Origin of the sequence: Nostoc sp. UHCC 0252, assembly GCF_034931145.1 — a bacterium.
Lineage (GTDB): Bacteria > Cyanobacteriota > Cyanobacteriia > Cyanobacteriales > Nostocaceae > Nostoc.
The window spans coordinates 49,086-106,756 of the sequence record NZ_JAYGHE010000006.1 but is presented as its reverse complement, the minus strand read 5'-3'; the positions used below and the strand labels follow the sequence as shown (position 1 = coordinate 106,756).

General features: G+C 42.5%; 51 protein-coding genes and 2 pseudogenes (1 of these 53 only partly in view). 26 read left to right on the top strand and 27 right to left on the bottom strand.

Annotated elements, in window-relative coordinates; genetic code table 11:
* From arsM to VB732_RS06005, 5 genes are all read right to left on the bottom strand, one after another.
* A protein-coding gene (gene arsM, locus VB732_RS06025; protein WP_323229926.1) for an arsenosugar biosynthesis arsenite methyltransferase ArsM crosses the window boundary here: on the bottom strand, positions 1 to 124 show its beginning. The gene continues 845 nt to the left of window position 1, outside the view; the window shows 124 of its 969 coding nt (coding positions 1–124); the start codon lies at positions 122 to 124; the stop codon falls past the left edge of the window.
* 318 nt (positions 125 to 442) lie between these two features.
* The gene (locus VB732_RS06020; RefSeq protein WP_323229925.1) at positions 443 to 1,135 is read right to left on the bottom strand and encodes a response regulator transcription factor; all 693 of its coding nucleotides are present in this window, start codon (positions 1,133 to 1,135) and stop codon (positions 443 to 445) included.
* 196 nt (positions 1,136 to 1,331) lie between these two features.
* Positions 1,332 to 1,619, bottom strand: a complete 288-nt coding sequence (locus VB732_RS06015) for a Mo-dependent nitrogenase C-terminal domain-containing protein (RefSeq protein WP_323229924.1) — start codon at positions 1,617 to 1,619, stop codon at positions 1,332 to 1,334.
* A gap of 405 nt (positions 1,620 to 2,024) precedes the next feature.
* Entirely contained in the window at positions 2,025 to 3,557 is a 1,533-nt protein-coding gene (locus VB732_RS06010) for a SagB/ThcOx family dehydrogenase (RefSeq protein ID WP_323229923.1), read from the bottom strand.
* 245 nt (positions 3,558 to 3,802) lie between these two features.
* Positions 3,803 to 4,651, bottom strand: coding sequence for a M28 family peptidase (locus tag VB732_RS06005; protein WP_323229922.1), 849 nt, complete (start codon positions 4,649 to 4,651; stop codon positions 3,803 to 3,805).
* A gap of 517 nt (positions 4,652 to 5,168) precedes the next feature.
* On the opposite strand from VB732_RS06005, the gene dnaK reads away from it, so the two are divergent.
* A complete protein-coding gene (gene dnaK / locus VB732_RS06000; RefSeq protein WP_323229921.1) occupies positions 5,169 to 7,268 on the top strand; it encodes a molecular chaperone DnaK in 2,100 nt (699 codons plus the stop codon).
* Positions 7,269 to 7,410: 142 nt separating this feature from the next.
* Positions 7,411 to 8,406: a J domain-containing protein gene (locus VB732_RS05995; RefSeq protein WP_323229920.1), complete on the top strand. Its 996-nt coding sequence runs from the start codon at positions 7,411 to 7,413 to the stop codon at positions 8,404 to 8,406.
* A 269-nt stretch (positions 8,407 to 8,675) separates the two neighbouring features.
* Here the strand turns inward: VB732_RS05995 and VB732_RS05990 are convergent, their stop codons facing one another.
* Complete coding sequence (locus VB732_RS05990) at positions 8,676 to 8,975, bottom strand: type II toxin-antitoxin system RelE/ParE family toxin (protein ID WP_323229919.1); 300 nt, start codon at positions 8,973 to 8,975, stop codon at positions 8,676 to 8,678.
* A complete protein-coding gene (locus tag VB732_RS05985; RefSeq protein ID WP_323229918.1) occupies positions 8,972 to 9,331 on the bottom strand; it encodes a type II toxin-antitoxin system prevent-host-death family antitoxin in 360 nt (119 codons plus the stop codon). Before VB732_RS05985 ends, VB732_RS05990 begins: the two co-directional genes overlap by 4 nt.
* Positions 9,332 to 9,479: 148 nt before the next feature.
* Here VB732_RS05985 and VB732_RS05980 point away from each other — a divergent pair, with 148 nt between their 5' ends.
* Both VB732_RS05980 and VB732_RS05975 read left to right on the top strand, forming a co-directional pair.
* The gene (locus VB732_RS05980; protein WP_323229998.1) at positions 9,480 to 10,001 is read left to right on the top strand and encodes a J domain-containing protein; all 522 of its coding nucleotides are present in this window, start codon (positions 9,480 to 9,482) and stop codon (positions 9,999 to 10,001) included.
* A gap of 31 nt (positions 10,002 to 10,032) precedes the next feature.
* The gene (locus tag VB732_RS05975) at positions 10,033 to 10,305 is read left to right on the top strand and encodes a DUF3143 domain-containing protein (RefSeq protein WP_069071493.1); all 273 of its coding nucleotides are present in this window, start codon (positions 10,033 to 10,035) and stop codon (positions 10,303 to 10,305) included.
* Positions 10,306 to 10,448: 143 nt separating this feature from the next.
* Here VB732_RS05975 and VB732_RS05970 read toward each other — a convergent pair.
* A pseudogene (locus tag VB732_RS05970) lies at positions 10,449 to 11,003 on the bottom strand (N-acetylmuramoyl-L-alanine amidase family protein); the annotation flags it as partial.
* Between the two features lie 283 nt (positions 11,004 to 11,286).
* On the opposite strand from VB732_RS05970, the gene VB732_RS05965 reads away from it, so the two are divergent.
* Positions 11,287 to 11,559 (top strand): ribbon-helix-helix domain-containing protein, encoded by a 273-nt coding sequence (locus VB732_RS05965; protein WP_323198608.1) that lies wholly within the window; start codon positions 11,287 to 11,289, stop codon positions 11,557 to 11,559.
* Entirely contained in the window at positions 11,556 to 11,861 is a 306-nt protein-coding gene (locus VB732_RS05960; protein ID WP_323229917.1) for a type II toxin-antitoxin system RelE/ParE family toxin, read from the top strand. Before VB732_RS05965 ends, VB732_RS05960 begins: the two co-directional genes overlap by 4 nt.
* Position 11,862: 1 nt before the next feature.
* On the opposite strand, the gene VB732_RS05955 is transcribed toward VB732_RS05960, so the two are convergent.
* The 3 genes from VB732_RS05955 to lysA form a co-directional block, all read right to left on the bottom strand.
* Positions 11,863 to 12,612: an isoprenyl transferase gene (locus VB732_RS05955; RefSeq protein WP_323229916.1), complete on the bottom strand. Its 750-nt coding sequence runs from the start codon at positions 12,610 to 12,612 to the stop codon at positions 11,863 to 11,865.
* Positions 12,609 to 13,535: a diadenylate cyclase CdaA gene (gene cdaA / locus VB732_RS05950; protein WP_323229915.1), complete on the bottom strand. Its 927-nt coding sequence runs from the start codon at positions 13,533 to 13,535 to the stop codon at positions 12,609 to 12,611. Before cdaA ends, VB732_RS05955 begins: the two co-directional genes overlap by 4 nt.
* Positions 13,536 to 13,643: 108 nt before the next feature.
* The gene (gene lysA, locus VB732_RS05945; RefSeq protein ID WP_323229914.1) at positions 13,644 to 15,053 is read right to left on the bottom strand and encodes a diaminopimelate decarboxylase; all 1,410 of its coding nucleotides are present in this window, start codon (positions 15,051 to 15,053) and stop codon (positions 13,644 to 13,646) included.
* A gap of 92 nt (positions 15,054 to 15,145) precedes the next feature.
* On the opposite strand from lysA, the gene rimI reads away from it, so the two are divergent.
* The 5 genes from rimI (at position 15,146) to VB732_RS05920 (ending at position 20,028) form a co-directional block, all read left to right on the top strand.
* A complete protein-coding gene (rimI, locus tag VB732_RS05940) occupies positions 15,146 to 15,697 on the top strand; it encodes a ribosomal protein S18-alanine N-acetyltransferase (RefSeq protein WP_323229913.1) in 552 nt (183 codons plus the stop codon).
* Between the two features lie 586 nt (positions 15,698 to 16,283).
* Complete coding sequence (locus VB732_RS05935; RefSeq protein WP_251956107.1) at positions 16,284 to 18,752, top strand: ATP-dependent Clp protease ATP-binding subunit; 2,469 nt, start codon at positions 16,284 to 16,286, stop codon at positions 18,750 to 18,752.
* An 85-nt stretch (positions 18,753 to 18,837) separates the two neighbouring features.
* Positions 18,838 to 19,110 (top strand): hypothetical protein, encoded by a 273-nt coding sequence (locus tag VB732_RS05930; RefSeq protein ID WP_323229912.1) that lies wholly within the window; start codon positions 18,838 to 18,840, stop codon positions 19,108 to 19,110.
* 283 nt (positions 19,111 to 19,393) lie between these two features.
* Positions 19,394 to 19,666, top strand: a complete 273-nt coding sequence (locus tag VB732_RS05925) for a hypothetical protein (RefSeq protein ID WP_323229911.1) — start codon at positions 19,394 to 19,396, stop codon at positions 19,664 to 19,666.
* Entirely contained in the window at positions 19,663 to 20,028 is a 366-nt protein-coding gene (locus VB732_RS05920) for a clan AA aspartic protease (RefSeq protein ID WP_323229910.1), read from the top strand. Before VB732_RS05925 ends, VB732_RS05920 begins: the two co-directional genes overlap by 4 nt.
* A 54-nt stretch (positions 20,029 to 20,082) precedes the next feature.
* Here the strand turns inward: VB732_RS05920 and VB732_RS05915 are convergent, their stop codons facing one another.
* Genes VB732_RS05915 through VB732_RS05905 form a run of 3 tightly spaced genes read right to left on the bottom strand, consistent with a single transcriptional unit; the run spans position 20,083 to position 22,458 of the window.
* Positions 20,083 to 21,060 carry a Bpu10I family restriction endonuclease gene (locus VB732_RS05915; protein ID WP_323229909.1) on the bottom strand — a complete coding sequence of 326 codons (978 nt, stop codon included), beginning with the start codon at positions 21,058 to 21,060 and terminating at the stop codon, positions 20,083 to 20,085.
* Positions 21,033 to 22,274 carry a DNA cytosine methyltransferase gene (locus VB732_RS05910; protein ID WP_323229908.1) on the bottom strand — a complete coding sequence of 414 codons (1,242 nt, stop codon included), beginning with the start codon at positions 22,272 to 22,274 and terminating at the stop codon, positions 21,033 to 21,035. The genes VB732_RS05915 and VB732_RS05910 overlap by 28 nt, the downstream gene beginning before the upstream one ends.
* Before the next feature lie 58 nt (positions 22,275 to 22,332).
* Positions 22,333 to 22,458, bottom strand: coding sequence for a hypothetical protein (locus tag VB732_RS05905; RefSeq protein ID WP_323229907.1), 126 nt, complete (start codon positions 22,456 to 22,458; stop codon positions 22,333 to 22,335).
* Between the two features lie 67 nt (positions 22,459 to 22,525).
* Here VB732_RS05905 and VB732_RS05900 point away from each other — a divergent pair, with 67 nt between their 5' ends.
* Positions 22,526 to 24,064 (top strand): glycosyltransferase family 39 protein, encoded by a 1,539-nt coding sequence (locus VB732_RS05900; protein ID WP_323229906.1) that lies wholly within the window; start codon positions 22,526 to 22,528, stop codon positions 24,062 to 24,064.
* 56 nt (positions 24,065 to 24,120) lie between these two features.
* On the opposite strand, the gene VB732_RS05895 is transcribed toward VB732_RS05900, so the two are convergent.
* Together VB732_RS05895 and VB732_RS05890 are read right to left on the bottom strand one after the other, a co-directional pair.
* Positions 24,121 to 26,052, bottom strand: a complete 1,932-nt coding sequence (locus VB732_RS05895) for a DMT family transporter (RefSeq protein ID WP_323229905.1) — start codon at positions 26,050 to 26,052, stop codon at positions 24,121 to 24,123.
* Between the two features lie 44 nt (positions 26,053 to 26,096).
* Positions 26,097 to 27,404 carry a mannosyltransferase family protein gene (locus VB732_RS05890; RefSeq protein WP_323229904.1) on the bottom strand — a complete coding sequence of 436 codons (1,308 nt, stop codon included), beginning with the start codon at positions 27,402 to 27,404 and terminating at the stop codon, positions 26,097 to 26,099.
* Between the two features lie 568 nt (positions 27,405 to 27,972).
* On the opposite strand from VB732_RS05890, the gene dxr reads away from it, so the two are divergent.
* Positions 27,973 to 29,169 (top strand): 1-deoxy-D-xylulose-5-phosphate reductoisomerase, encoded by a 1,197-nt coding sequence (dxr, locus tag VB732_RS05885; protein WP_323229903.1) that lies wholly within the window; start codon positions 27,973 to 27,975, stop codon positions 29,167 to 29,169.
* A gap of 184 nt (positions 29,170 to 29,353) precedes the next feature.
* Here dxr and VB732_RS05880 read toward each other — a convergent pair whose 3' ends face one another.
* Together VB732_RS05880 and VB732_RS05875 are read right to left on the bottom strand one after the other, a co-directional pair.
* A complete protein-coding gene (locus VB732_RS05880; protein WP_323229902.1) occupies positions 29,354 to 29,776 on the bottom strand; it encodes a type II toxin-antitoxin system VapC family toxin in 423 nt (140 codons plus the stop codon).
* Positions 29,777 to 29,803: 27 nt separating this feature from the next.
* Positions 29,804 to 30,178 (bottom strand): hypothetical protein, encoded by a 375-nt coding sequence (locus VB732_RS05875; RefSeq protein ID WP_323229901.1) that lies wholly within the window; start codon positions 30,176 to 30,178, stop codon positions 29,804 to 29,806.
* A gap of 686 nt (positions 30,179 to 30,864) precedes the next feature.
* Between VB732_RS05875 and VB732_RS05870 the strand changes: the two genes are divergently transcribed.
* Positions 30,865 to 31,062, top strand: a complete 198-nt coding sequence (locus VB732_RS05870) for a hypothetical protein (protein WP_323229900.1) — start codon at positions 30,865 to 30,867, stop codon at positions 31,060 to 31,062.
* Between the two features lie 107 nt (positions 31,063 to 31,169).
* Here the strand turns inward: VB732_RS05870 and VB732_RS05865 are convergent, their stop codons facing one another.
* Complete coding sequence (locus tag VB732_RS05865) at positions 31,170 to 31,670, bottom strand: thioesterase family protein (RefSeq protein WP_323229997.1); 501 nt, start codon at positions 31,668 to 31,670, stop codon at positions 31,170 to 31,172.
* Between the two features lie 123 nt (positions 31,671 to 31,793).
* Between VB732_RS05865 and VB732_RS05860 the strand changes: the two genes are divergently transcribed.
* A complete protein-coding gene (locus VB732_RS05860) occupies positions 31,794 to 33,863 on the top strand; it encodes a CHAT domain-containing protein (protein ID WP_323229899.1) in 2,070 nt (689 codons plus the stop codon).
* Between the two features lie 320 nt (positions 33,864 to 34,183).
* Here the strand turns inward: VB732_RS05860 and VB732_RS05855 are convergent, their stop codons facing one another.
* Positions 34,184 to 34,816 carry a hypothetical protein gene (locus VB732_RS05855; protein WP_323229898.1) on the bottom strand — a complete coding sequence of 211 codons (633 nt, stop codon included), beginning with the start codon at positions 34,814 to 34,816 and terminating at the stop codon, positions 34,184 to 34,186.
* Positions 34,817 to 34,818: 2 nt separating this feature from the next.
* Complete coding sequence (locus VB732_RS05850; RefSeq protein WP_323229996.1) at positions 34,819 to 35,451, bottom strand: ParA family protein; 633 nt, start codon at positions 35,449 to 35,451, stop codon at positions 34,819 to 34,821.
* A gap of 239 nt (positions 35,452 to 35,690) precedes the next feature.
* Between VB732_RS05850 and VB732_RS05845 the strand changes: the two genes are divergently transcribed.
* Positions 35,691 to 37,073: a cytochrome P450 gene (locus tag VB732_RS05845; RefSeq protein ID WP_323229897.1), complete on the top strand. Its 1,383-nt coding sequence runs from the start codon at positions 35,691 to 35,693 to the stop codon at positions 37,071 to 37,073.
* 544 nt (positions 37,074 to 37,617) lie between these two features.
* The gene (locus VB732_RS05840) at positions 37,618 to 38,238 is read left to right on the top strand and encodes a TMEM165/GDT1 family protein (RefSeq protein WP_323229896.1); all 621 of its coding nucleotides are present in this window, start codon (positions 37,618 to 37,620) and stop codon (positions 38,236 to 38,238) included.
* Positions 38,239 to 38,370: 132 nt separating this feature from the next.
* Here VB732_RS05840 and VB732_RS05835 read toward each other — a convergent pair whose 3' ends face one another.
* On the bottom strand, positions 38,371 to 39,264 hold the full coding sequence (locus tag VB732_RS05835) for a tetratricopeptide repeat protein (RefSeq protein WP_323229895.1): 894 nt from the start codon (positions 39,262 to 39,264) through the stop codon (positions 38,371 to 38,373).
* A 378-nt stretch (positions 39,265 to 39,642) separates the two neighbouring features.
* On the opposite strand from VB732_RS05835, the gene VB732_RS05830 reads away from it, so the two are divergent.
* Entirely contained in the window at positions 39,643 to 40,671 is a 1,029-nt protein-coding gene (locus VB732_RS05830) for a hypothetical protein (RefSeq protein ID WP_323229894.1), read from the top strand.
* 167 nt (positions 40,672 to 40,838) lie between these two features.
* Here VB732_RS05830 and VB732_RS05825 read toward each other — a convergent pair whose 3' ends face one another.
* The 3 genes from VB732_RS05825 to VB732_RS05815 all read right to left on the bottom strand — a co-directional run bounded on the left by VB732_RS05825 (position 40,839) and on the right by VB732_RS05815 (position 45,087).
* Positions 40,839 to 42,008 (bottom strand): homocysteine biosynthesis protein, encoded by a 1,170-nt coding sequence (locus VB732_RS05825; RefSeq protein WP_323229893.1) that lies wholly within the window; start codon positions 42,006 to 42,008, stop codon positions 40,839 to 40,841.
* A gap of 374 nt (positions 42,009 to 42,382) precedes the next feature.
* Positions 42,383 to 43,657, bottom strand: a complete 1,275-nt coding sequence (metK, locus tag VB732_RS05820) for a methionine adenosyltransferase (RefSeq protein WP_323229892.1) — start codon at positions 43,655 to 43,657, stop codon at positions 42,383 to 42,385.
* A 425-nt stretch (positions 43,658 to 44,082) separates the two neighbouring features.
* Entirely contained in the window at positions 44,083 to 45,087 is a 1,005-nt protein-coding gene (locus VB732_RS05815) for a phosphoribulokinase (protein WP_323229891.1), read from the bottom strand.
* Positions 45,088 to 45,918: 831 nt separating this feature from the next.
* Between VB732_RS05815 and petH the strand changes: the two genes are divergently transcribed.
* The 5 genes and pseudogenes from petH to VB732_RS05790 form a co-directional block, all read left to right on the top strand.
* The gene (petH, locus tag VB732_RS05810) at positions 45,919 to 47,232 is read left to right on the top strand and encodes a ferredoxin--NADP reductase (RefSeq protein ID WP_323229995.1); all 1,314 of its coding nucleotides are present in this window, start codon (positions 45,919 to 45,921) and stop codon (positions 47,230 to 47,232) included.
* A gap of 216 nt (positions 47,233 to 47,448) precedes the next feature.
* On the top strand, positions 47,449 to 48,735 hold the full coding sequence (locus VB732_RS05805; protein WP_323229890.1) for a homoserine dehydrogenase: 1,287 nt from the start codon (positions 47,449 to 47,451) through the stop codon (positions 48,733 to 48,735).
* Between the two features lie 128 nt (positions 48,736 to 48,863).
* Positions 48,864 to 49,607, top strand: a complete 744-nt coding sequence (locus tag VB732_RS05800) for a Uma2 family endonuclease (RefSeq protein ID WP_323229889.1) — start codon at positions 48,864 to 48,866, stop codon at positions 49,605 to 49,607.
* Positions 49,608 to 49,936: 329 nt separating this feature from the next.
* On the top strand, positions 49,937 to 51,211 hold the full coding sequence (locus tag VB732_RS05795) for a DUF4365 domain-containing protein (RefSeq protein ID WP_323229888.1): 1,275 nt from the start codon (positions 49,937 to 49,939) through the stop codon (positions 51,209 to 51,211).
* Between the two features lie 212 nt (positions 51,212 to 51,423).
* A pseudogene (locus VB732_RS05790) lies at positions 51,424 to 51,741 on the top strand (Uma2 family endonuclease); the annotation flags it as partial.
* Positions 51,742 to 51,755: 14 nt separating this feature from the next.
* Here the strand turns inward: VB732_RS05790 and crtH are convergent.
* Positions 51,756 to 53,264 (bottom strand): carotenoid isomerase, encoded by a 1,509-nt coding sequence (gene crtH, locus VB732_RS05785; protein WP_323229887.1) that lies wholly within the window; start codon positions 53,262 to 53,264, stop codon positions 51,756 to 51,758.
* A gap of 276 nt (positions 53,265 to 53,540) precedes the next feature.
* Here crtH and upp point away from each other — a divergent pair, with 276 nt between their 5' ends.
* The 3 genes from upp (at position 53,541) to VB732_RS05770 (ending at position 55,031) form a co-directional block, all read left to right on the top strand.
* Positions 53,541 to 54,191 (top strand): uracil phosphoribosyltransferase, encoded by a 651-nt coding sequence (gene upp, locus VB732_RS05780; protein WP_323229994.1) that lies wholly within the window; start codon positions 53,541 to 53,543, stop codon positions 54,189 to 54,191.
* A gap of 77 nt (positions 54,192 to 54,268) precedes the next feature.
* Complete coding sequence (locus VB732_RS05775; RefSeq protein WP_323229885.1) at positions 54,269 to 54,622, top strand: hypothetical protein; 354 nt, start codon at positions 54,269 to 54,271, stop codon at positions 54,620 to 54,622.
* A gap of 130 nt (positions 54,623 to 54,752) precedes the next feature.
* Positions 54,753 to 55,031, top strand: coding sequence for a YggT family protein (locus tag VB732_RS05770; protein WP_323229883.1), 279 nt, complete (start codon positions 54,753 to 54,755; stop codon positions 55,029 to 55,031).
* Between the two features lie 247 nt (positions 55,032 to 55,278).
* Here VB732_RS05770 and VB732_RS05765 read toward each other — a convergent pair.
* The coding region (locus VB732_RS05765) for an ELWxxDGT repeat protein (protein WP_323229881.1) at positions 55,279 to 57,671 on the bottom strand (2,393 nt) is incomplete at its 5' end.

Genomic DNA, 57,671 nt, shown 5'->3' with positions numbered 1-57,671 from the left:
GCATTGCCAAAGGAACTTTTAATCCTGGTAGTTGCAGGGGTGTACTTTGCACACAACAAAGTCCAACTTGCGGGGTTTCGGCAACTTCGCGGTAGAATTGCGCTGCTGTTTCTAGATAGGTCATGCAGTTTTAGATTTTAGATGATCACAGCTTTGTGCATCCTAGTACAATTAACCCTATCTTGGATGAGTTTTTACTGAGATTGCCAAAAACCCCAAATCTTCATCTGATAAAAGCTTTTGGGGCATCTGTGTTCATCGAAATTTAACATTGGGAATTGGGAATTGCGAATGGGGAATGGGAAAGAGGACTTGGGGACAAGGAGAATTGGGGACAAGGCGAAAGACTTGGTGTAAGTTTTAAACTTTTGTCCCCTTGTCCCTCTGTTTCCCCTGCTCCCTGCCTCCCCTACTCCTCGCACCTCGTCCCTTTGTACACTTTTCAATTCCCAATTCCCAATTCCCAATTCAATGTGTAGCCTACACCACTTACAGTTTGAATAAGGCACTTTTTTTTATTGGCTTCAAGTTTCAGACGCAGGTAGCGGATATGAAGTTCTATGGCGTTAGCATCGCCCATAGAGTCGTAACCCCAGGCTTCCTTTAAAATGCGATCGCAGGTAACTACCTGTCGCGGATGGGCTAGTAAGTATTCTAGTAAATCAAATTCCTTAGAAGTTAACTCAATTAACCTCTGATCTCGGTATACTTGGCGCGTGCGACGATTTAAACTTAGGTCTTCAAATTCTAAAACATCTACGGTGTTTGCTTGTTGGCTTCTTCGCAGGTGAGCGCTAACTCTGGCTAACAATTCATCAACGCTGAAGGGTTTCACGAGGTAATCATCAGCACCAGCGTCTAAGCCTACAATGCGATCGCTCACTTCATCTTTAACGGTTAATAAGATGATCGGCACTTTGTCACCAATACTTCGCAGACGGCGACAAATTTCTAGCCCCGACAAACCTGGCAACATCCAGTCTAAAATTACTAAATCTAGATGTAGCTTACGCGCTGCGGTGAGTGCAGTTAATCCATCGTAGGCAATACTGACTTGATAGCCTTGATAATTCAATTCTAATTCGACAAATCGCGCCAGTTTGACTTCATCTTCAACCAGTAAGATGTGCGTCATGATGATGTTAATGATTTCAGCAGGGTACGGTAAGCAGAAATACTGTCTGGAAACACTGTCTTCGAGATGCTAGCTACTTAACATAGCCGAACATCTAATTTAGGTGTAAGTTAGCTTAGTATAAACCTCAGTAAGTAACAACCGTAAGTTTTCAAATACCGATGGCTGCTCGATCAAAGAACAATCTGACTGGCTATTAGCAATAGATTGCAATATCTTCACCGCATTCATCGGCAAGATAACAGAGCGCTTTAAAGCGCAAACCAACCACTTCCTCGTATAGGGGATTTAGTTTACACATCGGAGGGATGTGAAATAGTTTCCGGCCAAGGAGGGTAATATCTCGCTCAAAGGGACACTGAGCAGGGATAGCTTTGCACAGAAAATGAGCCAATTTGGAGTTATGAATTTCTATCGTTTCCAACCACTCGCGGACTGGGTGCAGTAGGTCTTTTTTTAACTGGATTTGAATAAAGCTTGTCATAATTTTTCACCTTAATAATTTTAAACTAGATTGAGTTTGTTGTATTTGAACCTCTATAAATACATACGGTTAGGTTCTATAGTTTTATGCACTGATTCTTCGTTTTTTTTGTTCTCTACAGAGATAGAACTAGTCCCTATGTATAGTATTGACTACACATTCGAGCGTTAGAGTTCCCGATAATTTGTCAAGGCAATATATCTTTTGTGCCAAACTGCATTTCCGAATAGAAAAGCCGGTGCGTTGGCGTTGTCTTACGCCGTAGGTTAACGCACCGACCATCTTAACTAACCTTAGTCATTAGTCATTTGTGCTTACCAAGGACAAAGGACAAATGACAACCTCACTAGTTGATGTGCAATCTTATTTGCGGTAGCCTGTGGTAAGTTTCTGCACATTTACGTTTTATCTTGGTCGTCCCAATGTCGTAATATATAGAGCGGCCTCATCAGCAGGAATACCTAAAACTTCATTTACTTGGTCATCAAAGAATCCACCGATACCACTGACACCTATATTTAGGTGCATTGCGGCTAAATTCAAGCGTTGTCCTAAATGACCGGCATCCAAATGTAAGTAACGGTAAACGCGATCGCCATATTGTGCGATCGCAGCTTTCAAATCGGCTGTATGAAACAACACAGCTGCTGCATCTCGCCCTAATTCTTGTCCCAAACAGAGAAAATGTAACTCTCGCCGGAAGTTTTTAAACCTGATTTGGCGTAACTCTTGGGCTTTGGGTGCGTAATAGTAACAACCTGCATCTAGTCCTTTGACTCCGCAAACAGCAATAAATGTTTCTATTAAATTCAAATCAAAGTAGTCTGGAGCAATATCTAAACTTTGGTCGATGTAATTTTGCGGTTGGTAAGTGAAATCGAGTAAAGCTTTCAATTCATCAAAGGTTAAATCATCACCATTGTAAGCGCGGGTAGAGCGTCGCTTGTACATAGTACTTTCCAGTTCTGAAAGCTTTTGTCCCCAGTTTATCGGTGCAGTGATGGTGGGAATTTTCAAACAGAAAGGAAAATTATATTTATCCTCCAAAGATTTTTCTTGTTTAACAACTGGTAAATTGAGATTGCCAGTTATATTTGATTGAATTTGAGTGTGTCGGTGGAAATATTTCAGTAATTCACCATCGGGAATTTCGGGATAACTCGTTTCGGTGGCGGAAGGTAAAGCAGTACATCCCAATGGTAGATTTTGATTGACATCTAACAAGTCTGCCAGAGGTAAGACTGCAATCGCACCTTCTTGTTGCGGATCTATATAAAGCAGATCGTTTACCGATTCATCCACAAAGCCGCCAATTAAATGGGGACGATAATCAGTAATCGCACCAGCCAATTCGATATTGCCTAACAGATGTCCCGTATCTAGAAAAATTCGGCGGTAAGCCCGATCTTCATAGCGCCATGCGGAACGATAGAATACCGCAGTGACAATAATTGCTAGTTGGGTATTTTCTAGGGATGGATGCCAAAAACAAGCTGCTTGTAGACTTTGCCAAACATCATTTTCCCAATAATGCATGAGAGAATGAGTCCGACACTGGTAGTTATACAAACCAGGTGGCAATAATGCCGTGCCACGAGAAACTACATACACCTCAGCCGGGTATAATCCGCCTGCACTGGGAGCAGCACGTAAATACACCGCACTACCCATAGAAGGCATCCTCGCTGTCAATCCATAGCTACGAAACAGCAACCGAGAAAGTCTTTGCCACCATTGAGCATCTGGGTTATTAGCAAATCCCTCTGGTTTTTCTTGGATATAGGGTTTGAGATCAAAAGTAGAACCAATTTTGTACTCTTTGAAAGGTACAGGCTGTTTAGTCCAGTCTAACTGCTGACTTTTTGAGGCAAGAGTCTCAGGATTGTATTTAGTCCGTTCGTGATAATGCTGGGCAATTGATTGGTGTAATTCTGGCATAGTACTTTTAATATCCTTGGGGCATTCTCTTTTGATCTTGGCATTCATTAGCCCCTTTGTTTCGTGTCAATTCGTACAATCCTCATAGTTACAAAGTGGTAATTGGTAACAACTGGATTGGGAATTGCGAATTGGGAATGGGGAATTGGGGATCTGGTTATAAAAAATGTAGAGACGTAGCAGTGCTATGTCTCTACAAGGATTTTGGATAACGCATATTTCATTTCTCGATATGTCTAATATTTTCACAACCGCCGAATTGCAATTTCTAAGCCTTCACATACACCGCTCAGAAAATCTAAATCTAAAGTAGCGATCGCATCACTAGGTTTGTGATAATGTGGGTTTCGCAAAAATGCCGTATCTGTCACCATCATTGCCGGATAACCCAAATCCCAAAAAGGTGCATGATCGCTAAGTCTAACTTGGGGAACTATTAAACCTCGATTCGGCACGGGTAGCCATTGACTAGCTACGCCAGCTTTGCGAATATTACGGCTCATACCAATCAAATCAGGCAATGTCCGCAAATTGCCTATTAAAGCAATAAAATCACCTGTATCTGGATAGAAGCGTTCTAAAGGCGGGGGATAACTTTGGGAGCCAGGCGTAGAATCCTTATAACCCAGCATTTCTAGGGAGATCATTAAGCGTAGCTGTTGCTTTTGTTGGTGCAACAGGGCTGCATAGTCAGCACTACCCAGTAAGCCGTATTCTTCCATATCGAAGGCAACTAGCCTTAAGGGATATCTTACAGGTTCGGCAGCAAACTTTTTGGCTAATTCCAGCAGCACCGCCACACCAGTGGCATTATCATCAGCCGCGACTGTTCCCGGAACGCCATCATAATGAGCGCCAATTAAAACCGGTGGCAAATCCTTTTTTTGCCCTCTAGTTTGGCAAGGTAAATTTAATATCAAGTTCTTACAAGCTTTACCCCTGACTTCAAAGGTGTGGATTTCCACACTCCCCCATTGAGAAAATTCTTGACGAATGTACTCTTGGACAAAAAAATGCCCAGCCGTTGCCATGTAAGGATCGCGTTCTCGCGCGATCGCACTCAGGGAAGTTTGTAATCGCTCTGTTAAATTCAAATTTTTAAAATAGCTTCAATATTAAGGTTTTCAGGCATTCAAAGAAGCAAAAATTTATTAAAGTGCATTTAGCAACTTGTAGATCCACTGCATAGAAGTAACCCGATAACAAGAATTGAGGCTGCTTGGACACAGCAATCATCGTCAATGCTATCCTAGTCTTGCAACTATCTTCTCTAGCTATACTTCTTAACTCATTGCCTTAATTGACGACTATTATACCATTGAGAAAGAGGCAAGGGGCAGGGAGCAAGGGGAATAGAAAAGAATGGGGATTCCTCATCTGTTGCGTTAGCTTATCGCAGGGTACTAAAACCACTTTTTATTAGAAGTGGAAGGCACTCAAACCCCTGTTACGCTTTGCTTTACAGCATGAGCTAGCAGTCATTTACCCCTGCTCCCTGCCCTCTTCCCCCTGCCTCTTTATTGAGGTGTTTTCATCCCATAGCACAAAGCTAGAGGTAGTTTCGCCCAATCATAATAAATATATAAAACACTTTAAGGAGAAGAGTAACGCATGGGCAAGGTAGTCGGCATCGACTTGGGTACAACCAACTCAGTAGTCGCCGTTATGGAGGGTGGCAAGCCGGTGGTGATTGCCAATGCAGAAGGAATGCGAACAACACCCTCCGTAGTTGGCTTTAGCAAAGAAGGCGAGAGAGTTGTTGGGCAAATGGCACGGCGGCAAACCGTCCTAAATCCCCAAAATACTTTTTTTGCAGTGAAACGCTTCATTGGGCGGAAGTATGGCGAACTTAATCCAGATTCCAAGCGTGTACCCTACACCATCCGCAAAGACGAAGTGGGTAATATTAAAGTTGCCTGTCCCCGTCTGAATAAAGATTTCGCCCCAGAAGAGATTTCGGCAATGGTGCTGAAGAAATTAGCCGACGATGCTAGTCGCTATTTGGGTGAACCAGTGACAGGGGCAGTGATTACAGTTCCCGCTTATTTTAACGATTCTCAACGGCAAGCAACCCGCGATGCTGGCAGAATTGCCGGTTTAGAGGTGCTGCGGATTCTCAATGAACCAACTGCTGCATCTTTGGCTTATGGATTAGATCGGGGTGACACGGAAACTATCTTAGTCTTTGACTTGGGTGGCGGTACTTTTGACGTATCGATTTTAGAAGTAGGGGATGGGATATTTGAAGTTAAAGCTACCAGTGGAGATACGCAACTTGGTGGTAATGACTTTGACAAAGCAATAGTAGATTGGCTAGCAGAGCAATTTTTAGAAGTCGAAGGCGTAGATTTAAGACGCGAGAGACAATCTTTACAACGCCTGATGGAAGCGGCGGAAAAGGCAAAAATTGAACTTTCCTCTGTTAGTGTTACCGATATTAACTTACCTTTTATTGCTGCTGACCAAGAAGGCCCTAAACATCTGGAAACTCGTTTAACTCGTTCCCAGTTTGAAGGTTTATGTGGTGATTTGGTGGGACGATTGCGGACACCAGTAAAACGCGCTCTCAAAGATGCCGGACTCTCATCCAGAGATATTGAAGAAGTGGTGTTAGTTGGCGGTTCTACACGGATGCCAATGGTGAAGCAGCTAGTACGGGACTTGATTGGCATAGAACCTAACGAAAACGTCAACCCTGATGAAGTAGTGGGAGTGGGTGCAGCAATTCAAGCCGGAATTCTCGCAGGCGAACTCAAAGATGTGCTGCTTTTGGATGTTACACCCCTTTCTATGGGATTGGAAACCATCGGCGGTGTCATGAAAAAACTCATTCCCCGCAACACTACCATCCCAGTCCGTCGTTCTGACATTTTTTCTACGTCTGAAAATAACCAGAATACTGTGGAAATCCACGTAGTCCAAGGCGAACGGGAAATGGCAGCAAACAATAAGTCTTTAGGACGTTTCAAGCTGTATGGTATCCCACCAGCCCCACGAGGAATTCCTCAAGTTCAAGTGTCATTTGATATTGATGCTAACGGGATTTTACAGGTAACAGCCTTAGATAGAACCACTGGACGAGAACAGAGTATCACCATTCAAGGTGCTTCCACTTTGAATGAGTCAGAAGTGAATCGGATGATTCAAGATGCAGAGAAATACGCCGATGTCGATCGCGAACGTAAAGAACGGGTAGAAAAGCGGACTCGTTCTGAGGCGTTGATTTTCCAAGCAGAACGGCAACTTAGAGAAGTAGCACTCGAATTTGGTATGCAGTTTGCCCGCAGCCGTCGCCAAAGAATTGATAATATTTGCCGAGACTTAAAAGAGAGTTTGAAGGAAAATAGCGATCGCGGGATCGATCAAGCCTACGCCGATTTGCAAGATGCTCTCTATGAGCTAAATCGGGAAGTCCGCCAGACTTATGCTGAAGATGAAGATGACGATTTGTTTGGTACTATCCGTGACATCTTTACTGGCGATAAAGATAAAGAACGCGAATTTCCCAGAGATACATATCGGGAACGCGACTCATACAGTAAGGACTATGGCAGAGATTACGGTAAAGACTATGGCAGAGACTATGGCAGAGACTATGGTCGAGACAATAGCCGAGACAGTCGTTCCTCTTATGAAAGCCGTCCTCCACGCAAATCCCGTCCCAGCTACCAAGATAACTGGGATGATGAAGATGACAATGATTGGTTGTAGTACTTTTAATAAAAGTTAGGAGTAAGAAGTTAGGAGTTAAAAATTAAATCTTTCAACTCTTAACTCCTATACAGACGCGATTAATTGCGTCTCTACTCTTAATTAATCCAAAATTCAAAATCTAAAATTTAAACAACTGACTATGCAAAATTTGCCCAACTTCCGTGATTATTACGAGATTTTAGGAGTACCTAAAGAGGCTTCTGGTGAGGAAATTAAAAAGGTTTATCGGCGTTTAGCAAGACAATACCACCCCGATCTCAATCCGGGTAACAAAGAATCTGAGGAAAAATTTAAGGATATCGGCGAGGCTTATGAAGTCCTTTCGGACTCAGCCAAGCGATCGCAATACGACCAGTTTAGCCGCTACTGGAAGCAAAAAGGCTTTGCAGGCAACAAACAAGCGCCAAAGGCTAAAACCTGGCAGGGTGGTGCTAGCGATCGCAATGGCAATCAAGACGTAGATCCCAGCCAATTTTCCGATTTTGAAAGCTTTATTAATCAAGTTATCGGCGTTAAAAATAAGAGTGGGGCAAGTAAGTCTACTAGTAATGGCAATGCTAGCGATCCGTTTCGTTCCCCCAGAACAAAAGTTGCTTACACAGTTAGCACCCCACCTCGCACTACCCGTCGAGATATAGAAGCCAGATTAACGCTACCACTAGAAAAAGCTTATCAAGGTGGTAATGAACGCATTCGTTTAGAAGATGGGCGATCGCTAGAAGTTAATATGCCACCAGGTATGGTAACAGGTCAAACCATCCGTTTACGAAACCAAGGCGTTGGTGGTGGCGACCTATATTTAAAAATTACCGTTGAACCTCATCCATTATTTAAATTAGAAGGTTTAAATATCCTTTGCCAAGTACCAGTTACTCCCAGTGAAGCAGTTTTAGGAGGACAGGTAGAAGCACCCACTCTCGATGGCCCTGTAAAAATGACCATCCCACAAGGAGTTAGGTCTGGTCAAAAATTCCGACTGGGAAATAAAGGCTACCCCAGCGATGACGGTAAACGTGGCGATCAATTAGTAGAAATTCAAATAGTTACACCGAAAAATATTACTCAAGAAGAACGGGAACTTTACGAAAAGTTACGGCAAATTGAAACCTTTAAACCCCGTGCTGATTTATTATAGGAATCTGCTTTCATTTCTAAATCTACTTGCATAGGTAGGCAAGAGGCAACAGGAAAGAAGGCTTTTGGAATTGTATTGTGTTTTTGTAAAAATCAAATATGAGTCCTATAGGTTAAGGATGAGATAGCATATCAAGCTATTGACCTAACTACGAATTACGCTAGCGTTAGCGAGTAATTTTCTTACTTCTACGGAGAAGCAAGCTACGCGCAGCGTCTCGTAGAGACCGTTAGAACAAGCGTCATTATCAACTAGGAATTATTTTGACCTCAGTCTTCATCTTGAAAAATAGTTTCTATATCTTGTAAGCCGTGCAAGATACGTACAATTTCTATGCCTTCGTCTATTAGACGATAAAAAATTAAATAATTTTTTACCGGAAAAGTTCGCAACAAAGGAGCTAAGTCAGATCGTTCTCTGCCCATTTGAGGGAATTTAGCCAGTTTTGGAAAACTTTCTCGCAGAGTATCAAAAAGTTTATTAGCAGCTTTGAAATTATTTGGTGCTATATATTTCCAGATATTTTCAATATCTTGTGCTGCTTGAGTAGAAATCCGAAATCGACTCATAGAGAATCGCTGTCAGCCAAATTTTCTTGTCCTTGTGCTTTAATTTTTGCGAAAAAAGCCGAAAGTGACTCGTCGTCATATTCAGTATATTGGCCGTTTTCAAGTTGCTCAATACCAATATCGATTTGACTGCGTAACGCTTCTAGTTTGAATTTTTCGAGTTCTTCCTCAAGACGAGCGAGTTTATCTATCATCTGCTGAAACGCTTGCGCTTCATGTACTACAACCTCCGCTTTCCCGTTCACAGTTAGTACAAGTGGCGACTTTGTAGACTTGATCCGCTCTAGGTAATCCTTAGCATTGCGTTTAAAATCGGTGAGAGTTTGAATATTTTCGAGATTAATTTTGATATTCATCGCATCTAATTCAATGCTTTATAGAACATTTTATCAGATACTGCACTTACTATGTCTTCTTCTGTCTTCCCCAATTCCTAAAGGATTTAAAATATAAAAAATATCTTTGAGCAAAGTGACTCAAACAGCCGTGAATTATAACGGGGCAATGCCACAAAGCAGTAAACCAACTCATTACTCCCTGCTAGGACTGCATCCCTCGGCATCAGTAATTGATATTCGTCGCGCTTATCGAGAACTGAGCAAACGCTATCATCCTGATACTACAGACTTGCCTACTGCGATCGCCACTCCCAAATTTCAGCAAATCAACGAAGCCTACGCTACCCTTAGTCATCCAGAACGGCGATTAAGCTACGATTTAAAAATTGGCTATTCCCGCTTTGGAGTGATTCAAGCACCCCCTGACTTGAATCGTCCCGTCTCGCGTCATGACTGGTCAAAATCAGCTTACCTCGATGCTAGCGATCGCCCTTTATCATCTGGCGAAATTTTTGCTTTATTTATGCTGGTGTTAACATTTGTAGGTTGTTTGTTGTTAGCAATTGCCATTGGTTTAACTCGCGGTGATGCTGCTTTTCAAACCCGTTTGCTACAGTCAACTCCATCTGTACAACAGCAAATTAACCATCTATCGCAGCTAATTACCCTTATGGTAATTAAAAATTAAAAAATTTCCTAATCCAAAATCCCAAATTCTTATGCCTCTTCTTCCCTCTGATACCCCGTTATATAATCATCCCCTGCCACAAATTGAACAGTGGTTAAAAGACCAAGGCTGTCAACAAGATGACACCCAGAGGCATTGCTGGCATGTACAGCGCCCTAGTTGGAAAGCTGAACTATGGCTTGATGTTGAGCAAATCGTAGTACGATATGTCCAATCTGGGGAAAATGGACAAGATATCCAACGCTCATTTAAGTATTCTCTTAGTCGTGATGATGTAGAACAAGCGGTGTTTTCTGGGCCGTAAGGAATTGCTGAGTACGATCCTTTCCAATTAACTTTATAAGAAGAATTCAGAACTCAGGAGTCAGAATTCAGTATGAATTCTATACGAGTGGGATAGCTTGCGGAGTGCGAGTCCATGATAGCGTAGCGCAAAGTGATTGCACCCTGAAACCACTCAACAACACCATCTGCCAAGACTCGCGCTAATTTTTTTTGTTCATCGGCGTTGGCTATCCATTCAAACTCTTCGGGATTGGTCATAAAACCCAGTTCCATCACCACTGATGGTGCTGTAGAGAGACGAGTTAGCGCCAAGTTATTCCAAAACACCCCCATTGATGAACGTCCTAGCTGCTTGACTAGATAATTGTGGAGAAAAACGGCTAGGCTATGGGCTTGGGAATGATACCAAAAAGTTCTAATGCCCTTGGTATTCTCTGCATCTCCGTCATCGGGTACTGCTGTGTAATGTATGGTGAGAGCGATCGCTGGTTGTTGTTGCTCGATCATGGCTTGGCGAGCAGACAAAGCTAGTTCTCTGTCATCTTCTCGCGTCATCACTACTAACGCGCCTCTTAAAACCAGTTCATCACGCAGCAACTTAGATACTTTCAGACTGACATCTTTAGCGAAATATCCTGTTGGCCCAGCCGCGCCAGTTTCTTGCCCTCCATGTCCTGGGTTAACTAAAATCTTGATACCAGATAATGGTTGTGATTGTACCTGTGCAAAAGCTGGTGAAGAAATGAATATGGAACTGATCGCTAAACCTAAAATTGGTTTCATTTCTTAATATAGACTCCTATACGAAATCAGCTTGCACTGCTATGTTTGACGCTAATTATAAAATTGCCTAAGTATAAAAGGAACAATCGGGAAAAGCTTTTTGTTTTACTAAAAGTAGGTATAGCTCACAAAAACGCCCATCCAAAGCGTAGACGCGTAGCGGCTTGTCGATAGACATCGCTTACAATTAAAGTTACTCCTACTTTGACAAAAATCTATGCAAATCGTTCTGCCACCTGAAGTAGAAGCCCTAGTTCAACGCCAAATCACTAGTGGTAAGTATCAGAACGCGATCGCAGTTATTCTTGCAGGCATAAAACTCCTGGAACAGCAAGAAGACATCTATCAAGGACGACTACAAGACTTGCAACAAGAAGCGCGTATTGGGTGGGAAGCATCCGCGCAGGGCGAAGTTGTTGATGGTTCGGCTGCAATGGCTCAAATTCGCGCCAATGTGCGCTCGCGCTACGGTGTTTCAGACGAAGCATGACACCAAAATTTCGCCTTACCAAACCCGCAATTCAAGACATTGAGCAGATAGCGGATTACATTGCTAGACAATCTGGCTTGGCTCAGTCTGAGGTTTTTTTAAGTAAGCTGGACGCGAAATTTGCCCAAATTGCTCAGTTCCCTCGTCTCGGACGACAGCGTGATGAAATTTTAACTGGTATCCGTAGCCTCTCAATAGACAATTACCTCATCCTATACATGCCCATAGGTCAAGATGTGGAGATTTTTCGTGTTGTCAGTGGTTATCGAGATATCAAAGCCCTATTTCACGATGATTCTTGATTTAAACTTTTCCAAATCGCCGTTCGCGTTGTTGGTAGGCACATAAGGCGCGATGAAACTCAGCCCGGTCAAAATCGGGCCAAAGAGCATCAGTGATGTAAATTTCTCCATAAGCCATTTGCCAGAGCAGGAAATTTGAGAGGCGCATTTCTCCACTGGTGCGAATTAACAAATCTGGGTCAGTAATTCCGGCTGTGTACAAGTGGCTCTCAAACACCTGTTCATTAATTTCATTGGGTTGTAGTAGACCTTGCTGAACTTGTTTTGCGATCGCCTGACAAGCTTGTAAAATCTCCTGTCGGCCGCCATAATTAGTAGCTACCGAAAACCGGATGCCGCGATTATCCTTGGTTGCTTCCATTGAACGGGATATTTCTTGTTGGAGCGATTGGGGTAGAGCCTGTAAATTTCCTACAAACTTAATTTGAACATTCTCTTCAATCATTTCCCGCAATTCTTGGCGCAAAACTCTTTGAAACAGAGTCATCAAAAAATCCACTTCTTCCTGCGGTCTTTTCCAGTTTTCTGTCGAGAAAGCATAAGCTGTCAGCGCCTGAATCCCCCAATCCTGACAACAGCGAAGTAAATCCTTGAGAGCGTCTACTCCTCGCTTATGACCCATAATTCGAGGTAGACCCTGACGTTTAGCCCATCGACCATTGCCATCCATAATCACCGCAACGTGCTGCGGCAATAGTTCTCGTTTTAAGTCGGTAGGCAAATCTTGCAGTTTAGTTTGTTGTGCTGTCATTTTTTATCTCGAGAGGCGGTCGATGGTAATCTGAGTAAACGTGAAATCAGTGCTAGTGTCTTCCCACCACCTATCCGATGAACAAAACTCAACAGACCAGGAGCAACAGCTTCCCTATCCACGGTTGGTGACAAAAGAGCCTCTAATGACTCTTTTAGTTTCTTAATCGTCAGTGGTCTATTTAGGGTTCCCCGTTCCGCCAAAGAAATGGAACCCGTTTCTTCTGAGACAACGACACAAATACAATTTTCGACCCGCTCAGTAATTCCCATTGCCGCCCGGTGGCGTGTTCCCAACTGGCGCGAGGCTGTGCGTCCCGAAAGTGGTAAAATTATACCCGATGATATGATCCGTGAGCCACGAATTAATGTAGCTCCATCGTGTAACAAAGTTTTTGGCTGAAAAATTGTCTGGATTAGTTCTTTAGAAACTTCCGCATTTAGCTTTACTCCTGGCACAGAAAAGTCTCGCTCATCAATTGGCCCTGTGGTTTCCACAATTAGTAAAGCTCCGATGCGGTTTTTTGACAATTCTTTAACAGCCTCAACAATTTCATCAATTACACTATCAGATTTGGGGATTGCCAGCCGATCGGGTTGAAATAACTGGCGAAATTCGCCACGCCCCAATTGCTCCAAAAACCGCCGAAACTCTGACTGTAAAGCAACTGCCATCGCTACAGCACAACCAATAACTAACTTTTCCAGTACAAAACTTAAAAGAGGTAGTCCTAATCTGCCACTTAGTGCTGAGGCTAGCATTAAGATAATGAATCCCCGCACCATCCACAGTGTTCGGCGCTCACTAATAATAACTAGTATCATGTAAGTCAGCGCCAGCACTAACACAATATCCAGAGTCCCAAGTAGCAAGGACTGTGACCATCCCAGGTTTATCAGCCATTGCTTCCACCAATCTCTCATGACATCTGGATTACACTTTTGCCTCTAATTACATTTAGTCATTAGTCATTAGTCATTAGTCATTTGTAATTATTTCCTGGCTAATGACCAATGACCAAGGACAAATGACTATTTTTTCAGCCTTTCTGGTAGGCGATCTTGCCGAATTAAGTCTTGATAAGTTTCACGTTGCAAAATTAAATTTGCTTCGCCATTCGCTACTACGACTGCTGCCGGTCGGGGTAAGCGGTTGTAGTTAGATGCCATACTGTAATTGTACGCACCAGTTCCCATAACTACGAGAATATCTCCTGGTTCAGTCTTTGGAAGTAGTGCATTCTTAATCAGAATATCTCCTGATTCACAATGTTTACCAGCAATTGTGACTGTTTCGGTTAAAGGAGAAGACATTTTATTGGCAACTACTGCCCGATAAACTGATTGGTAAGTAATCGGGCGGGGATTATCGGACATTCCCCCGTCGATCGCTACGTAGGTACGAATTTCTGGGATAACTTTGGATGATCCAATAGTATAGGCAGTGACGCAAGCTGTGGCAATTAGCGATCGCCCCGGTTCACACAGTAACTTCGGCAAAGGCAGATTTTCAGATGCACAAGCTTCTTGGATCACTTCACAAATCGGCTTCACCCACTCTTCAATGCTAGGGGGATCGTCTGATTCTATATACTTAATCCCTAAACCACCGCCGACATTTAACTCTGTCAAATGTAAACCATACTTCGCCGCATCACGTAACCACTTTACCATCAAAGCTGCTAAATCTCGATGCGGTTGGCGTTCAAAAATTTGGGAACCAATATGAGCATGTAACCCTACGCAGTTAAGGAAAGACTTTTTGCTGACAAAAGTAAATAATTCCTCTAACTCATTTGGATCAAAGCCAAATTTACTATCTAGTTGCCCCGTGCGGATATATTCATGTGTGTGACATTCAATACCCGGAGTCAAGCGCAACAAGAATCGAGGCTGTACGGTGGTTGAGTTTGCACTTTCAACAATTTCTACCAAAGTGTGTAACTCGTGCCAGTTATCCACCACAATAGTGCAACCGACTTCAGTGGCAAAAATTAATTCTTCACGAGATTTATTATTGTTATGAAGATAGATTTTCTCAGGATTGACACCTGCTTGCAGCGCGGTGTAAAGTTCACCACCGGATGCTACATCAATTCCTAAATCTTCAGACGCGGCGATCGCACAAACTGCTAAACAATTCCAAGCTTTTGAGGCGTACAATACTTGAGATTCGCCCTTGTAGTATTGCTTGAAAGCATCTCGGTATTGCTGACAAGCTGAACGTAAGGTTTCTTCATCTAAAATATATAAAGGTGAACCAAACTGCTCAACTAGGGTTGTGACATCACACCCACCAATTTCCAGGGAGTCATGATTATGGACTCTGGCAGTTAAGGGTAAAAGTTCCTGATTAGGCGATGGATTTGCCTTAGTATCATGCCTTTGAGGTAAATATTGACTTCCAGAATGTTGAACCCCAGTGGGGTGAGTCGATACCATAACTATAAAAATTTTCCTTGTTCAAATTACGGGCTTTGAATTTGTCTCCCGATTCCCAGTGTACAAAGGGTTTGTAACGTTATTCAATAAATGTGATCTCATTAGACTTAGAAATTAAATTACTGACATTAGAAAATCTCAGTGCTATTCTGGAACTCGATCAAGCTTGTTTTGGTGGACTTTGGACTCTGGACGGCTACAAACGAGAACTGGACAGCCCTAACAGCGATTTACTCGGTTTATTTTCCCCGTCCTCCAGCACAAGTTTGCTAGGAATGGGTTGCTTTTGGTCAATTTTAGATGAAGCCCACATTACAATTTTGGCAGTTCATCCTCAATATCACCGTCAAGGAATGGGTGCGGCTTTACTATATTCGCTCATTAAGACAGCTTGCGATCGCAAAATGGAGCGAGCTACCCTCGAAGTCCGAGCTTCTAACTTGGCGGCTATATCTTTATATCAAAAATTTGGCTTCAAAACAGCCGGACGGCGGCGAGGCTACTACCAAGATAACGGCGAGGATGCCCTAATCCTTTGGCTCCCAGATTTACAACACTCCAAATTTAAAGCAACTTTAGACCAATGGTATTCTATGGTTAGCGATCGCCTCGAAAAATCCTCTTGGCACTTGCTTTTTAAGTAAGTACGTAGGCGAGAAAATTTATAACTATGTAATCGCGTACAAAGCCAAGAGAAGTGTTCGCGGAGCGCTCCCGTTGGCGCAGCCTCTCGTAGAGAAGGGTAGCAATCGGAAGGATTTGGAAATTTTTACATTTTGTTATATGGTTAAGTTTATTTGTGCCTTATTGAGTTTGGCATGATTAATTTTGAATTATTGGGGCTTGCGATCGGCTTCAGCAAAAAAATGTAACTTTGCTGCGCTTATTTCTATTCAAATATTTTATCTAAAATCTGAATCTTATAAGTAAATCATATATTAATTATTTTGACTTGATATTAAAAAATATATATGTTAAACATAAATGTTTGGGATTGAGTCAAGAAACCCTTAATCTAAGCAGTGAACTGTTTGTAATAAATCCCAAAAAGACTGGTGAACTAAAGCTCCTCAGTACACTAGCCAGATAAGAGTAGTCAATAGTTAACAATTAGCCCATCAACTAAAGTCATAGCTTCAGGATGTCTATAATCTGTTATACAGGCATCCAAAAGCTTTGCCTGTGCTAAAATCAGCATACCGGCACGACCGCAGATGATGGGATAAAGCCATGTTTGAGCGCTTCACTGAAAAAGCCATTAAGGTAATCATGCTGGCCCAAGAAGAGGCCCGCCGTTTAGGTCACAACTTTGTTGGAACCGAGCAGATCCTCTTGGGTCTGATTGGCGAAGGCACTGGGGTGGCTGCAAAGGTGCTGAAATCAATGGGCGTCAATCTCAAAGATGCCCGAATTGAAGTTGAAAAAATTATAGGACGGGGATCAGGCTTTGTTGCCGTGGAAATTCCGTTTACGCCACGGGCAAAGCGAGTTTTAGAACTCTCCTTGGAAGAAGCACGCCAACTGGGGCATAACTACATTGGCACCGAGCATCTGCTGTTGGGCCTAATCCGCGAAGGGGAAGGTGTCGCAGCCAGGGTGCTAGAAAACCTCGGTGTGGATCTATCTAAGGTAAGAACCCAAGTCATCCGCATGTTGGGAGAAACTGCCGAAGTTTCACCAGGCGGTTCATCCGGGCGCACAAAAACCCCGACTCTGGATGAATTTGGCTCAAACCTGACTCAGATGGCAATCGATAATAAGCTCGATCCAGTGGTGGGACGCGCTAAAGAAATTGAGCGAGTGATCCAAATATTGGGTCGCCGAACTAAAAATAACCCAGTGCTGATTGGGGAACCAGGGGTTGGTAAGACAGCGATCGCTGAAGGTTTAGCTTCACGCATTGCCACCAAAGATGTCCCTGACATCCTCGAAGATAAACGCGTCGTCACGCTGGATATTGGTTTGCTCGTAGCAGGAACCAAGTACCGGGGTGAATTTGAAGAACGCTTGAAAAAAATCATGGATGAAATCCGCTCGGCGGGTAATGTCATTCTCGTGATTGATGAGGTACACACCTTAATTGGTGCGGGTGCGGCAGAAGGTGCGATTGACGCAGCAAATATCCTCAAGCCAGCTTTGGCCAGAGGTGAGTTGCAGTGCATCGGTGCTACAACCCTAGATGAATACCGGAAGCACATCGAGCGAGATGCAGCGCTAGAGCGACGTTTCCAGCCAGTGATGGTTGGTGAACCTACAGTTGATGAAACAATTGAAATTTTATATGGTCTGCGCGAACGCTACGAGCAACACCATAAACTGAAAATTTCCGACGAAGCATTAGTGGCGGCGGCGAAATTATCAGACCGTTATATTAGCGATCGCTTCCTCCCAGATAAAGCCATCGACTTAGTTGATGAAGCTGGTTCTAGAGTGCGCTTGATTAACTCCCAACTGCCACCCGCAGCCAAAGAGTTAGACAAAGAACTGCGTCAGATATTAAAAGAAAAAGATGACGCGGTGCGCTCCCAAGACTTTGACAAAGCTGGAGAATTGCGCGATCGCGAAATGGAAATCAAAGCTGAAATCCGCGCGATCGCTCAAAGCAAGACCAATGCAACTGGCACAGAAGGTGAAGAACCTGTAGTTACAGAAGAAGACATTGCTCACATTGTCGCTTCCTGGACTGGAGTACCGGTGAACAAACTCACCGAATCTGAATCTGAAAAGCTGCTGCACATGGAAGACACCTTGCACCAGCGTTTAATTGGTCAAGATGAAGCTGTGAAAGCAGTTTCACGCGCAATTCGTCGCGCTCGTGTCGGTTTGAAAAATCCCAATCGACCCATAGCTAGCTTTGTCTTCTCTGGGCCTACTGGCGTAGGTAAAACCGAGTTGGCAAAATCCTTAGCTGCTTACTTCTTCGGTTCCGAAGAAGCGATGATCCGCTTAGATATGTCCGAATACATGGAGCGTCACACCGTCAGCAAGCTGATTGGTTCCCCTCCAGGTTATGTTGGCTATAACGAAGGTGGTCAGTTGACCGAAGCCGTGCGGCGGCGTCCTTACACCGTGGTGTTATTCGACGAAATCGAAAAAGCCCACCCCGATGTTTTCAATATGCTGCTGCAAATTTTGGAAGACGGTCGGTTAACTGATGCCAAAGGTCGCACGGTAGACTTCAAGAACACCTTGCTGATTTTAACTTCCAATATTGGTTCTAAGGTAATTGAAAAAGGCGGTAGCGGTATCGGCTTTGAATTCTCCGAAGATGCCAGCGAGTCAACTTACAACCGGATTCGCTCTTTGGTGAACGAAGAACTCAAACAGTACTTCCGTCCAGAGTTCCTCAACAGACTTGATGAAATTATCGTCTTCCGTCAGTTGAACAAGCCGGAAGTGACCCAAATCGCCGAAATTATGCTCAAGGAAGTATTTGGTCGCCTGACTGAAAAGGGTATCACCTTAGAAGTCACAGACCGCTTCAAGGATCGGTTAATCACTGAAGGTTACAGTCCCAGCTACGGCGCAAGGCCATTACGTCGGGCAATTATGCGCCTGTTAGAAGATAGCCTAGCAGAAGAAATTCTGTCTGGTCGTATCAAGGATGGCGATACAGCCCTTGTTGATGTGGATGAAAATGGCATTGTCCAAGTTAGTTCTCAACAGCGTCGGGAATTGTTACCCCAAGGTGTTGAGTAAGATTTAGGGTTTGGGATTTAAGTCTCAAATAGAAAATTAGAAAACGGTAGAGTATTTATTGCTCTACCGTTTTTTTTGTTTGAATATGTCTAATACAGACGACGAATACCGAATTATTCCCCCACAAGATCCAATAAAGAATAACTGGGAATTTACGGAAGTATGGATAGATCCAAGTCATTCCCCTCCATATGTTCTTTTATTGCTTTGCGACTGTGAAGATAACTGTCAGATTTATGATCCGGCAGAGGGTTATAAAGTTGTATTTTCTACTAATAACTATGATGAAGCCAAGTTATATTTACTAGAAGATGAGTTTGAATCAGTTCAAGGTAGGGTGTTAGCTGTGGAATTATAGCGGTTCTCAGTTAGGTGCAAACGCCCAGTTCTTGGGGAGTCTAAAACCAGAATTCAAGAGAACTTTATATTCTGACTCCTGACTCTAAGCTGTCTTGGATGTATTTTAGTCATTTGAAATTGCCATAGCCTGAAATTGATTCATTTGTTAGAGAAAGAAAATTAGGTGATCGCTATTTGTTTTCTTGCTTAACCCAAAGATAACAGATGTAGAAAATTCAGTTTAAAGCTACAACGGATAATCAAGTAGAATTAGTACACAGTAGCAAAAAAGGAGCAAAGCTGTGCAGAGCATACTTTTAAGCCGCGAAGAAGTTGCACGACGTGCGAAAGAACTATACGAAAAGAGCATTCGTCAACAAGTAGAGCAAGAAGAAAACATCGGTAAAATGGTGATTATCGATATAGAAACAGGTGAATACGCAATTGATAAAACAGGCTTAAAATCGGCACGATATTTACGTAATAAAAACCCATTAGCTCGACTTTTTGGTATTCGCATTGGTTACAAAGTCGCAGTTTCCTTCAGTGGTGAGATGGAGCGCGATTATCGGTGATTTCTGGTAGTGTCAAGAACGGACGTGCAACCGTTAATATCATATTTATACTGCCCAATCAACCAGACTTTACCATTGAATTTGTTATCGATACAGGTTTTACAGAGTTTCTTTCTTTACCCCCAGCAGCAGTTACTTTGTTGGGTTTTCCTTTTGTGTATGATATGTATGCAAATTTATCTGACAATAGTAATGTAATCTTGCCAGTACATCAAGCTAACATTATTTGGAATGGAGAAGAACGGGAAGTGAATGTACTTGCTACAGGACGGCTACCTCTATTAGGAACTGCTTTACTTGATGAGCATGAACTTGTCATACAGTTTATCGAGGGCGGTTTAGTAACAATTGATGAATTGTAGTTGCTTTCTGGATATCTTAATTTTCTATCAACAGCATGGTGAATAGGTCAATCGCTACTCATCAATTAGCCATCCACGCTCTATGCCGTGTTCAATTCCGCCAGTCCAGTCCATTTTCAGATGCTTCCGCACTTTATGGAATAAATGTTGAACTACAACTGGATTAATTGAATTTTTAACATATTTTTCTTCATACCTAAATTCTCGGTCAGTGTTTTTTTGCTGACGTAGTACGTAAATTTGGTCAACCTTGTACTTGCGAAGATTGACATCACTGGTCAGCTTAATCCACTCCATAAGTACAACATATAAACTATTTGGATTCCTTGCCTTTAAGTCCTCTGCTGCTCGTGATGAACCTTCGAGCATAGTTTTATCAAGATATGTCTTACATTCAATAGCAACAACTGGAATATCGAAAATGTGCGTTTCGGTGTTTCCTGTAACTGTAACTTCAGAGTAGTTTTCCGGTTCCTCTTTAAGAAGTGAGAGTATTTCACCAGGATTTTCATCTTTCTCCGGTGGGGTTGCTGCTTCAAATGATACTTGAATCGTGGCTCCAATTACAAAGTCATGATCTTTCTTTTCAATACGTGCATACGGTCGCTTAAGCATCTCAGAGTATTTTGGCGGCACAAAGAAAATATCTTTGAATGTATGTGATTTGCCGATGAGAGCATTTTCTCCAAAGTCTCTGACTAAATCTTTAAACAGATAATAAAGAAATTCCTCCAGTACGCTAGAGTGAAGGTTCGATCGAGAATCAAACTTTTCAGCATAGTGCTGCTGGTCTAAAAAATCCTTATATTTTGATAGAAGTTCTACCCTGGTAGCAATAATTGCGTCATCTTGAGCAGTAGGTGTTGATGTCGGCCCAACTAATTCGAGATTAGCTGAACGCCACTTATCATACTCAGTTCTAATTTCAGCGAGATATTTTTTACTCTCAACATCTCTATATTTTGTGCGGTGATTCTCCTTTTGTTCAAGATTAGAGCCATGAACTAAAGGGTTCCTATCGCTTTTGGGCATAGCTCTAATTTCTCTTGAAGATGAAGTGCGATCGCTTTAGCAAGAATAGGTGGTACAGCATTACCTACCTGATTGTACTGGCAAAGAAACTTCTCGTCGAATCTCTCTTCTCGATGTAATAACTTGTGAGATACAACAGTCTTCTTCCCTAGAAAACGATAAGAGTCAGGAAAAGATTGAAGACGTGCCCCTTCACGGGCTGTCAAATTGCGATGCTGGAAAGGATGAAGAAAATTAGCGTAAAACGAAGCGGCTATTGTATGTGATGGTTTATATGGATTTAAACGTCGGTTATTCTGGTCATAACTTATCTCAGATAACTCACCATTTCCACTACGCCGTCTAGCCCCATGTTCTTTTGGTGCGTCTGAACTTGATTCACCCCATTTAATATGTTTGAAGCGTTCTACAAGTCTCTGGGAATGATCCATTGCAACATGATTGTAAAGTGTTTTACTGCCATTCCTAATCCAGCTTTGATAGTTATTGAGGGGTTCTGAAATATAAGGTTGTTCTTCTTGACCTTCACGTGCATTCAGTTGTGGTAAGTCTGATATAGCATCCCACAAGCTTATGGCAGGAAGTAAACCCATGCAGGCAAATATTGATAATTGAGAGCTATTTATATGTAATAAATCTAAGGAGTGTGTTTTTGGAGGAGTACCTAATTCTTTTCCTGTTTTATTCCCAACAATAAAAATACGCTCCCTAATTTGTGGCACACCATATTCAGCAGCATTTAATGACCATAATTCTACAAAATATCCGAGATTTTCAAAAGTTTCTTTAATGATATCTGTTACTTTTCTACTTTCAATATTTTTGCGCGAAAGTAAACCTTTAACATTTTCCATTACAAAAGCTTTAGGTTCGAGAAAACATATCCACTCAGCAAAGTTAATAAATAGACTATTTCTAGGGTCTTTAGGATCTTTTTGTGCTGGCCCGGCAATACTAAAGCCTTGACATGGAGGCCCACCAATAACAACATCCGGCTTGAAGGGACAGATATCCTTAACGCTACTTGCAGTGTTTAAATCACGGATATCTTGTTGAATAACTGTCATATTAGGACGGTTATAGCGCAGTGTATCACAAGCCCAAGTATCAATCTCAACGGATAAAGGAACAGAGAAACCTGCCATCTCAAAACCTAGACCAAAACCGCCAGCCCCAGCAAACAAATCAATAGTGATAGGTCGTGCTATTAGCATAGACTCTTAATGTGGTTATTCATCTGGTTTACCTTCTAAACGCTCTAAGATCATACGCTTATATCGCTTTGTCAACCTGCCACATAGTTGTTTTAGTCAAAGTATCCTGGCTATAAGTAATTTTTAGTATTCTGGCATTTTGAGCGATCGCACCATATAAACGCCCTTTTAAAAAAGTAACCAAACTTCCATTGCATAATCTGGGGTAAAATACCGCCTTACAGTCTTTGAGATGATTATCCCGATTTTATATGCGTCTATTCCGAGAAAAAGAATGGTTATTTAGCCTACTGCTAATATCTCTAGTTCTATGGCTGATATTTTTAGGAAACTCCCCTTTACGAGATTGGGATGAAGGCACTGTGGCACAGGTTGCCCGTGAAATCTGGCGTGCCCCACTTGGTTCAATGCGTTGGCTTTACCCCACCTTGGGAGGTGAGCCTTATCATAATAAGCCACCCCTGATGCACTTACTAATTGCTTGGAGTTACTCCATCGGAGGCGTGAATGAGTGGACAACACGTCTACCGGGTGCACTATTAACTGCCTTGGGAGTGCCTTTGCTTTACTTGGTGGGATGTTTGCTTTTTAACCAAAGTTTACCAGCTTTGTTTGCCGCTTTAGTTTACCTGACGATGTTGCCTGTAGTGCGTCACGGAAGGCTAGCAATGCTAGATGGCGCAACTATTACCTTCTTCTTGTTGTTATTGTTTTGTTTGCTAAAAGCACGTCAAAATCGTCGGTATGCTCTCGGTGTGGGATTTTGTCTAGGGTTAATAACTCTCACTAAAGGGATGATGGTTTTGCCACTAGGAGCGATCGCTTGTTTATTCCTCATTGCAGATCGGCAGTTTGCTTTGTTAACCAGCCCCTATTTATTAGTAGGAATGTTTTTAGGAAATGCGCCAGCGATCGCTTGGTTTGCTGCTCAATGGCAATATTATGGGGGAAATTTCTTCCAAGTTAACTTTCAAGCACAAACTTTTGCTCGCCTTACACAATCTGTTGAAGGTCATAGCGGGCCTCCTTGGTATTATTTAATTGAGTTAATTAAATATAGTTTTCCTTGGCTATTATTTTTACCAGGAAGTTTCTATCTTGCTTGGAAAAAACGTCATACTACTTGGAGTCGCCTAATTATTATCGGCACAATTACTTATTTATTAACTATCTCTTTAATGAGAACTAAGCTCCCGTGGTATGTTATGCCTGTATATCCATTTTTAGCTTTGGCAATTGGTGCTAAACTTAGCGAAATTTGGCAGGATGACCATTTTAAGGGACGAAGTTTGACAATATTTCTGGCTATTATTTCTATTGCTGGTTTAGGAGGTTGTGTTTACTTTTTTATTGAAAAAGAACCTATTTTAATAGTCATGAGTATTGTTTTGGCAATAAGTATGGGCATCGCAGCATGGCTAGTTAAACAGCGCGATCGCAACTTTATTCCAGTGTTATTTTCTGGAATGTATTTAGTTTTAGCACTATTGATGAGTTCGCAATCATGGATTTGGGAATTAAATGAAGCTTTCCCAGTTAAACCAGTAGCAAACTTAATTCGAGCAAATGTTCCACCCGGAAAAGAAATTTACACTTCTTTTGCTTATAATCGTCCGAGCTTAAATTTTTATAGCGATCGCAAGGTAACTGCTGCGACTGTGCCAGTTTTACAACAAATGTTATCTAATAAATCTTATTTGCTATTAGACGATGCGGCTTTACAGCAAATCGATTTAACTGGGAGCAAGATCATAGGAACAGCTAAAGGATTTACACTAGTTTCACCATAAGTTAAACATCTGGATATCTTAGAAAGTAAAAGGCAAAGAGAAATAAAATTTCTCTACTACGAGCTTTCGTTTGTTATTTGAACAGTGGATTGACTAGATTGAGCTAAATAAATACCTACTAAAACTACGGCAAAAGTTACCCAGTCAAACAAACCTACCTGTTCTGAAAAGATGAACCAAGCAAAAATGGAAGACAAGACTGGATTGAGGAGAAGGGTAACGGCGACGACGCTTGACGAGATTCTGCTGAGACTATAAGTTATAAGCCCCTGACCCAACACTTGGCAGAAGAGAGCTTGAAAAATGATGAAAAACCACCCCATCCAAGAATAGGGAAACAATCTCTCTTCAATGAATGGGAGGATGGGCAAGAGAAACATTGTAGTCACACCACAACGCCAGAGCATTATGGTTGCGGTAGTAAATCGGGCTTGGAGTTGTTCTATCAGCAGCAAATAGGTGGCAATAAAAATTGCGGTTAGAAATGCTAGCGCATCACCAAGTATTTGGTCAGATGCAAATTGCATCTTATGAACTTCAAACGCGATCGCTCCACCCAAGGCTATGACCAAACCAATAATGAATCTGTTATCGAAGCGCCGACCGAATAACAGATACCCAGCCGCAGCAACAAATAAGGGGTTCAAATTAGACAGTAAAGCCACGTTAGCGACGCTAGTTTGACTCAGTGACCAAGCCCACAACAATAGGGAGGTTGTTGCAGCAGTTCCCATTGCTAATAACAGCCATAGGTCTTGTTTTGTAAAAGGCTTCTGTTCTATAGGTTGATGATCGGATTGTTTGCGACGCAAAGCCTCAAGTCCATTCCACAGCCCAAAGACAACTGCGGCGATCCAACTGCGATGAAACCCTACAGCATTTGCACCAATTTCTTGTTCACACAATTTTGCTAGAGATGGTGCCAAAGATATGGGAATCAAGGCAACAAATAATGAAATAGCCCCCAGTAAAGCTGGTGTTTCGGAGAATTGCTGCTTTATGAACAATAGTTTGCCCGTCATACTTTTAACGAAAGTGTTAACTATAGTTTTGACTGATTCCTGAGACGGCAAATTAACAGCAGCTTGGCTAGATATGGCTAAGTATAAACCCATTAAAACTAGAGCGAAACCTGCCCAATTTGAAAAAGTTAATGTTTCTGAAAATATTATCAGAGCGAAAATGCCGCTAAATACTGGCTCTAAAAGATGCACCAAGGAGACAACCACAGAGGAAAACTTGGCAAGGCTATAGGTTAAAAGCCCATGACCTAAAACTTGGCAGATCAGTGCTAGGGAAATGGCCCAAAGCCACCCACTGGCTGTAGAAGGGAAAATCCGATCGTGAGTGAATAAAAGTATGGGGAAGATGACTAAAGCAGCGATCGCACCGATCCACAACTGGATTGTTACCGGAGAAAATTTAGTTCGTAATTTTTCTACCAAGAGTAGGTATACACTCAAGAAAACCGCAGAAACGATCGCAGCAAAACCCCCTTGATCTTCATCTGTGGCGATTTGCAACTCATCAAATTCAATAGCGATCGCTCCCCCAAGGGCGATAACCATCCCAATCAGAAATTTGCTCTCAAAACCCTTACGATATAACAGCCATACCCCTAAGCTAGTAAATATCGGGGCAAGATTATGCAACACACTAGAAATTGCAACGCTAGTTTCAGTCAGCGACCAAGCCAACAAGACTAAAGTGCCAGCCCAAAAGATGCCGGCACTTCCCAATAGCCAAAGATCCTGCCTGGTGTAAGATTGCTGTTCTACAGGCTTGTCTAAGGAAAGTCGCTGACGTACCGCTTTGTATCCATTCCAGATGGAGAAAAATACACTAGCAAGCCACAAGCGATTAAATACAGTGGCGTTGGGGCTAAGTTGAGTTTCGCTCAATTTCACGAAAATAGAGCCAAAAGATATGGCAGCTACACCGAAAAATAATGCAGCTAGAGCTATTTTCCTCGGATTGGATACATTCATTAGGGAATTTAAATTCAACTTCTCACCAATAAAGAATCAAATCTCTAACCAACCCAATGTTCTTGAGCAAATCCTACAGCTATTTTGGCTAGTAGTGTCACAAAAACGCCCAAGATTAAATATCCCTGACGAGGATGGCGAGATAGCAGCACACCAATAGCTATATTCAAAGGCACAATACCATAAGCAAGACGGCTCAAGGAGATAGTACCTCCAGAGGCTAACAGCAAACCAATACCGCAAAAACCATAAATGACTGTAACTGTGGTAAGTTTCGTGCGTAAGCGCCACAACATATAGCCACCACCCAAAACCATGAACAAGTTGAGGAAGTTATTCATCCACTCTTCACTTGCCAGAATGAGCAAAAATAAGACTAAAGCATAAAAGCTATAGAATAATTTTAGAGAACTAAAATGTTGACGGAAACGCCAAAAAAGATAGCCACTGGTAACGATCGCGCCAAATAACAAAAGATACCAGGGGTCTTCAATGCCGCCAGATGGTTTTTGAACCCAGCCATATTGCCAATTATTTGTGCCGACTACAATTTGCATCAGCATATTTAACCAACCTTGCCAATCAAACCCCAAACTTGGTCGCCATCCCCGTTGTGCTTCGATAAATGCTAAAGGGCTACCAAAATAAATCGCACAATACAAACTGAATAGAAGTATGCCAATAGCGGTAGCAAAGCCAGCTACATAGGCAATGAGTGGTCGGCGTTCTTTCCACGCTGCGATCGCAAATGCTGGAATTAGTGCCATACCTGTAGGACGTGTTGCTGTCGCCATCGCCCCCCAAAGGGTAGTCCAAGCATACTGCTTTTGATCGAACGCCCGCAAAGCCGCCGTACTCAAAAATAAATACAGCCCCTCTGTGTAAATCACTCCCGTAAACATGGATGATGGATATAAAGAAACCACAGTAGTAGTCCACTGCGCTGCATCGATGCCATAATGCTCCTTAACCCAAAAGTACAAATAGTAAAGGGTTGCGAAAAATGCCAAGTTGTTGATTAACGTACCCGCTAATTCAAACGGTAAGCCCAGCTTCATCAAAACCCAGATGCTTAAGGGAAACAGGGGAAAGAAGGCAAGGTTATGTTGTTTGCCGTCGTTGACAAATTCATATCCAGAAGTAGCGATCGCTCGATAATGCATACTATCCCAAGCATCAAAAACCCCCCAGCCAAAACGAGGCAAGAACTCTTCTGCTGGTAAGGGGATTTTTGGCGCAACCAGCAACATAGCAGTCCAGATGAATATTCGACTGGCAAGCCATAAGGCTGCTGGAAATAGGAAATCATTATTCCATAAAACTTTTTTTATAACTATCTGAACTTTGACCATAGGGTTGAGTGCTTCAACAAATTCCTTTATGCATTCTTGTACCTATGGCTGTAACACAGCAATTTATGAGTAACATTTTGCATATTAAAGTTTCCACCAACATAATTAACAAACTGGATAAATTAGCAATTAATTGAAATTGTTTCTTATTTGGTTACTTTTGACAATTTTCTCTGAGTTTATCTCTTAAAATATAGTATTTATAAATACAATTTTTGTCTAGTTATCTGCAAATTGAGCAAATTTAGTACTTTATGTCTCAATACAGTTCAGATAAGACCAAAACACTTGTAGAGACGGCGATTTATCGCGTCTCAAAACCCACGATTTTGTACAAGTAGCCCTTAACCCAAGCGTATTGCTTGATGTCTAGCAGTCTATCGAGTTAAAATCAACCGATTGGGGTTGGCACAGCCAGGAAAAATGGATAAATTTCCCTTTGTATCCCCGATCTCCCCCTCACTGAGTCTCTACTCGTCCGCGTCAGTGTATCGATTATAGTGATTGCTGTTATGAAAGAGTCCCCAGCAATTTATAGTGGAAGTTGTCTGTAAATCCTTAAGCAATTGTGAAAGCGATTACTCTTGTTGGTTCCACTGGTTCTATCGGTACTCAGACTTTAGATATTGTCACTCAGTACCCAGATCAGTTTCGGATTGTGGGATTGGCAGCTGGGAGCAATGTAGAGATGTTAGCTGCTCAAATTCGGCAGTTTCGCCCGAAAATAGCGGCAATTTGCTCAGAAGATAAATTACCAGCGCTTAAAGAAGCTATCATTGACCTCGATCCTCAACCGATTCTACTGGCAGGTGAGGCCGGAGTGATAGAAGTTGCTCGCTACGGCGATGCTCAAACTGTTGTGACTGGGATCGTTGGTTGTGCTGGGTTACTACCCACGATCGCAGCTATTGAAGCTGGTAAAGATATCGCCTTAGCGAACAAAGAAACCCTGATTGCTGGGGCCCCTGTAGTTCTACCCCTAGTTGAAAAACACGGTGTAAAATTACTCCCAGCCGATTCCGAACATTCGGCAATTTTTCAATGTCTTCAAGGTGTGCCAAAGGCAGGCTTGCGGAAAATCTTGCTAACTGCATCTGGTGGGGCTTTCCGAGACTGGGATGTAGAGAAATTAGCAGATGTAACCGTTGCTGATGCCCTCAAACATCCTAATTGGTCGATGGGGCGAAAAATCACAGTAGACTCTGCTACTCTGATGAATAAAGGATTGGAAGTCATTGAGGCTCACTTCCTGTTTGGGTTGGATTATGACAATATCGAAATTGTCATTCATCCCCAAAGCATTATTCACTCACTGATCGAACTGCAAGATACTTCCGTTTTAGCCCAACTCGGTTGGCCAGATATGCGCTTACCTTTGCTGTATGCGCTATCTTGGCCCGATCGCATCTATACCGATTGGGAACGACTAGATTTAGTCAAGGCTGGAAACTTAACCTTCCGTGAACCAGATCACCAAAAGTATCCTTGTATGCAGTTGGCTTATGCTGTGGGTAAAGCTGGTGGTTCGATGCCAGCCGTGTTAAATGCTGCAAATGAGCAAGCTGTAGCTTTATTTTTAGATGAAAAAATTCGCTTTTTAGATATTCCCCGGTGTATCGAATGGGTGTGCGATCGCCATCAAAATGATAACCATGCAAATCCCTCTTTAGATGACATTTTGGCAGCAGATAAATGGGCAAGACAAGAAGTTTTAGCAGCGATTGAAAAGTTAGAAGCTCACCCTCGGATAATTTCTGTGCGATAAAAACCTTCACTCAGATACCAAAAAGGCAGATTTTCTGGTTCTTGACCAATTCCTATTTAGCCTTCAGCCTAATGCTGAAGGCTAACGGTCAAATATCCACTTCCCCAATATCGAAAATGCGTAACTGTAAGGCTTGTCGTCAGACATCGCACTTCTCCAAAATCACAAATGCGATCGCAAAGTCTTAAGGTATCGACCAATCCACAATTTTCAAACCAGGAACTTTTTCAAAATCTTTACGATTGCGCGTCACAACTGTAGCACTTACAGAAAGCGCAATTGCTGCTATTCTTAAATCTTGTGTACCAATACGAACTTTTGCTGCACGTAGTTTGTTATAAATATCAAATGCTGCTTCATCGAAATCAAGAATATTCCCTTGACATAACCGATTAAATGTTTCTTTCAATAAAGCGTAAGCTGTGACTAATTCTTGTTTTGATTTTGCTCGTTTGATAACATCTAAACGACCGTACATCTGCTCGACAATAGTTATTATTGTGACTGAAATTTCTGAAGGATTGACAGCAGCTACTTTGCTAATAACAACTGGATGTCCTCTTTGTAGTAGGGAAATATGGTCAGTATCAAGCACCCATAGTGTCATTTTATTTATACTGAAGCAAATATTATCCTACTCTTGTGGAAAATCATCTTCTATATCTCTATCTAATTCATGTCTATAGCTTTCAATAGCCTCGAGCATTTGTTGAAATTGTGGGTCATCTTTAAAAACTCCAGCCATTTCTAACCAAGGATTTTTCGGCTCAACAAATGGTAATTTAATAGGTAAAGAAACAATTTCTGCTCCTGCTAAATGGGTTTCTAGTCGTTGCTGAATTTGGCTTAGGGCTGTTTTGCGATCGCTTGCTTCTACTTGTAGTTCTGGTAAACCTGGAACGATCGCAATTATTCTCCCATCACTACCTTGTTTAACAATAACGTTTACTAATACTTCGCTATTGTCTTGGTTTTTAATTTGTGGTGTTACAGATGAGAAAGAATTCATAACGATTGTTTAAGTATATTTTCTTTAATTGTAAATGAAATAGCCCTGGTAAGTAACCACACAAAATTAATTACAGTCATTGCGAGCGAAGCGTTCGCGGAGCGTCTCGTAGAGATAGCAATTCGCTTGCGGCTGGGATTGCTTCATTTCGCTTCTCTACGAGACGCTAACGCGAACGCTACATTCGCAATGACATTGTGTAATTAATTATGTTTAACTACTTATAGCACTTATTCAACATCACAAATGCGAACTGACAAGTCAGCGCTTCGCTATCGCACTTTCTCTTCAACTCTAATACATCACTTCCGCCAGCTATGAGGTACATCCTAAAAGCTGAAAGCAATGATAAGAGAGGGGCAAGGAGAAAAATATATTGCATAATAGCCGGAAGCGCTGTAAATGCGTAGCCGTAAGGCATGTCTTCAGACATCGCACTCCTCTTTAAAAAAGTCTTTCCAATAATTCTGCCAAATTGCCAAATAAGTTGCCTCTCATCTGAATTATGGCCTCATTTTTAGATAATATAACATTGGCACAGTTCGACAAAAAACTTTGGCTTTAGTATCTATTTCAAATTAGGTCTAATAGCTTTAGCATTAGTAGTTTTTACTTCAGATAAAATTTACCCTTTCTGAATAAACCCCTTCTCAGATAAGGGCTATTGTTAGAGGAATTTATAGATTATGATTGCTACTTTGATTGTAGCTTGGATTGTTTTTGTAATATTGTGGAAGTTGTTGAAAGCAACTGTAAAAAATGCATTAACTATTGCTGCGATTCTTATTTTATTAAATATTAGTTTTGGCATTACTCCACAAGAGATTTGGCATCAGATAATGCACTTTGCTCAAAGTTTATCAAACATTCAAAGCGGCAAGTAAAAAATTAACATTTATCTGCCAGAGTGCTAAATAAAAAATTAAAATTAACTACACAAGTAATAAGGGCAATTCATGGAATTGCCTTTACTACTTGTAACCCTTGTTGGTCAATCACTATTTAATGCTGAAATTTTGGCTAATGCATCCTTAAAACTCGGCGGCAACTGACGCATAATCTTGCCTCTTTCACGATCTAAAGCGACTAAAGTCACCTTAGCAGTAACATACAATTGTTGTCCATCAGTTGAGACTACGGCATAATCCCAATTAATTCGAACACCAGTTACTTCAGCCATGCGCGTTTTTACCAGCACTGCCATACCCAATTGAATTGAACGGTGATAACGCAACGACAGTTCTACAACTGGTAAATCGCAACCTATAGCGGCTAAATCAGCAAAGTCAATCCCTATAGATCGTAAGCATTCCATTCGTGCTTCTTCCATCCAAGCTACATAAGAACCGTGCCAGACAACACCTGCATAATCAGTGTGGTGAGGTTGCACTCTCACGGGATATTCAAACCAATTTCCAAATTCATAGCTTGATGGATTATCGAGGGCGGTAGTGGGTGGTAATTCTGGTTGGCTGGGTTTTTCTTCTGACATTTTCATTTTTTTAAACACCTATAAATTTTCCAAATAATGGAATCGCATAAACATAAAAATTAATTGCGTTCCATGACTTATTGATTTAATATTTACACTCCGAGTCTAGGGAGTATTTTTGTTATGCAGCCTAATCTCCTATATGTTAATGTTATTACTTTAACTCTACTGAGTTTACTAGGTTTGGGGATGACGTACCCAGACAATAAGCAGGTAAGCTCAAATACAAGGTTGAGATACAACTCTGGAGAAAAAGCTCAAGCTTTACCCAAGAATAATCAGCTTTCAGAAATTGAAAGGCTTAATGAAGAAGCTATCAAAGAATCTCGGCAAGGTCAATCGAAAGAAGCGTTGCAGAGATTACAAACAGCATTAGCTATAGCCCTGGAAGTTGGAGAGCGCTCTTGGGAAGCCGTAACATTTAATAACATCGGCAGAATTTACCAAAGTCAAAGAAAGTATCCTGAAGCACTTCGATCCTATCAGCAAGCCCTATTAATTAATAGAGAACTTGGGGATTTGGTTCGACTTGGCAAAACTTACAGTAACATAGGTTACTTGTTTGATATCCAAAATCAACCAGAGTTAGCAATTTTTTTCTACAAGCATTGCTTGATTAATCGTGAAAAAGCTCGCTTGAATCCATCACTACTTAATGCGCCACAACCAGATGCTTACAGCATAACTGTTAGCCAGACATATCGCATTTTGGGCGAACGATTGCTCAAACAAGAACGCGTTGCTGAAGCACAAAGGACAATGGATTTACTCAAAGTTGAAGAACTAGAGGAATATCTTCAGGCTGTGCCAGGTAATCAACGTACTGCCAAAGGTATTAATATAGCGGCAACAGAAAAACCAATTAAACAAAAGTTGGATCAAACTGTGAATAGTGCTGTTGTGTTGGGTAAAGAACTGACAGCACTACGGAAAATTTCTCCCAAAGAGCGATCGCTCGAACAGAAACAACGCATTGAGCAATTAGTCTTAAACCAACAGCAACTTTTGGATAAATTTAACGAATTTATCAATAGTCCTTCAGTAAAAGCACAGGTAGAGCAAATTAGCCGGACAGCTAGACGACAAAATTTGGATTTGGAGAATCTCAACGAACTTCGGGATAATTTGGCAAGATTGCCTCAAAAGTCTGCAATCCTCTATCCATTGATTTTAAAAGATAGCTTGGAATTGGTCTTAGTCACTCCTGAATCTCCACCAATTCATCGCACAGTTGCTATAAAACGCGAAAACCTCTATCAAACAATTGATGCTTTTCGCCAAGCTTTAATTAATCCCAGCCGAAATATCAAAGCACCTGCACGCCAATTGTATGACTGGCTAATTCAACCCATAGAGAAAGACCTGAAGCTTTCAGGTACACAAACTCTAATTTACGCTCCAGATGACCAGTTACGCTATATTCCTTTGACTGCTTTATATGATGGCAAACAATGGCTAGTGCAGCGTTTGGGTGTCAATCATATTACCTCTGCCAGTCTGACTGACTTAAATACCCCACAACAATCTACTTTGCGGGTTTTAGCTGGTGCTTTTACTAAAGGAAATTATCAAATTAAAGTTGGAAATCGACAGGTTGCTTTTGCTGGTTTGCCCTTTGCAACGCAGGAAGTGGAAAATTTAGCCGCTACGGTTCCTGAGACTACGAAGCTTTTAGACGATGCTTTTAGCCCCAAAGTCGCTGTACCCCAAATGGATGATTATACAATTGTCCATTTAGCAACTCATGCAGCTTTTGTGGTGGGTAAACCAGAAGATTCGTTTATTTTATTTGGGAATGGCGATCGCGTTAACTTTAGAAATGTCGCTACTTGGTCACTTCCTAATGTAGATTTGGTAGTGTTGAGCGCCTGCGAAACCGGCTTGGGAGGCAAGCTAGGTAACGGTGAGGAAATTTTGGGCTTTGGCTATCAGATGCAACAAACCGGTGCTAAAGCTGCGATCGCCTCCCTGTGGTCTGTAGATGATGGTGGGACACAAGCACTTATGAGTGCTTTTTATGGTATACTTTCCACCGATAAGTTGACTAAAGCTGAAACCTTACGGCAAGCTCAAGTCTCATTAATTAATGGAAACTGGAAAGCAAGAAGTCACAATGCACCTGCGACGGCAGCTAGTAATTTTAGCCATCCGTACTACTGGGCATCCTTTATTTTGATTGGCAATGGACTTTAGGTGTTGATCGTTCCCTGGGGGACGCTACGCGAACGGGGACTTAATAATGAACTTTAACGAACAGAATTCAGGAGTCAGGAGCCAGAATTCAGAAGAAGGTTAAGCGAGTGGCGGATGAATAAATGGCGTTTTTGCTCCCCCACTAAATCCCCGATTTAGTGGTGCAAGAATCGAGTGGTGGGTCTGAATCCCCCACTCATTCATTCTGACTCCTGAATTCTGACTTCTGAATTCTTCTTCAATAAAGGGCACAGTAGGGGCAATTTATGAGTTACCCCTACTAGTTTGGTTAATTGTAGCTGGATTGGAGTCAAGTTTTACTAGTCAAGTAGCCACATCTCATTAGAACTATCAGGATAGTTATCTGATTGATTTTGTGGTTGATTTTGTGGTTGATTTTGAGCTAGTGTTTCCGATGATCGATGTGATTTTTTGTAGTTAAGTGGATTGTAGTGATCTTTTACTGGTTTTATTGCACTAGTTTCTTTGACAACAAGTTTTTTAGAATTATCTTCTGCTGTTTGTTTTAAAGCATTAATTTCTTCTATAAGCTGGGAATTTGCTTCAGCTAGTTGCAAAGCTGCTTTTTTGGTTTCTTCCAGTTCTTTGGCTACCTGTTGTGCTAATAATTTTTGTTCCGATGCTACTGTTTGTTGTTTAGATAATTTTGATTGCAAATCAGCAATTTCTTGCTCTAGAGATGATTCCTTTTTTTGGCTTTTTTCTAAATTAATTGCCAATTCTTTGACAGTTGCTTCTAAATCAGCTTTAGTAGGACTTGTGCGCCTAGTAGAATTCGGCTCAGGTATTTGTTCTGAGGATTCCTGATCGGATGAAGCTTGTTCTTCGGCAATTGCTTCTGCTGTAACTTCGATCGCAGATTCACCTTCTGGGGGTGTAAATTTTTGCGCCTCTTCTTGTAATAAATCAGAGAGACTTTGTTTCCTAGCCATTATTATTTTCTCCAATCACGCTGTAATTCATCAGCCGCACGACGGTAGTCTAACTCCGCCTCTCGTGCATTACTTCCTCGCCATTGAGCGATCGCTACACCCTCAAGTGCCGCTCGTTCATGAGCCTTATAAGCACGGATAAAGGTATTAAAAGCAGGAATACCTAATCTAGTGAGAGTGTTTTTTGCTTCTAGCGCTTCCCCAATACTGCGCGTATCGACTTTGGTAAGCAGTACCCGATGGGGGGTTCCCACGGGGATGACGGCTTCCTTAACTGTTTCCACGAGGATAGCTAAATCCATTGCGGATGGGGGCGTAGGCAAAACTAGATAATCTGCGATCGCAACTACCGCCACTAATGCTTCAGAGCGCAGCGCCGGAGGCGTATCCACCACTACTAAATCGTAACCTGTTATCTTTCCTAAATCACTTAAAAGTGTCGGATCTGTTTCTTGAGATAAATCAAATCCCATTCCTTGCTGACTGCGCCCAAACCACCAACTGGCAGAACCTTGAATATCTGCATCAATCAGCAACACCTTTTTTTTCTTCGCAAAGTTTGCAGCCAGATTGACTGCGGTAGTCGTTTTACCGACTCCTCCTTTACCGTTGAGAATAGCGATGATTTTTGGCACTGCTTGCTTCCGATGCTGCCTCTTGAGTGCTGAGTACTGAGTGCTAAGTGCTGAGTTAGGAGTAGAGAGGCGATTAATCGCGTCTGTACAAGAGTTATTATTATCCTCTTTTTCTTCTTTTTCAGTTCCCAGTCCCCAGTTCCCAGTTCCCAATGATGAATATACCGCTTTCTGTAACCCTAAATAACATGAAAACTCGTAACAATAAAATTCATAAGTCATTAATTCCAGAAAATTCCATGACAGCAACTTACAATCTGCCTGATGGGCCTCAAATGCCGCGCTGGTTGCGGATGATCAAGTTTATTACTCAGCCAGTGGAATATATAGATGATTTTGCCAAAATCTATGGTGACACTTTCACAATCAGAAGTACTCGTGGAGATAACCATGTTGTGTACTTTAGTCAACCTCAAGCCCTTGAGCAGATTTTTACTGCTGATTCGAGCCATTTTGAGGTTGGAAGAGGGAACATCGGACTAAAATTTTTGCTTGGCGATCGCTCTTTTATGTTAGCGGATAGCGATCGCCACCAGCGTCAGAGGCAACTTTTAGCTCCTCCTTTTCATGGCGAAAGAATGCGGGCTTATGGTGAGGATATCTGTAAAATAACCCGACAGGTGAGTAATGAATGGCAAATTGGCAAGCCTTTCAAGATTCGTGAGTCGATGCAAGAAATTACTTTGCGTGTTATCTTACGGGTTGTATTTGGAATGGAAGAAGGAGAGCTTTTTGAAGAACTGAGGCGATCGCTAAGTGAATTACTAGACTTCATCAGTTCACCGATAATGTCCAGCGCCTTCTTTTTCCAGTTCATGCAAAAAGATTTTGGTACGTGGAGTCCCTGGGGTAGGATTCTGCAACAACGAGAAAAAATTGATCAACTTATTTATACTCTGCTTCGAGAACGTCGGGCCCAACCAGATCCAAATCGTCAAGATATCCTGAGTTTGATGATGGCTGCTCGTTACGACGATGGTCAAGGCATGTCAGATCAAGAATTACACGACGAGTTAATGACACTCCTAGTAGCGGGACATGAAACTACCGCTTCTGCATTAACATGGGCTTTGTACTGGATTGACCATTTACCAGAGGTGCGGGAGAAGTTGCAACAGGAACTCAACACCATTGGAGTTAACCCCGATTTGAGTACTGTGGCTAAGTTGCCCTATTTGACAGCAGTTTGCCAAGAAACATTGCGAATTTACCCAATTGTCATGACTGCTTTCGTGCGGCTTGTGAAAACTCCACTTCAAGTTATGGGCTACGAACTGCCACAGGGAACGGCAATAGTCCCCAGTATTTATTTAGCCCATCATCGAGAAGAAGTTTACCCGCAATCCAGGCAATTCAAGCCAGAACGCTTTTTAGAAAGGCAATATTCTCCTTATGAATATTTACCCTTTGGTGGTGGTAATCGTCGCTGTATTGGGATGGCATTTGCCCAGTATGAAATGAAAATTGTTTTGGCAACTGTTCTGTCTGACTTTCAACTATCGTTGGTAAATAAGCGTCCTGTGCGTCCTGTGCGCCGTGGGTTAACTTTAGCCGCACCAGCCGGAATGCGGATGGTTGCTACACCTCAAGTTAAGCGTGCCAATACACCAGCCCTAGTCTAACTGATAACTAAAAATCTCTTATTTTTTCTCAGCAATCTCTGTGCCTCTGCGGTTCAAAAGTATTTTTTTAGCCACAGAGACACAGAAGACACAGAGTATAGAGCTTAAAGAGACTCCAAGTAAAAAAATGCTCAATTGTCATTGCGAGCGAAGCGAAGCAATCGCAAGGGCTAGGATTGCTTCGCTTCGCTCGCAATGACGGGTTTTGGATCATTTATTTTTTGGAACACTCAAAGAGGAATCTATTTACCAAAATCTTTACGCACCTTGAAAGGGCTACCTCTACATTACCTATTCTCTTGACTCCTACTTATAACAGATGTATAATCAATATCGCATTGAAGGGGAGTAGCTGCTGGCAAAAAAATAAAAGCCAGTACATCTGAATCAACATACTGGCGATGAGCCTGGTTCAGATGGCGAATAATCAATATTTGAAAGCGAGACCTTCACTAAGTTCACACCGAAAAGTGTAAACTTGGTGAGGTCTTTTGGTTCTCATCAAGCTTCACATCGGTAAAGGATTCTTCAGGAGCTTGAGAGAGTGTTAACAGCTTTTACCGCAGGTTTATTATTAATTACAGTTTCAGAACTAGGCGATAAAACATTTTTTATTGCTGTAATTTTGGCAATGCATCACTCGCGGCGGCTGGTATTTATAGGTGTTACAGCTGCTTTAGCCGCGATGACAATCCTTTCGGTGTTATTTGGACAAGCCGCATCTTTGTTGCCAAAAGTTTATATTCATTACGCTGAAATAATTTTGTTTCTTGCCTTTGGTATCAAGCTGTTATATGACGCTAGTAAGATGTCTGGTGCTGCTTGTGATACAGAAGTTGTACAAGAAGCCGAAGCTGCGGTGAAAAAAGCAGATTTGGAGTTACCAAAGAAAAAGACTCCCTTAGCAATTATCATAGAAGCCTTTGTGTTGACATTTATGGCAGAGTGGGGCGATCGCACCCAAATTGCCACTATTGCCCTAGCAGCCGGCAATAATCCAATTGGAGTCACAATAGGTGCAATTTTAGGACATGCTATTTGTGCTGCGATCGCAGTTATCGGCGGCAAGATCATTGCCGGGCGCATTTCTGAGCGTCAACTCACCTTTATAGGCGGATGCCTATTTTTAGTCTTTGGTGTCGTTGCTGCCATTGAGGGAGTGTGAGGGGAGCGGGGAGCAGGGGGCAGGGGGCAGGGGGCAGGGAGCAGGGAGCAGGGAGCAGGGGAAGAAGGACTCTTTATTGATTCTTGAGCCATTCCCAATTCCCAATTCCCCATTCCCCAATCCCCAATTCCCCTACTTCGGAGTACTTTCTAATGGAGGCGTGGGAGCTACAGCAGGATTAGGCTTAGAGGAAGCCGTTGCTGCCTTTTTAATTTCGTCTTTGTACTGAGCAGGTGCTAAAGCTGCGGCACTATCAAACAAAGGTTTTGCATCTGCGTCTTTGCCCTGTTGTTTCAAGAGCATCGCTTTTGCGACAACGGGGCGAAAATCTTTCGGATCTTTCTTAATTGCCTGGTCATATACAGAGCTAGCTTGAGCGTAGCGTTTCTGGGAGGCGTGAACAGAACCTAACAGCACTTGCACGGCTACTGTATCGACGCTTCCAGGCTGAATTGTATTTGCTTGGGCTGCTTTAGAGAGGGTTTCTTGTAGCAAACCAATAGCCGCTTCTGGGCGTTGCTGACTAATTAATAGAGCCACCATTCCTTGCAAAGCCTTCAAATCGCCCGGTTTTGTAGACAAAATCGAGCGATAAGCTTGAGCTGCTCCTTCGCGATCGCCTATTTGCTGTTTAGCTTGAGCTAATAGCACCGAATATTCTGACTTTTCGGGATTCAACTTGGCTAGCTTTTCAAGAGGTTCGATGACAACTTGGATATCAGCTGGTTTAACCTCACTTTTTTCTTTTTGACTCAGTAGTTGTAGCCGAGCCTGCAATAAACCCTTAAGCGCAGTTTGATTTTCCGGTTCCCTTTGCAAAACCAGTTCATAACCCCGTACTTCGTCTTCCAGTTTTGATTTTAGGTCGGAGGAGGGCAAAGTGCCTCTAGTGCTAGCGGGATTTTGGGTGGAGGATGGCGTATTATTAAATGCTCCAATTATGGGAATCACGGAAACACCCACAAAAGCAAGAACTGCCAGCACCAAGACTATTTGAACTATCCAACGATTGCGCGGTTGAGACACAGTTTTGTCTTTCTCCTGAACTCTAATGACATTATCATTTACACAAATCGTAAAGTTAAAAATTTCCAAAACTTTGCGGAATACCGCCAATTGCCTGTGAATTTTATAACAATTAACTATCTACACTGCTAAAGTAAGTGATGACTTTAGGAGGAGCCGTCAGAATTGTAGCTATGATATGCTTCCCAAACTAGTGTCAAGGCGCTAAATTAAACGTTTAATGTACAAACACTAAATTTAGCGCCTTTAAGATTGTATAGAGTACCCTAGTGTGGCTTTGTGAAAAGCAAATATACTTTCATCAGTCGCACAAATGCTCTTTTCAGCTACCTTTATAAAGTCCCACAATGGGATGTGTCTCCGCCGCAAGGAGTTTTTATGAATTCCGACCTGATGCCGTTGCCTGAATCCTCCAATTCTTCTGCCTCTAACAAGAGTCCAAATAACATAGAGGCTGCCTCTAATGTTCACATAGTAACCAAGTCCCCTAAAGTTGAAAATTTGCCTGTCAACCCCAGCGAGACTGACTCAAATGGGAACTTAATCAATCGACAGCAACCGATTCCGCCTCCCAGCGAGCCGATGCAGTACCGAGCGATCGGATTAGTCCGGGGTCGCTATTATGCTAGCAGCGAACAATTTACTCAAGGTACGCTGCTAACTACAGATGGTGTAGAACTCAATGCCGTCCTCCTAGGGCGGATTATGAGCTTGGTCAAGAATCATCTAGACTTAGAAAAAGAACACTTGTGGGTAGTATATCCACGGACAAGGCAAGAAAATGACACCTTGCATATCCAAATCGTTGGAGTTTGGGAGCCAGAAAATCTGGCTAAAAACTCAACAGATGAGGACGAGTCAGATTTAGAGTTGCAATCACAGACACCCGATGATGGCTTATCTGAAGATTCTGAATTAAGCACAATTCCCGCGATTCCCTCATCAGAAGTAACAGATGGTGGTTTTTCTGTTCGTGGTGAGGTAGTGTACCAGTCTTTTGACGCTAAGAGCTTAGTAGTCAAAATTAGACAGGCTGCACGCAAACCAACTGACAAACCCAAGTATTTCAAGTTGAAATTGAGGGGTGTCCTGACCACCAAAGCAGTAGGAAAGTTCTGGGACTTCCAAGCCAAGCGAGAAGCTGACGTTTTAATAGTAGAAAAAGCTGAAGCGATCGCTGACTTGCCCAAAAAACGCAAACCACCATTCAGAGGTGGCCCTCGTGCTGGCGGTGGCGGTGGTGCTGGTGCTGGTGGTAGAAAACCATTCCCCCCCAGACGCACTGGCGAAACCCCGCGTCCTATCAAGAAAACAGGCGCAAGCGGCGACACCTCTGTAGTATCAAAGCCTATACCAAGAACGCCTGCGCCTAAGCCCATCAAACGACCGAAACCGACTCAAGAGTAGGGGATTGGGGATTGGGGATTGGGAATTGGGAATTGGGAATGGCTCAAGAATCAATAAAGAGTCCTTCTTCCCCTGCTCCCTGCTCCCTGCTCCCTGCTCCCTGCTCCCTGCTCCCTGCCCCCTGCTCCCTGCTCCCTGCCCCCTGCTCCCTGCCCCATCCCCCAAGCTCAAAAATCCGTCCGCCGATCTTGGGGTAGAAAAGATCGCTCCATCGGAATTGGAGAAACTGGTTCTGTGAGGGTAAATGTCCCTGCTTCAATCCACTTTTTTAACTCTAGAGCGACTTGCCTAGAAAAAAATAAACTTGCTAAGGGGGCAGAGCGTATTGCTTTGCCCTCAATAGTGATCCTCCCAGATTTGAGTTGGGCGTAACTCACCAAACCAAAGGTGGGACGGACGCGCCGGGGAATGGAAAAATCCACTATTGGGGCTACTAAATCTTGATCTTGGACAGCACAGTGTTCAACTACTTGTTCGTTTAATACAGGAAGTGGTACACCAACGCCTAACATCAATGAGGGGCCATAGCTTTTGAAGTAACAACCCCGCACCCAATGAGCATCCATCTGCTTGGCATCACCAATTAAAGCTAAAGTGGCAGAAGGGCCAATGGGTGTACGATTAGCTAAACGCTTTTGTAAGGGGAAGTGCTGAGTGCCTTCCCAAGCGACGTAGCCAATGCCGCCACCTAAAAAAATTCGAGTTCCTATACCAACGAGTTGCAAATCAGGATCGTTGAGTAAGGGGGAAATAGCACCGGGATTAGAGTAAACGGCATTCCCCAAACGCGGTTGTAAAGGGCCCAGATAGGTGAAGAGAGGGCGATCGCCACCATTTACACCAACAATAAAATTTTGATAAAGATTGCGCGGATTGAATAAATAAAACTGATTAATTGTTTCCCTGGTGACAGTGGTTTCAAAATTTGCTCTGGGGTAACAATCAGTTACTTGTCCCTGCGCTTTTACGTGTATAGCTTTACCAGCGATCAAATCTTCGATTACATGGCCACCACCACGTTCTCTGACTTCTTCTCCATCCGTTGTCTCTACAGCACAACTAGCACCCAAGTATAAATCTACTGCCCCAAAACCAGAGTATGCTGGAACGCCATCTAACCAGCATCGGCGAATTTTTATCGGGGGGTCAGTATGTCCAAGATTGATAATTGCACCACTTGATTCCATCGGCTCAAAAGTGCCAGTGGTGATTACATCAACTTCTTTAGCAGCTTTCGTAACACCGATTTCTACAACTCGTGCTTTTAACTCTTCAGTTGTCAACACTACCGCACGTTGGCGGATAATTTTCTCGTTAATTTCTGCAATTGTTCGCATTTTATCAGTGCTAGCGCTTCCTGCTATCTTCCTCTTTGAAGAATATCTTGATAAATCAGAGAATCTTGCATAATTTCCTCTCGCAATAGTTGTCTGCCAATTTCTATGCGACAGCTTAACGCCCCGCATAGGGTTAAGATTCTGCAAAAAAACAATTCAACTATAGTCAAGTATTATTCGTGATTATTGTTTCCAAAAGGATTCTAGGCTGAATCGATATGCGTGCGATCGCATTGCCTTTATCTCAAATTTCCGCCAAACAATTTTTAACTAAATTTTGTGGGCGACAGCTGAAAGATAAATAAAGGGTATAGGCAATTTATGAAGTTACCTTTACCCTTATATAAACTAAATTTTTGCAGTAGCCTATAAGTCTAAGTTAATGCCTGAGCAACTACTGCCGAAAGTGACTCGTTTGCTGCTTGCTTCAGCAATTCGGCTTTATCGGTCTGTTCCCAAGGCAAGTCTAAATCAGCCCGCCCAAAATGACCGTAAGCCGCGACGTCCTGATAAAAACGTCCGCCTCGTTCACTTGGTAAGTTACGTAAATTGAAGGTATGGATAATCCCTGCTGGACGCAGTTCAAAATGCTGGTTGATTAATTCCAGTAAGGTTTCTTCATCCACTTTGCCAGTACCAAATGTATCCACTAAAATGCTTGTTGGTCGTGCTACACCAATAGCATAAGATAGCTGGATTTCAACTTTTTCTGCTAACCCGGCAGCGACAATATTTTTTGCCACATAGCGAGCCGCATAAGCAGCAGAACGGTCTACTTTGGTGGGGTCTTTGCCAGAAAAAGCGCCGCCACCATGCCGTGAATAACCACCGTAGGTATCAACGATTATTTTCCGTCCTGTCAAACCAGAGTCTCCTTGAGGGCCACCAACGACAAATTTGCCAGTGGGGTTGACTAAAAAACGTGTTTCCTCATTAGGCTTAACGTCAATGTCGCCGAAAACAGGTTCGACTACTGCCGACCAGAGGTCTTCTTTAATCTTGGCTTGTACAGCCGCCTCATCCGTAATTTCCCCAATATTGGCTGTATGCTGGGTGGAAATTAGAATAGTATCAATACCTACTGGTCGCCCATCTTCGTAAACCACAGTTACTTGGGTCTTACCGTCAGGACGCAGGTATGATAATTCGCCTGTTTTGCGAACTGCTGCCAATCGGCGGGCAATGCGGTGGGCAAGGCTGATGGGTAAGGGCATCAGTTCTGGTGTTTCGTTGCTGGCAAAGCCAAACATTATACCTTGATCGCCCGCACCAATTTTGTCGAATTGTTCATCACTATCTTGTTGGCGGGTTTCTTGGGCGGTATTAACGCCTTGGGCAATATCGGGTGATTGTTCGTCTAAAGCCAGCAGAACACTGGTGCTGTTAGCAGAAAAGCCATTATCGGCATTAGTGTAGCCAATTTCAGCAATTTTTTTGCGGGCGAGATTGACGAAATTCACATTGGCTTTGGTGGTTATTTCGCCAGTGATTAGCACCAAACCAGTATTAACTACTACTTCAGCAGCAACACGGCTGCTAGGATCTTGTGTCAGTAGGGCATCCAAAATGGTATCAGAAATCTGGTCGCAGATTTTATCTGGATGACCTTCGGTGACTGACTCGGAGGTAAATAAATATCGACGAGACAAAGCAAATTCCTCCCGATTTGAGTATTTTCGCTGACTAAATGTAGTATTTAGTTCGATTACCTATATTTAACGTGAGTTCAATGAACCTCTCCCTGACTTGGACGAAAGTTCTAATCTCTTCCTCTCCAAGTTGGAGAAGGATGGTTTTGTGCAGTAAAACCTCTAAGAGGTCTGTAATTCACTCGATTAAGCGAACAACACATAAGCTGGCGAACTCACGTTAATTTATGAAATCATAACAATATTTATACTTCAGTAGTTAGTATCTTCCTAAGATTGATAAAAACCATTAATTACAAGGTAAGTATCTTTAAAAAATCTCAATTGATACTAATTATTTGGTGGACAAAATGTATTTAATAACACAAAAAAAAGAGGGGCACTCAGAAGCGCCCCCACAAACTTTGACACAAGTATTGCTGCTTTTAAACCTGAACTGCTAACTTTGCTTCCGTAGTTGTCAACCGCTCATAAGCAGCACGCATTTTCAGACCTGTAAGCACTTGGAAGAAACCAGTCCCATTATTGGAACCTGGATACTCACGGTGCTGGAGTAACAAGTGAGTCAATTCACCCTGGTATTTGGTGGATGTATTGCTGAGATGGGTTTCAATATAAATTACTTCTTCTAAGTTATCAAATTGACCATCCACCTCTAGTACTGAGACATAACGGCCGTAGTAAACATCTGAGCCGTAGTATAGTTGCATACCAGGATAAGAACAGGTTAGCTTACGTCCACAGGGAGTCCAATTAATTGTTGATCCTTCATCAAATAGGTAGGTTGGATCAAAGCCTTCTTTACCTTCTCTCTGAAGCATACGTACTCTTAGTACTCTACGCTCGGTGTCGTTTTTGATCAAGTTGGTAGGTAATACTTGGAGAACTACATCGGCAAATTCTCTTTGTGGTTCGATAAACTTATCAAAGTCAGGTTTGCGAGAATTGATTTGTGCTAACACATCTTCGTAGCGATGACCGCGTTCAGCCATATCTCGCTGAATTTTCCAGGCAATTTTGACTTCATCGCTAATGTCAAAATAAACGCTGAAGTCGATTAGCGATCGCACCCGCTCATCATATAAAGGATGCAGTCCTTCAACAACTATAATGTGATTTGGCTCCACCCGTTCTGGCGGATCAATCAAGCCAGTTTCGTGGTTGTAAATCGGCTTATCAATCGATTGACCACTTTTGAGCGCTTTAATTTGCTCATACATCAGGTCAAAATTGTTTGCTCTGGGGTCTAATGCCGTTATCCCAGTTTCTTTACGTTGTTTGCGATCTAAGGAGTGATAATCATCCAAGCAGATGACTGTCATTAAATCTTCACCAAACAAATCTATCAAACGACGCAAAAACGTAGATTTCCCACATCCAGAGTCTCCGGCTACTCCAATCAGTACCACGCGTTCCGGCTTATTTGTCATAAATCTCCTCTAAAATACTAAAATTGTCTCAATATTTTTTCACACAGCAGATTCTGAAGCCAGGAGTTTACCCCTTTGGTTTATCCTGCGTTCTTGCTACCTAGCACATCTATAAGACACCAAGCGAGTTAAACAACAAAATAATTAAGTTGCTACTCGTCGGACTAGCCTGAATGTTGGTGCCGGTAAGTATTTAATCCTAGTGGTATATTTGATTTTAACAGAAGGGGGTATCCCATACAAGATTGCTGTCAAGAAGAATTAGCATGGTTCATGAATCATTTTTTGTTGATTTAGTTGTTAATTTAAAAATGGGGATCAGCATCACCGTAACTGTTGCAGCGCTGTCATTCTGCTACTTCTGACTCTATATAATTTAAGTCTATAAGGTATAATTTAGTCTGGCAGCAAGTTTTTTAACTTTCTAAATTGTAATTCCGGCTCGATAATGCTTGAACTATTCAAAGCCAAAATCTATCTAACGAATGAGTCAACAACTTGCATTAGTCAAATTATTGGCTATGAACTGCCTACACAGACCTTGCGGTACTATCCCTAATGGGGGTGGTAGTTAAGGAAAAAAAGATTAAATTGACTCATTATTAACATTCTCCACAAGACTTATCCTTTACCTTAGAAGGTGAACAGGTGTGTTTTTTGCTATGCCTGCATGTCTTTGGTGAGTGTACTTAGCAAGGCATTAATTTAATGATGCCGTTTTCCCATCATGGCTAGTTTTGTGAAACGAAAATCCGGTAAACTAAAGCTGGCATGGGATGGGAATAGTTTTTTTGAAAAACGGTTAAGTAAATTATCGGAGTGGTAGAACGAATGTACAATCAAGGTGCTGTTGAGGGTGCTGCCAACACAGAATTAGGTAGCCGCATCTTCCTCTATGAAGTAGTGGGTTTGCGTCAGAGCGAAGAAACTGATCAAACTAACTACCCAATTCGGAAAAGTGGCAGTGTGTTCATCAGAGTGCCTTACAACCGCATGAATCAAGAAATGCGACGTATCACTCGTCTAGGCGGCACAATTGTTAGCATCCAGCCTGCAACTGCGCTACAGCCAGTTAATGGTAAAGCCTCATCATTTGAGAATGCTAATAGCGTTGTCAGCGAGTTAGCTACATCTGGGCAACCTGCTAACAGTGAAGGGAATGGTAAAGCCACACCTGTGAATGCTCATAGTGCTGAAGAGAACAAGGACAAGAAAGGCAACACCATGACTCAAGCGAAAGCCAAGAAAGACCACGGTGACGTTCCTGTTAACACTTACCGTCCCAATGCTCCATTTGTTGGCAAGGTAATATCTAATGAACCGCTAGTCAAAGAAGGCGGTATTGGTATTGTTCAACACCTTAAATTTGACCTATCTGAGAGTAATTTAAAATATATAGAAGGTCAAAGTATTGGGATTATTCCACCAGGAGTAGACAAGAACGGTAAACCGGAAAAACTGAGACTGTATTCCATCGCCTCAACTCGTCATGGCGATGATGTGGATGATAAGACAGTATCACTGTGCGTCCGCCAATTGGAGTACAAGCACCCAGAAACTAGCGAAACAGTCTACGGGGTTTGCTCTACGCACCTGTGTTTCCTCAAGCCTGGAGATGAGGTAAAAATTACTGGGCCTGTGGGTAAGGAAATGTTGTTACCCCAAGATCCTGAAGCCAATGTGATCATGATGGCAACCGGAACAGGTATTGCTCCCATGCGGGCTTACTTGTGGCGGCAGTTTAAAGATGCAGAAAGAGCCGCTAACCCAGAATACCAATTTAAAGGATTCTCTTGGCTGATATTTGGTGTACCAACAACTCCAAACCTTTTATATAAGGAAGAACTGGAAGAAATTCAACAAAAATATCCTGATAACTTCCGCCTCACTGCTGCCATCAGCCGCGAACAGAAAAATCCCCAAGGCGGTAGAATGTATATTCAAGACCGCGTAGCAGAACATGCTGATGAATTGTGGCAGTTGATTAAAAATGAAAAAACCCACACCTACATCTGCGGTTTGCGCGGTATGGAAGAAGGTATTGATGCAGCCTTAACTGCTGCTGCTGCTAAGGAAGGCGTAACCTGGAGTGATTACCAGAAGCAAATCAAAAAAGCCGGTCGCTGGCACGTAGAAACTTACTAAGTGCTGAGTGCTGAGTGCTGAGTGCTGAGTTTTCAGTTCTAAGTTATGAGTTAGTAGGGTAGGCAATGCCTACCCTACAATTGTTTTGTTATCAATATTATAAATAGCTGAGGAAAGAGTTCTCAGTTCTGCGTGGTCAAGTACTAAATACTTGTTAACTACTCAGCACTCAGCACTCAGCACTCAGCACTTAAAAATTAATTGGGTGCATAAATTGTGGGTGTGAAATTAGGAATACTCGGATTAGGCACTGTGGGAATGGGGACAGTGCAGTTGTTGCAAGATAAGGCTGGCCGTCACCCGTTGTTGCAAGAGATAGAAATCTATCGGGTGGGAGTGCGATCGCTAGATAAGCCCCGTGCAGTAGAATTATCTACAGAAGTCTTAACTACAGATTTAGAATCGATTGTCAACGATCCGGCGGTAGATATAGTTGTCGAGGTGATGGGCGGATTGGAGCCAGCGCGATCGCTAATTCTCAAAGCTTTGAGCAATGGTAAGCATGTAGTCACCGCCAACAAAGCAGCGATCGCCCGGTTTGGAGCAGAAATTTTTACCACTGCCAATCAAGCCGGCGTATACGTCATGCTAGAAGCTGCTGTGGGTGGCGGTATTCCGGTGATTCAACCCTTAAAGCAGTCTTTAAGTGTTAACCGCATTCACACTGTAACAGGCATCGTGAACGGTACAACCAACTACATCCTGACGCGGATGCAAACAGAAGGCAGCAATTTCAACGATGTTTTAGCTGATGCCCAGCGCTTGGGTTATGCTGAGGCTGACCCCACGGCTGATGTTGATGGCTTAGACGCAGCAGATAAAATTGCCATCCTCGCATCATTAGGTTTTGGTGGACGCATCAACCTACAAGATGTTTATACTGAGGGGATTCGGCAAGTCAGCAAAACAGATATTGCCTACGCCGAAAAATTGGGATTTGTGATTAAACTGTTAGCGATCGCTAAACGTGATACTCCCTCATCTCCTCTATCCGTTAGAGTTCATCCGACTTTAGTGCCTCAAGCTCATCCTTTGGCTAGCATCAACGGTGTTTACAACGCCATTCTTGTCGAAGGAGAACCCATTGGACAGGTCATGTTTTTCGGCCCCGGTGCTGGTGCTGGTGCAACCGCCAGTGCTGTGACATCAGACATTTTGAATTTAGTTGCTGTCCTCAAAACCAATACAGCAGTTGCAAATCCTTTAATAGCTTGCGGACATCAAGAATACTGCCAAATTGCACCGATGGCAGAACTGATAACTCGGTTTTACGCCCGTTTCCTTACAAATGACCAACCTGGAGTTATCGGGAAGTTGGGAACTTGTTTTGGTAACTATGGCGTTAGCTTAGAGTCAATTGTCCAAACTGGCTTTCAAGGCGAATTAGCAGAGATTGTGGTTGTTACCCATGATGTGCGAGAAGGTAACTTTCGGCAAGCTTTAGCAGAAATTCGGGATTTGGAAGGGATCGAAAGTATTCCTAGTTTATTGCGTGTACTTTGAAAGTATTGTTTTGCGATCGCCATCAGAGGTTTCTGTAGCCTAAAATACTTAGTTTTTATTTCAGATTTCTCTTTGCTCCTACCCTTGCTAAACTACAAACAACCCTTACATCCTGTAAAGGTAGTCTTATGAACTCTGCAACTGACCCATCCACCGCCCTTACTCCTTTCCCCGATCATACGCAGCTACCAGAGTCCAATGGTACTTTTGTGAAAAATGGGCAAGAGCATCCCCAAAGCATTTTACTGACTGATTCAATTACACCTGTCCTTAAACAACTACATCCTGATAGTCAATATTGTATCGGTCAAGACTTAGGTATTTACTGGCGTTTGACAGACCCGCCAGAACGAGGCGCAGAAGCACCAGATTGGTTTTATGTCGGAAATGTGCCGCCTTTGTTCGATGGACAAACGCGGAGGTCTTATGTACTCTGGCGAGAATTTATTGCTCCTTTGATTGCCTTAGAATTTGTCTCTGGGGATGGTAGTGAAGAACGAGATAAAACTCCTTGGAAGGGCAAATTCTGGATTTATGAGCAGGTAATTCATCCGGCTTTTTATGGCATTTATGAAGTGAATAAAGCCAGTGTGGAAGTTTACAAATTAATTGGTGGACAATATCAGTTATTAGCAGCAAATGAGCGTGGGCATTATCCGATTACGCGCTTGGGAGTTGAGTTAGGCTTATGGCATGGAGTTTATCAAAACGCCCAATTGCCCTGGTTGCGTTGGTGGGATTTGCAGGGTAATTTGTTGTTCACTGGTGAGGAAAGAGCCGAACGAGAATCCCAACGGGCTGAACAGGAAAGACAAAGAGCCGATCGCTTAACTGCCCAATTGCGATCGCTTGGTGTTGAACCGGAAGCCTAATATTTTGGAATAGGGTTAAAAGTGCGATCGCTAATTCTCTGATCAACTCTGACTTTCCTCATTTAGCTTAAATTATTATCTTTCCAGAGTAATAGAAGAGCGTTAAAGCAGTTGGTGTACCCCGGCTGCTTTGATTTTTATGGTTATAGGATGCTGTGGATGCCATCGCTGAATACATCATGGCAACATTTCTGGGTGCAAAAAACATATCGGAAAAAATAGAGGCTTCAAAAAGCTTGTCATATAAGCTTTATAGGAGTTATTCTCCCAGCGATTGTGCCTCTAAATAGTTTTCGCTAACCTCAGTACATAAGTTAAGAGGTAATCATATGACAGACCAGAAATTCAATTGCATCTCGATTCAGAAAAAATGCATAGAACTTAATCCACATCTGTACAAAGCAATTCAGATAATACAGGCTTCCTTCCTTCCAGTGAAAAGAAACCACCAATTCCTAACTCAAGGGCAAAATTTATTATTAGCAGGGCTTAACGACGATTGGCACATAATAGCTTACTGGATAATATGCTTACAAACAGACAAGCTAAATCCCAACAAATCACCTTACAACCTTCAATATTTTCAAGACCGTAAAACATGGGGACAAGTCTTAAATGCTCAACTTAACTTGTGCGCTGGTGTGCAACAATTCAAATCCATCAATAAAATCTATCCATCATATTGTAAAAGATGGATAAGCTGTATGCAGGAAATTAGGAATTGGCAAGTTAACTCAATTATTGAATCTCCAGCTATATCAGGAAATCAGCCAATATTAAAAACTCAGCAAATTCAAGGTATAAGGAAATTTATAAAGGAGTTAAGAGAAAATAATAAAATCCTACTTCCCAACAGAGAAGATACACAACACAATTACGACCTACTAGATACAGCTATAAAACTCGCTAGTTCAGAAAATAGTCCTGCCGAAAGGGAATGTTTTAGAAAGAAATATTGGGAGCCATTCCTTGATGCTTACAGTATTTATACTACTGATATTTACAACAATTCGGAACTAAAATCAGTGTTTCCTTGGAAAGATGGTTTAGCGCATCAAGACATAGGAAGATTTGCACCACGAAGAATACTATTTGAAGCAAAACTTGAACAAAAATTGAAGCAACAATCATCTAAAGGTGGAAGTTTTAAACTAAAGAGTGTCTTGCTTGACAATGAGAATAAAGAGGGCATTCAAAGAGGTCAAGTAATGATTATTGTCAATCAAGCAGGACAGATTTGCGAGTTTTATGATAGTAAAAGGTATGGCATCGATGGAGAAATTGAATTTAAAGATGACAATGGGAAACCTTCTGGTAAACGTATTTATATACAGCTTAAATCAGGTGATTCCTACTTATCATTACATCAAGATGGAAAGCTTTCAGTTTATATCCAAAAACGAGAACACCTTGAATATTGGAAACAACAACTTTACCCTGTATACCTAATAGTCCGTGATGGCAAGGGAAAAATGTATTGGAAAAACGTTACAGAATACCTTACAAAACATCTTAATAAAAAGACACGTAGTATTATCTTTTCTGATGAAGATGAAATGACGCTTCAAGCAATACAAATTGTGAGATTTATTAGATTTTCTTAACCTTAATTGCTTGTGAGGTTCTAACGCTCTTCCATCACTCTCATAAAACAATAATCGAAGTAGAAAACTGAAACTATCACCCAATCAAGGTTTGAGGCTTTATTTTTTAATAGAAATTCCAAAATATAGCTAAAACCTGAAAACAGAAGTCTGGTAAGGCTTGTAGCGACTGCTTTCTCCAAGACTGATGGAAGAGCGTTAAACTGAAGTCTTGGAAGTGGAAATTCTGGATTTATGAGCAGGTGATTCGTCCTCCCTTCTACGGCATTTATGAAGTGAATAAAGCCAGTGTGGAAGTTTATGAATTAATTGGTGGACAATATCAGTTATTAACCGCGAATGAACGGGGACATTATCCCATACATCCTTTAGGAGTTGAGTTAGGGATTTGGCAGGGACAATATTACAATATGGAATTACCTTGGCTACGGTGGTGGGATTTGCAAGGTAATTTATTGTTGACTGGTGAGGAAAGAGCCGATCGCTTAACTGCCCAATTGCGATCGCTCGGCATTGAACCAGAAGCCTAGTGGCAGCCTGAACCTTAAGTTTTAAACCCTAAATCTACAGCAATCCGGTGGGCACAAGCAAACCCAGAAAAGGCTACTGCATTCAAACCCTGACCGGGAAAGGTACTATCCCCGACACAATAAAGTCCTGGAATAGCTGTGCGATTAAAGGGCATCTTCAATAATCCCCGCAACTTGCGCCGGGGAATTGGCCCATAAGTGCCATCCTGACGACCCAAAAAGCGGCGATGGGTGCGGGGTGTACCTACTTCCAGATAATCCAATCCTGCATCTAAACCGGGAAAAATCTTCTCTAGACGGTCAAGAATTCGCCCAGCCGCTTCTTCTTTCTTCGCTTCGTACTCACTCGGAGAAAGTTTTTGCCAATCTTCAATCCAGTGAGGTGTGAATGCATGAATAATGTGATATCCATCTGGTGCTAAATCTGGATCGAGCAATGTAGGAATCGAAACAAAAATTGTCCCTTCCATTGCTGTCATCTTTTCCCAATCTTCTAGCAAAATATGGTGGCACTCTGTCTCCGCAGGTAAAACAGACTCTTTTACCCCTATATGCAAACTCAAGAAGCTGGGAGATTTTTGATAATTCTGTTGCCAAGTTTTCTCATTACGTGGTATTTCTTCTGTTGGTAGTAATTGCTCAAAGGTATCCCAGCGTGTGGCATTAGAAACTATGCGTTTACCCTGATATACTTTACCATTTGCCAGTTGCACACCTACGGCTTTTCCGTTTTCTGTGAGAATTTTCGTAACTCTAGCTTGGTACTGAATTTTACCCCCAGCTTTCTCTAGACCTTCTACCAGTTTTTGGGCAATTTGTCCCACTCCGCCTTTAGGATAGTTAACTCCGCCATAATGCCTGTCAGAAAAGACCATCCCAGCATTGATCATTGGTGTCATGTCTGCTGGAACCACTGACCAGCAATAACATTCCATGTCGATAAATTTCAATAATTGCGGGTCTTTGATGTAGCGTCTGGCAAAATCTCCAGCATTTTGGGGCAAATACTTAACTAAACCGAGACATGCTAAAGGATGCTGGAAAAATACGCGCAGTAGATACCGAGGTTCTTCTAGAGACAGCAAATCCATGCTGTTAAGGCACTTAAATACTTTTTGACATTCGTCATAAAAGCGACGAATCCCCTGTTCTTCATGGGGGAAATGAGCAATAAGATTTTGCAAAAAATTTTCATAAACCCGGTCAACTTTCAAGTCTAAACCTTGGGGTAAATGATAGTGAATCTGTACCGGATCTGCGATCGCTTCTTGGCTGACATTCACAGCTGACAAAGCGCGGGTGAGTAAGTTAGTAGTACCGTTCTGTCCCAATCCAAAAATCATCGATGCGCCAACATCAAATCGATAGCCTTGGCGTTCAAAATAACCAGCGCTACCACCTGGAATCAAATAACGTTCCAGCACCAGCACTTTCGCACCCTTCGCCGCTAATTGGGTTGCTGTTACTAACCCGCCAATCCCAGACCCAATCACGATCGCGTCAATATCTTGCATTTTGGTCATTTGTCATTGGTCATTAGTTATTCTCCCCCATGCCCAATGACCAATCAAAAAAAAGAGGGACGAACCTGCTACTGCTGGCTAATCCCGTCTGCCGATCCTTAAAAGAGAGGAGAACACTGGATAATAATATAGCTTTGATTGAGAATAGATGTCAACTACTAATGAAAAAATTTATCAATAAAATTGAGAGGATTAATTTTAGCTGTCAGCCGGATGCAGGAAAGAGTATTATGGTGTTTCAGTTCTTATACAATAAAAAGTCGCCTATTTCTGGCTATGACGCTACAATTGCGCGTTTATGTTCCACCCCATCCCCTGATCAAACACTGGCTGGCAGTCGCCCGTGATGCAGGCACGCCTTCAGTATTATTCCGCAGCGCCATGACTGAGTTGGGAAGATGGCTGACTTATGAAGCTGCGCGAGACTGGTTGCCAACCCAAGAAACATCTGTGCAGACTCCTTTGGATACCTGTCCAGCAACGGTGATCGATCCGCAGATACCAGTAGCAGTAGTACCGATTCTGCGGGCTGGACTAGGATTACTGGAGGGAGCGCAGACTTTATTACCTTTGGCATCGATTTACCATCTTGGCTTGGCGCGAGATGAAGAAACACTGCAACCTCATTGTTATCTGAACAAGTTGCCAGAAAAATTTAACCCCCAAACACGAGTGCTAATTACCGATCCAATGTTGGCAACTGGGGGGTCGATTATGGCTACAATGGCAGAATTGACACAACGGGGTGCTGATCCATCCCTAATCCGAATTGTTTGCGTAGTAGCGGCTCCACCAGCTTTGCAAAAACTGAGCGAAGCTTATCCAGGTTTAATAGTTTACACAGCTACTATTGACGAAAAACTTAACAATAAGGGATATATTGTACCGGGATTAGGAGATGCAGGCGATCGCACATTTGGGACTTAAGCTAGTATGCAGCTAGGGCAGGAGAAAATAGCATAAATACTGTAAAAGTTGCAAGCTTTGTTGAAGGCGGTAAAGATATGAGTCAGCGAGATGGTTTTGGCAGTGGTTTTTTAGCAGGGGCCTTTGTTGGTGGCGTCTTTGGTGGCGTTATCGGGGCACTGATTGCTTCTCGACGCGATCCTCAATTGTTACCAGAGGACGAAACAGAACTGACAGCTGCCCAAGTTGAAGGGAAGAAAATAGCGGCAAAGCGCCGTCAGATGAAAGCCTCGGAAAGTGAGGCTGTTGGGATAGAAACTGCCCGGCGATCGCTAGAAGATAAAATTGCCCAGCTAAATGCCACAATTGATGATGTGCGGAAGCAACTGGGTAATGTGAATAGCGGTTCACCTCAAGCCAGTAATGATCGCTCCCTGACCAAAGACTCCTAATTCTTGTTCAGGCGTGGTGAAAATGTCTGGTGTGGTAAGTACCACATCTGCAAACACTTTTGACTTTGGACTAAATTAAAATTAGAAAGATAAGACCGCGTTTGACACTTAGTAGGAAACAAAGCCATCCATGAGTTTACTGATTACGACATTAGTTACCTTTGTCACCTTTTATAGCTATTTGCTAATTATCAGGGTTTTGTTGACCTGGTTCCCGCAAATTGAATGGTATAATCAGCCATTTGCCGCTTTAGCTCAGATAACCGACCCATATCTGAATTTATTCCGCTCAATTATTCCCCCATTGGGCGGTATGGATTTTTCTCCGATTTTAGCTTTCTTAGCACTCAACTTAGCTGGCGACCTTCTCAGAACCCTAGCTCGTCTGCCATTCGCACAGGGATTTTGATTAGTAGCCAAATAAATTTGTAGAGACGCGAATTGCAAAAGCGTCTCCACAACTTTTAATCAAAATGCCCTCACTCTTCAGTCAATTAATTGTGCCAAGCTTTAGAAAAATCTGGTTGATTTTCCCGTAGGGGCAATTCATGAATTGCCCCTACCGCGTGTCGTTGTGCGTAAGTCTTATCAAACTAGATGGGGTTTAGTTGGCTTCCGTTAGGCAATCACGGTAATATCTGCATTATTAAGTCCCACTAATTTGAGGAGGGGACTATTTGAACTTGTTCTGTACCAGCAACTGTATATTGATCAGAGAATAGGTTCTCTGTAGTTTGATTGTCAATAAAGCGATCGCTTGTGTTTATCGAACTAGTCCCAAGTTGGAGCGAACCTGAATCACTTGTCATATCCTGAGATTGGCTTAGTCCGAATTCTGCTTTGGAAACGAAGATAGTATCATCTTCAACATTAGAATCAGTGCTACTATCAGTCAGGTTTCCACTGATGATTACATCGTTACCTACACCACTAAACAAGATGTCATTGTCTTGAGATACTGAGATAGTATCTATTTTGTTCGTACCAATTAGGTTGTTTCCACTCGAAGTACTATTAACTACTGCCAGTGCAAAAACATCGCTGATAGTTGCCGTTCCATCACTAGCGATAACTTGGATGTTGAGGCTGCCAACGTTGTCATTTGTGGGAGTACCACTGAAACTGCTGCCATTCCAAGTTAACCAACTAGGAATTGGTTCACCATTTTCTAGGCTGGCGCTGTAGGTAAGGCTATCTCCTGAATCCGCATCCACAAAGGTGTCGGCAGGTAGGGTGAAGTTGAAAGGCGTGTTTTCTGTTGCTGTTTGGTCGGCAATGGCATTTGCTACTGTTGGAGCATCATTAATATTATTGACTGCGATCGCGATCGCTTCCTCGTAGAATAAGCCGCCTTGATCTGTGGTGCGTAAACGGATGTTGTAGCTATCCTTGGTTTCGTAGTCGGGTGAGACGTTAAGGTATAACTCGTTACCTACAATTGTAAAGACGCTGTTATCGGCGCTGTCTATACCTGAAACTAAAGTGTAAGTGTGGGTGTCGTCTGAATCGGTGTCAGTGGTGCTAAAGTTGCCAATTACTGTGTTGGCAGGAACATTCTCATCAACACTAGTAGTACTCAGGCTCAGGTCAGTGGGAGTATTGTTCAGGTCAGTAGGAGTATTGTCCAGGTCAAGCTGAAAAAGTTCTTGCCCAGTGTTCCCATTGTCTGCAAAAAAGTAGAGCTTGCCATTGATGTAAGTGAGGTTGTTAGGGTAAGAGCCACTTGTGCCAGAGAACATATCCTTGACGCAGACGGTACCTGCCTCAGTGCCATCACTCTTCCACAGTTCAGTTCCCCCATTGTTGTCAATGGCACTGAAGTACAGCGTGCCGTTGATATTGGTTAAATTTTGCGGATTTGAGCTACCAGTACCAGAGACAATATCCTTAACGCGAACAGTACCAGCTTCAGTACCGTCACTTTTCCATAGTTCATTGCCCCCACTGCTATCAGTGCCCCTGAAGTAGAGCGTGCCGTTAACATTGGTTAGATTTTGCGGATTTGAGCTACCAGTACCAGAGAAGATATCTTTGACGCGGACAGTACCAGCCTCAGTACCATCACTTTTCCATAGTTCATTGTCTCCACTGCTGTCGATAGCACTAAAGTAGAGCGTGCCGTTGACATTGGTCAGATTTTGCGGATTTGAGCTACCAGTACCGGAGAAGATATCCTTGATGCGGACAGTACCAGCCTCAGTACCATCACTCTTCCACAATTCCCGACCTCCACTACTGTCGGTAGCACTGAAGTAGAGTGTACCGTTGACGTTGGTCAGATTTTGCGGGTGAGAGCTACCAGTACCAGAGAAGATATCTTTAACACGGACAGTACCGGTCTCAGTACCATCACTCTTCCACAATTCCCGACCTCCACTACTGTCGGTAGCACTGAAGTAGAGTGTGCCGTTGACATTGGTCAGATTTTGGGGATTTGAGCTACCAGTGCCAGAGACAATATCCTTAACGCGGATAGTACCAGTCTCAGTGCCATCACTCTTCCAGAGTTCCCGACCCCCACTGCTGTTGGTGGCAACGAAGTACAGCGTGCCGTTGATATTCGTTAGAAAGTTAGGGTCAGAGCTACCCGCACCGGAGAAGATATCCTTGACGCGGATGGTACCAGATTCGGTGCCATCACTCTTCCACAATTCATTGCCTCCAGTGCCGTCAGTAGCGCTGAAGTACAGCGTGCCGTTGACATTTGTCAAGTTTTGCGGATTTGAGCTACCCGTACCAGAGAAGATATCCTTGACACGGACAGTACCAGATTCGGTGCCATCACTCTTCCATAGTTCATTGCCCCCACTGCCGTCGGTGGCTCTAAAGTACAGCGTGTCATTGACATTTGTCAGAAAATACGGTTCAGAAGAGACTGTGGCAGTATTAATATCCTTAAGGCGGACAGTACCAGATTCCGTGCCATTGCTCTTCCACAGTTCACTACCCTCACTGCCGTCAGTAGCTCTAAAGTAGAGTGTGCCGTTGACATTGGTCAAGTTTTGCGGATTAGAGCTACCCCTACCGGAGAAGATATCCTTGACTTGGA

What these genes read in the sequence shown, in the direction of transcription:
- VB732_RS06020 (WP_323229925.1), bottom strand. Translation starts at nt 1,135, where the DNA reads ATGACGCACATCTTACTGGTTGAAGATGAAGTCAAACTGGCGCGATTT.
- VB732_RS06015 (WP_323229924.1), bottom strand. Translation starts at nt 1,619, where the DNA reads ATGACAAGCTTTATTCAAATCCAGTTAAAAAAAGACCTACTGCACCCA.
- VB732_RS06010 (WP_323229923.1), bottom strand. Translation starts at nt 3,557, where the DNA reads ATGCCAGAATTACACCAATCAATTGCCCAGCATTATCACGAACGGACT.
- dnaK (WP_323229921.1), top strand. Translation starts at nt 5,169, where the DNA reads ATGGGCAAGGTAGTCGGCATCGACTTGGGTACAACCAACTCAGTAGTC.
- VB732_RS05995 (WP_323229920.1), top strand. Translation starts at nt 7,411, where the DNA reads ATGCAAAATTTGCCCAACTTCCGTGATTATTACGAGATTTTAGGAGTA.
- VB732_RS05990 (WP_323229919.1), bottom strand. Translation starts at nt 8,975, where the DNA reads ATGAGTCGATTTCGGATTTCTACTCAAGCAGCACAAGATATTGAAAAT.
- VB732_RS05985 (WP_323229918.1), bottom strand. Translation starts at nt 9,331, where the DNA reads ATGAATATCAAAATTAATCTCGAAAATATTCAAACTCTCACCGATTTT.
- VB732_RS05980 (WP_323229998.1), top strand. Translation starts at nt 9,480, where the DNA reads ATGCCACAAAGCAGTAAACCAACTCATTACTCCCTGCTAGGACTGCAT.
- VB732_RS05975 (WP_069071493.1), top strand. Translation starts at nt 10,033, where the DNA reads ATGCCTCTTCTTCCCTCTGATACCCCGTTATATAATCATCCCCTGCCA.
- VB732_RS05965 (WP_323198608.1), top strand. Translation starts at nt 11,287, where the DNA reads ATGCAAATCGTTCTGCCACCTGAAGTAGAAGCCCTAGTTCAACGCCAA.
- VB732_RS05960 (WP_323229917.1), top strand. Translation starts at nt 11,556, where the DNA reads ATGACACCAAAATTTCGCCTTACCAAACCCGCAATTCAAGACATTGAG.
- VB732_RS05955 (WP_323229916.1), bottom strand. Translation starts at nt 12,612, where the DNA reads ATGACAGCACAACAAACTAAACTGCAAGATTTGCCTACCGACTTAAAA.
- cdaA (WP_323229915.1), bottom strand. Translation starts at nt 13,535, where the DNA reads ATGAGAGATTGGTGGAAGCAATGGCTGATAAACCTGGGATGGTCACAG.
- lysA (WP_323229914.1), bottom strand. Translation starts at nt 15,053, where the DNA reads ATGGTATCGACTCACCCCACTGGGGTTCAACATTCTGGAAGTCAATAT.
- VB732_RS05935 (WP_251956107.1), top strand. Translation starts at nt 16,284, where the DNA reads ATGTTTGAGCGCTTCACTGAAAAAGCCATTAAGGTAATCATGCTGGCC.
- VB732_RS05930 (WP_323229912.1), top strand. Translation starts at nt 18,838, where the DNA reads ATGTCTAATACAGACGACGAATACCGAATTATTCCCCCACAAGATCCA.
- VB732_RS05915 (WP_323229909.1), bottom strand. Translation starts at nt 21,060, where the DNA reads ATGCCCAAAAGCGATAGGAACCCTTTAGTTCATGGCTCTAATCTTGAA.
- VB732_RS05910 (WP_323229908.1), bottom strand. Translation starts at nt 22,274, where the DNA reads ATGCTAATAGCACGACCTATCACTATTGATTTGTTTGCTGGGGCTGGC.
- VB732_RS05900 (WP_323229906.1), top strand. Translation starts at nt 22,526, where the DNA reads ATGCGTCTATTCCGAGAAAAAGAATGGTTATTTAGCCTACTGCTAATA.
- VB732_RS05895 (WP_323229905.1), bottom strand. Translation starts at nt 26,052, where the DNA reads ATGAATGTATCCAATCCGAGGAAAATAGCTCTAGCTGCATTATTTTTC.
- VB732_RS05890 (WP_323229904.1), bottom strand. Translation starts at nt 27,404, where the DNA reads ATGGTCAAAGTTCAGATAGTTATAAAAAAAGTTTTATGGAATAATGAT.
- VB732_RS05880 (WP_323229902.1), bottom strand. Translation starts at nt 29,776, where the DNA reads ATGACACTATGGGTGCTTGATACTGACCATATTTCCCTACTACAAAGA.
- VB732_RS05875 (WP_323229901.1), bottom strand. Translation starts at nt 30,178, where the DNA reads ATGAATTCTTTCTCATCTGTAACACCACAAATTAAAAACCAAGACAAT.
- VB732_RS05870 (WP_323229900.1), top strand. Translation starts at nt 30,865, where the DNA reads ATGATTGCTACTTTGATTGTAGCTTGGATTGTTTTTGTAATATTGTGG.
- VB732_RS05865 (WP_323229997.1), bottom strand. Translation starts at nt 31,670, where the DNA reads ATGTCAGAAGAAAAACCCAGCCAACCAGAATTACCACCCACTACCGCC.
- VB732_RS05860 (WP_323229899.1), top strand. Translation starts at nt 31,794, where the DNA reads ATGCAGCCTAATCTCCTATATGTTAATGTTATTACTTTAACTCTACTG.
- VB732_RS05855 (WP_323229898.1), bottom strand. Translation starts at nt 34,816, where the DNA reads ATGGCTAGGAAACAAAGTCTCTCTGATTTATTACAAGAAGAGGCGCAA.
- VB732_RS05845 (WP_323229897.1), top strand. Translation starts at nt 35,691, where the DNA reads ATGACAGCAACTTACAATCTGCCTGATGGGCCTCAAATGCCGCGCTGG.
- VB732_RS05830 (WP_323229894.1), top strand. Translation starts at nt 39,643, where the DNA reads ATGAATTCCGACCTGATGCCGTTGCCTGAATCCTCCAATTCTTCTGCC.
- VB732_RS05825 (WP_323229893.1), bottom strand. Translation starts at nt 42,008, where the DNA reads ATGCGAACAATTGCAGAAATTAACGAGAAAATTATCCGCCAACGTGCG.
- VB732_RS05815 (WP_323229891.1), bottom strand. Translation starts at nt 45,087, where the DNA reads ATGACAAATAAGCCGGAACGCGTGGTACTGATTGGAGTAGCCGGAGAC.
- petH (WP_323229995.1), top strand. Translation starts at nt 45,919, where the DNA reads ATGTACAATCAAGGTGCTGTTGAGGGTGCTGCCAACACAGAATTAGGT.
- VB732_RS05800 (WP_323229889.1), top strand. Translation starts at nt 48,864, where the DNA reads ATGAACTCTGCAACTGACCCATCCACCGCCCTTACTCCTTTCCCCGAT.
- VB732_RS05795 (WP_323229888.1), top strand. Translation starts at nt 49,937, where the DNA reads ATGACAGACCAGAAATTCAATTGCATCTCGATTCAGAAAAAATGCATA.
- crtH (WP_323229887.1), bottom strand. Translation starts at nt 53,264, where the DNA reads ATGACCAAAATGCAAGATATTGACGCGATCGTGATTGGGTCTGGGATT.
- upp (WP_323229994.1), top strand. Translation starts at nt 53,541, where the DNA reads ATGACGCTACAATTGCGCGTTTATGTTCCACCCCATCCCCTGATCAAA.
- VB732_RS05775 (WP_323229885.1), top strand. Translation starts at nt 54,269, where the DNA reads ATGAGTCAGCGAGATGGTTTTGGCAGTGGTTTTTTAGCAGGGGCCTTT.
- VB732_RS05770 (WP_323229883.1), top strand. Translation starts at nt 54,753, where the DNA reads ATGAGTTTACTGATTACGACATTAGTTACCTTTGTCACCTTTTATAGC.